Genomic DNA, 57,671 nt, shown 5'->3' with positions numbered 1-57,671 from the left:
AGCATTATTTGGATTAAGTATTTTTGAATATAAATTAGATAGCTTAAATATCTTTGCTAAAGATAATAAGTACCTTATGGCTATTAGTTTAACTAATGTATTAAAAGCATTTTTAACAGGTGTAGTCTACTATTCAACAAGTCGTTTATCCAAGAAAACATCAATCATATTAGGCATTGTTGCTTTAGTTTTATTAGTTGGATTTGGATTAATCAGTGGAGCTTCTGGTCAATCAATGCCAAATATGAACACTAAATAATCACAAGAGGTACAAAAATGAACTCAGGATTAATATTATTGATAATCATTTGTTGTGGTATGATACCAATTATTATTAGCTTGAATGAGAAAAAGAAAAAATAATTCTAACCACAAATTAAACTCCAGTATATTGAAATCTTACTGGAGTTCATTTATGTTATAGAAATTTATCAGTCAATAATATACTCAAGTAACCTATTAATACTAACACTCCCACAAAAGAGATAAGTGACATAAATGATGTAAACACATCTCTAAGTTTCGTAGATTTTATTTCACTTGGATCTTTACCATTCATAAAAGCTACTATTCTATCATAAGTTTCTATATCATTTTTTATCTTAATTCTCTCTACTTTACTAGACGCAAATATACCTATTAAAATTATAAAGTAATCAATTCCTAAGCCCCACCAACTTAGATAATGAATAAGAGGACCTATCAAAATTGCACTAGCTAAAAATGGTAGAATCATCATCCACGACCAAAAATTTAATTCCTTTTTATCTCTTGTTAATTCCAATTTCTCCACGTCTCCTTTTACAAGATCGTCTAAAGAAACATTAAACAGGTTACACATCATGAGTAAATTATGAATATCAGGATAGCTCTTATTATTTTCCCAGTTAGATATCGTTTGTCTTGAAACAAACATTTTTTCAGCCAGAAATTCTTGTGAATAACCATCTCTTTGTCTAAATTTTTTAATTTGATTACTAATATCCATATTTTTAACCCCTAATTGTTTTTATAACGATCTTTCATAAATCATTCACTTTATTTAAAAGTGATAATTAAATTGAAACGTGTGTCTTAAATAAAAACTACCAAAGTTCTTTTACAACTTCATCCTTTTTGTTGTTAAAATCCTTTGACATCGCGGATACTTAATGTTCTTACACTCCCCTCTAGACAACCCGCATAAAAAAACGCTCCTTACTCAATAAGGAACGTCTACTTAATCGTCTCAAGTTTATAGCTCTACAATTCTTTTTAGATTATTATTTGCATATGTTTAGAACTTTACTTCTAATATAATTTTGTAGTTAGATTTACACATTCAATTTATTATTTTGGCATGCACTTTTCTATCAGAAATTGAAGCTATATTCATAAATGAAAATGCCAAAAATATTCCTAACCAGCAAATATAAATCATAATATTTTGTATATTATCAATAACCATCATATAAAATAATCCCACTATTAAGTAAATTGCAATAACGTAACAAAATACCATAAGCGCAAAATTTTTGAATGATGGAATCAGTCTTACTTTTTGTTTACTGTTCTTATTGAACGATGGATGTTTCAACTTCTTTCTTAAAGCTAAACGAAGCCCAACCACAGCAACAAATCCAATTAAAAACATGATTAGAGTCCATATTCGACTAATATTTATATCCATTAAACCCACTATACTTCTTAACAATACACTAATTATGACACCTATCCCACCAGTTATCATACCTTGACTAGCACCACTACCATTTGAAAATATATCTAAATTATTAAATTCTTGGTAAGTAAGTTTTGTATATTTAATAGGTATAAACCAATTCAACATAGGAAATAGATAAGAACACCAATTTTGTTCTAAATCGACCATTAAATATTGATTATCTTTTTGAATAATTTTATATCTAGGATTTTTATAGATTGTATATACCAGTTCCATTATGTATATGTTCGCTCCATTTCATTGGATTTACTACTTTTTTGATTTTATTGACAGCTTCTCCAACATTATGTTCGACTTTTTTTGCTTTGTTACTACTATATTCGGAGCTATTTTTAACGTTTTTAGATTCCCTTAACGACTATGGACTTTCGTCATGCTAATTAGTTAACAATAAAATCAAATGCAAACTGCAACAAGCGTCTTATTTTAGTGACTTGGTAACAGAAGATTTTATTTCATGGATTTCAACATTTTCTTCCTCCATAGGATACAAGAAATAATTTGTTAAAGTTATTATGAATAATAATATCATTCCCGCTATTAGTATTAGTAAATTAAATTTATTAGATACTATAAATGCATACATTCCCAAACAATACAATATACTAAAGTAACAAAATATTCCTATACTTTTAAAAATGTATTTACGTGGCGGAATTAACAAAGCTTTACTTTTATGATTACTATATTTAATTTCTACATGCTTATTGTTAAAATAACTTAGCAATAGTCTCAAAAGCAAAACTGATGAAATAGATATTATAACTGAAAATATCAAAAAAATTGAGTTAACTGATATGTCGAACTGATGTACAACCGTTCTGAGCAAAGTACTTATTACTATAGATAAGCATATAGGAAAAACATAATTGGACTTTTTTACTTTGGGTTTCTGTTTAGTCATTAATTTTTCTGCAGTCAATTGATCTATTTCTTGAAGGCATCTAGGAAATAAATAATTAATAAATGGAAAAAAGTAAGTAAATATATTTTTTTCGATATCTAAAATATAAAACCTACCGCTATATATAATTAATTTATAGCGATTGGATTGCCCTATCGATTGAATAGTTCCTTGAACCATTTCACCAGCTCCATTCCATTGAATTAACACTATTTTTTCTTTATCAACAGACTGCCCAACTTCATTTGCTACTTTTTCTTTGTATTTTCAATTTCATTGGATATTTCCCTTATATTTAGGTTTATACCGCTTCTCCAAAGTTTTTCGCTATTTCTAATAAATTTTTAATTTCTCACTAATTTTAAACATTACCATTAGATACTAGAGTAACAAATCCCTTTAATTACACTTCTTTCTAGACTCCTCGCATAAAAAATGCTCCCCTTCTTAACAAGGAATGCCTAATTAATTGTCTCAGATTCACATGGCTCTAAATTTTTTCTAGATTATTATTTGCATATGTTTAGAATTTCACTTCCAATATAATTTTGTAGTTAGATTTACATATTCAATTCATTATTTTGGCATGCACTTTTCTATCCAAAATTGAAAATATATTTAAAGTAGTAAACATAAAGAAAACGACTAACCAACCTACATAACCTATAATATTTTGACTGTCATCAAAAATCATTTGAGTAGGTGCAATTGACAAAAATAATGTCATAAAATAACAAAATACCACAAGCATGAAATTTTTAAATGTTGGAATCAGTCTTACTTTTTGTTTACTGTTCTTATTGAACGATGGATGTTTCAACTTCTTTCGTATAGCTAAACGAAGCCCAATCACAGCAAAAAATCCAATTAAAAACATGACTAGCATCCATATTCGACTAATATTAATGTCCATTAAACCCACTATACTTCTTAACAGTACACTAATTGTGACACCTATACCACCAGCTATCATTCCATAACTAGAATTACTTCCATTTGAAAATATATTTAAATTATTAAACTCTTGGTAAGTAAGTTTTGTGTATTTAATAGGTATAAACCAATTCAGCATAGGACACAGGTAAGAATACCAATTTTGTTCTAAATCGATCATTAAATATTGATTATCTTTTTGAATGATTTTATATCTAGAATTTTTATATATTGTATATACCTGTTCCATTCGTTCTCACCAATTCTATTTTAATTTAAACATTGATTTAGAATTACTATAACTCAACCATGCTGTTTATAAATTTTATATTTAACTTTACCAAGGTTAAATGTCATCGTATTTAAAAATTTTGAAAAACCATTAACAAAAACCAAAACATGTAAACGATATAATTTATTTCCGTTTGAATAAATAACATATTTATTCCTATATACAAAGTTAAGGTTAGAATAATATATAAAGTGACTATTGCACATATATGTTTAAAGGTTGGTGTTACCAAAATCTTATGACTATTTTCTTTCGTATTTAACATTCTGATTTTATTTTTATTTCTTAGAAAATAATGCAATAGAGTAATTATTGAAAATGTGATAATAACTATTGATATTGCAGAAATAAAATGAATAGGTATTCCTGCAATTTGAATTAAAGGCCTCAATAATACAGCAATGAGTATCGTCAACCCTGCAACAATAGGCGAATATTTTTTATTAGCCTTTTTTGATTGGTTAGGATTAATTAAATCATTATATTCTTTTTCACTTAATTTATAACCATTGATATATGACCAATTAATCATTGGGAAAAAATAAGAGATTAAATATTGTTGTAAATCAATTAAATATACTTCTCTATCACTCTTTAAAATTTTATATCTAATATTATTATTTAAATTTTCAATATACCCTCTCATTTTTTACTCCATTTCATAGGATTGATACCCTAATTCACTTACCTTCATGCTCTCTCACAAAATTCCTATAACTTCTTTAATTTGGCTTATATGCCTGAATAATCTTTTTCAACATCTTTTCAATGTAATTTTCATCTAAAGAATCAGGTTTAATTAATATATTAAAGTAAATGGGTGAGAAGATGAGATCTATAAATAAATCTTGTTCTTCATCTTTAATATGATTGCTAATAATCTTTTTTAATGTTTTACGGTTGTTATTGAAATAATTCGTCATGAACATTTCACGTGCTTCTATTTGTTGGTGACTGACAAGTATTTCAATGACTGCACTACCTAATTTCGTTTTATAAATATCTTTAATTTTCACTAGAAATTGAAACAAATCTTCATATAAATCGCCATTATCGTCTATAAATATTTTGTGAGATTGTTCAACAAACATATCCATAATAATTGAAGCTTTATCTTTCCATCTGCGATAAATCGTCGCTTTAGAGATGCCTGTATTTTCCGAAATCTGGTCAATTGTAATGTCTCTAAAGTGCGTTGTTTCTAGTAAACGATTAATTTCATCATAAATTTTCTTATTTATCGTTGGATCTTTCGGTCTTCCAGCCATGTTTATCCCTTCTTTTACGGAAAATAAATTCAACCATTTCAAAAATAACTAATGCACTTACAAACCATACAACAAATCCGCCAATAATACTAACTAACCACATTTGAGTAGCTTGAAGAAGACCCCAAGTAGCTAAAATACTAAAGAGTACACCTATCATGCCAAAGACTGCCCCTCTACTCACATGCATCGCAACCTTATCGCCAAATTGCATACCAGTGATAAACATTGAAACTAAGAACACAGCTGGAAAGGTTGCGAAGATACCTCCAAACTCTTTCCAAGGTAATACGACTGAGACGATATAACTAATTAATACCGCAAATCCACCTACAAGAAATTTTATTAACACTAATTTCATTACTTAAATGCCTCCATCATTAAATATGTTTGACTACAAATATTGCTACAGAAATGACTAACCAACATACAATTGCAAATATCGTTCCGCTCTTATAATTTCTCTTACCTATAAATAAAGAAGTTAAAAAGACAGTAATGATACAAGATACAATTCCAACTACAGCGCCTGTACTTAAATGTATAGACATTTGAATAAGTTGATGTCCTCTATGGTCTATAGCTAAAGCAATCACAGCTGCCAGGTAGACTGCCGGCATAGTAGCAATAATGCCACCTAATTTACCGCCAACTTTGTCTGCTATCACTGATGCCAGTGCGACAGCAAGACCACCTATAACGAAATGGAGAATAGCACTAGAAATCGATATTCCAAACACAATAACCCTTCTTATCAATTAATTATTAAACGAAACGTTTCGTTTACTTTTAGTTTAAATCGATTAAAGGTTGTTGTAAACATATCGTTTAAAATACCTAATTTTCTAAAAATACAAATATTCATTGTTTCACGTTAAACAGTGATTCAAATTATTGAATATGAAAGAAAATTTACTAAGTTTAAAAGTGCGTTCGTCGAATTGAACGGTTTGAGTTTAGTAATAATTATCTTTATTTTACGTAGTATTGTGAACTTTTTTATATGCGTGAAATTCGGCTTACTGAAAAACGATTATGCACTAAAACGTCATGAAGAAAAAGAGAGTAATTAACTATAAATAACGAAATCTCATTATCTGTAAACGGTGTTTTGCTATTTATATTATATTTATGACAATTTAGACACAATGTTGTTTTCCATTTTATATATTTTATAATTAAATTAAAGAAATTATTTAATTCATCTAAGAAAGGACATCAAGCTATGAAATTAAAAACAAAATATCGATTCTCTATCAGAAAGTTTTCAATAGGAACTGGCTCTGTATTACTAGGTGCCTTTTTATTCGTAGGCTTTCAAGATGTAGCTCATGCAGATGAAATCCACAATAACACGTCACCTCAATTAGGTGATACGACTTCAAAACCACAACCTTTGGAAAATGAAGTGACTAAGTCATCAAATTCAGAAGTATCAACCCAAGCACCAACAACTAACACGACTCAATCTGAAAACACTGCTAACACTAAAGAAACTGATTCTCACATAACTAGCGAAAAACCAAAACAAATAACAGATAAAACGAATGCGCAAACAACTGCCTCTTCGTCTACTACGAACAAACAAAAAGTACATACTCGTGTACGACGTTCTGCAACGTCACCTATTACTTCAGAAGGTGTATTAACTGATCACGCAACTATCGCTACACCAAATATGGATAATCCAAATGGTGCGTCAGTTAAAAATAGAGAGGTCGTAACTCCACAGCCTAAAAATTCAAATACAACACCAACGCCAAATGTAGTATTTGAAGCAAATCCTGATCCTAATCAATACACCATTGCTATCACAGATCTAACAAATTTTAATACTACATACCATACAAAATATTATTATCGTTTATCAAAACCATATGACGACTCTGATAATATCACTATTCAATTAGTAGACGGTGTAAATAATTCTATTGTTGAAACAAAATCAATCAACGCAGATGGTGTAGTAACGTTTGGAGAAAATAGTTTGGCACATGTTGTAGCAACTCAAGATCCTAACAAAGCTAAATATGCCTTACTAGATTTCACGTTTCTACATACTCTAAATCAGTTTAAACAAACTGTGCCAGCGATTAAAGTGCAATTCAAAAGTGATAAAAATGGTAATCTTGGTAATCAACGTACGAGTCTAAGAATTTTTGACGTTTTTAATAGTGCGAATGAAGGAAATACATCTCCTGATCCTCAGTATTTTATTCCGATAACCGCTTCTCTAACAACGCACTATCGTGTAATAAATAAAAATAATCCTACATTCCAAGCTGATAAAAACGATATCAATACACAAACTTATGAGCCAGATCATACTGAACAAGAATTAGCTCATTATACAATTCAAGGTATGGGAGGACAAACATACACCGCTTCGAATGTTCGTAGATTTAAAGGCTATAAATTATATCAAACTGTGAGTCCTGATAATATGTCTGGTACATTGATATCTGCATACCCAGTAGGATTAAGATATGTAGATGCTACAAATAGTAACGGTGGTATCAAACGTATCAAAGAGGTAGTAGGCGAAGACGGCACAACACGTGTTGAAATTTGGACACTATCTATCGACCATATGTCAGAGGCCGCTAAATCAACTGGTATTGACACTACTAACTACGTGAGAGTTTATGCAGAAACGTTAAAGCCTGGTGAAAGAAACATGGAACATCTAGGTGAATACATTGATATACCTGGTTATCCGAAACCATTTAAAATACAACCAGCAAGTGAAGGTGACGCTGCAGGTATGCTTTTCGCACCTAAACAAGTCATTAACGGGGTTCAAGTTGGTTCTGGAGGTAACTTCCGCTTACAAAACTTTTTAGCAAGAATCAAACCAGCAGACTATTACTATACTACGCTTGATCCAGTTGAAGTAACGTTAAAAGTGCATAATATAATTAAGGGCGATCATAATCAAACTCCAGGTGAATTCACCTTTAATATAGAGGCAGGCCCTCATTCACCAGCAATTCCAGATGCTTCACAATCAAAAACGAATGCAGAGGATGGTTCAGTAACATTTGATAAAATCGCGTTTACTAAGCCAGGTACCTATACTTATACAATTACTGAAAATAAAACAAATTTAAATCCTAATTATGATGCTGAACCGTTGCGAGTAACTGCTACAATTACTGTTATTGAAGAAGACGAGATGTTAAAAGCAAATGTGGTTTATAGTTACGATGGGGATAATGATGGTAACCAGGCATTCACAAATTATTACGTTGAACCCCAACCTTTTGATTTAAATATTCCTTTCACTAAATCTTTAACAGGACGTAATTTAAAAGATGGAGAGTTTCATTTTGCTTTAAAAAATGATAAGGGAGAAGTGCTTGCTACAGGTGTCAATGATGCTCAAGGTGCAATTAACTTTACCTTCTTAGACGGTAAACGCCCTACGTATACCAATGCAGATGTTGGACATACATTTAAATATAATGTAGAAGAAGTTCCGAGTAACGAGGAACGTATGACAAGTGATCCGATGAAAGCCGTAATCTCCGTTAATGTACTTAAATTTGAAAATACAGAACTACATGCACTTACCGTTACATCAATCGCACCATTAGATACAGAATTTAATAATACTTACACGCCATTACCAGCAACAGCCAAACTTGAATTTACTAACGTTCTTGATGGCAAACCTTTAACTGATGGAGAATTTCATTTCACCCTTTCTGAAGGTGACCACGTGCTTCAAACGGTAACGAATCAAAATGGCAAAGTCACTTTCGATCATTTAACTTATAATTCTGTTGGTAGTCATACGTATACAGTTAAAGAAGTACCGGGAACAGATACGAATATTGATTATGATTCGATGGTGGCGACTGTTACAGTAAATGTAACTAAAAATCCAGTTACTGGTAATTATGAAGCTACGATTGTTAATCCTAATGACACTGAATTTAATAATTATTTTGTAAGTCCAATTGCTTTAAGCTTTGATTTCTCGAAAAAACTACTTAATCGACCTTTAAAAGCTGATGAATTCGAATTCACACTGAAAAATGAACAAGGTGTAGAAGTCGCACGTACTAAAAATACGATTGACGGTAAAGTCATTTTCAATAATATTTCTTTCAAAAATAGTGACGTGGGTACGCATACTTATACAGTAGAAGAACTCCAAGGTAATGATCCAAACATTACTTACGATAATATGAAAGCTATTGTGAAAATTTCAATTTCTAAAGAAGGCCATATTTTACAAAGTAAAACTGAATTACCAACGGATACTGAGTTCAATAATACTTACATTCCATTACCAGCAACAGCTAAACTTGAATTTAATAATGTTCTTCTTACTGGCAAACCTTTAACTGATGGCGAGTTTCAATTCACCCTTTCTGAAGGCGATCATGTACTTCAAACAGCGACAAATCAGAATGGCAAAGTCACTTTCGATCATTTAACTTATAACTCTGAAGGTAGCCATACGTACACAGTTAAAGAAGTCCCCGGAACAGACACGAATATTGATTATGATTCTGCGGTTGCGACTGTTACGGTAAATGTAACTAAAAATCCAATCACTGGTAATTATGAGGCTGTGATTGTAAATCCTGATGACACTAAATTTACTAACTATTATGTAAATCCAATTGCTTTAAGCTTTGATTTCTCAAAAGAATTACTTGGTCGACCTCTAAAAGCTGACGAATTCGACTTTGTACTGAAAAATGAACAAGGTAAAGAAGTGGCACGTACTAAAAATACGGTTGACGGAAAAATCATTTTCAATAACATTACTTTCAAAAATAGTGATGTAGGTACGCACACTTATACAGTAGAAGAACTACAAAGAAATAATCCGAATATTACCTACGATAGTATGAAGGCTAATGTAAAAATTTCTATTACAAAAGAAGGACATATGCTGCAAAGTAAAACTGAATTGCCGGCGGATACTGAGTTTAATAACACTTATATTCCTTTACCAGCAATAGCTAAACTTGAATTTAATAATGTCCTTACTGGTAAACCTTTAACGAATGGCGAGTTCCAATTTACTCTTTCTGAAGGTGACCATGTGCTTCAAACAGTGTCTAATCAAAATGGTAAAGTGATATTCGATCATTTAACTTATGATTCTGAAGGTAGTCATACGTACACAATTAAAGAATTGCAAGGAACAGATACGAATATTGATTATGATCCTATGGTGGCGACTGTTACAGTAAATGTAGTTAAAAATCATCTTTCTGGAAATTACGAAGCTGTGATTGTTAATCCAAATGACACTGAATTTAATAACTATTATGTGAGTCCCGTTTCTTTAAGTCTTGATTTCTCTAAAAAATTAATCGGTCGACCTCTAAAAGCTCATGAATTCGACTTTGTACTTAAAGATGAACAAGGTAAAGAAGTCGCACGTACTAAAAACACGATTGATGGTAAAGTCATTTTCAACAATCTTACTTTCGAAAATAACGATATTGGTACGTATACTTATACAATAGAAGAACTTCAAGGCAATGATTCAAATATTACTTACGATCATATGAAAGCTAAAGTAAAAATCACAATTACAAAAGAAGGCCATATTTTAGTAAGTAAAACTGAATTGCCAGCAGATATTGAGTTTAATAATACGTTCACGCCAGTAAAAACGCCAACACCAAATAAAGTTCTTGTGCCAAAACCTCAAAAAACATCTGAACATAAAGTTGAATACGATAAAAAGGCGAAATATAATAAAGAAATTGAATTAATGAAAGAAACTAAATTCAATAAATATAATGAGGTGCATAAAGTAGCTTCACTTCCAGATACTGGCATTTCTCATAAGAATAACGATAAAACATTGTTCGCTACAGTATTCGCTGGATTGGGCACCCTTATTTTATTAGGCAGACGAAGACGAAAATCTAAATCAATTTAGAAATTAAATAAGAAGAAGTTGAGAGATAAGAAGTTAACTCGACTTCTTCTTTTTTTGTAATAAATAGTATTAATATATTTCTTACTGTCGATAGAAGTAATAAAACGGGGGAAGTCATTTATACAATTCTCCTAAGACTGCCTTCCCTCTAATAAATTAAGTGATTGCAAATATATTGATGCGAATTTTATTACTTAATATTTTTGTGTTAAAGTTTTATCAAATCAATTCCAAACAAGCGAGGTTAATCATCTATGTATAAGAATTTAATCTTTGATTTTGACGGAACAATTGCTGATTCTAAGCAATGTAGTGTGGTGGCTACACAGAAGACTTTTCGAGATAAAGGTATGACAGAACCTACAGTGAAAGATATTGAATATTATATGGGAATCCCTATTGAAAGATCCTTTAGATTAATGAGTCCAACACCATTAGACGATTTACAATTAGAAGAAATCATCACCACATTTAGAAAGAATTACAAAGACATAGAGGCATCTTATCTACAACTTTACAAAGGGATGTCTAAACAACTTAGCATGCTTGCTGAAGACAAGAGATTGTTTGTCGTCTCGAGTAAAAAAACAGATGTACTGATTCGTAATCTAGAAATATTAAAAATAGATCATCTCTTCACCGAAGTCATTGGTTCTGACAAAGTTGACAATTACAAACCTGCGCCTGATGGTATCAACTACATCTTAAATAAGTATCGCCTCAATAATAAAGAAACGATCTATATCGGTGATGTCATATTTGATATGCAAATGGCCAATAGCGCAAACGTATCCTCATGTGCAGTAACTTGGGGCACACATAGCGAAGATGAACTAAAATCCGAAGACCCAACGTTTATCATCAATAATGTTACTGAATTAAACTTTTAAATGATTTAAAAAGTAAATAAAAACCTCCAATAAACACAAAAAAACGAGTAAGTGCAACCCTATATTGCATTAACTCGTTTTCTCTTCTTACTATTTCTTATATATTCTAATCTTTATTTCATAATAGTCATCATGGTCTTTATCTTTATGTTCAACACGTAAGCCAGACTGCTCGATGGCTTGAATACTCTTACCAACTTCATCTCTCGCTTGAGTCACATCTTGAGAGAATTGGAACGTCTGTGCTTTAACCTTTTCAGGACCTGTCTTTTGACGAACTTTATCTTCAGTTTGTTTCACATTCAATTTTTGATTAATGACTTGCTCAATTAATTCCTCTTGCTCGTCCTCTGATAAGACTAAGACAGCACGCGCATGTCTTTCAGTAATCTTACCTTCTCGTAATCGTTTAATCACATTAGGAGCAAGCTTTAACAAGCGCAGTTTATTAGCGATAAAACTTTGGCTTTTACCTAAACTTTTAGCCAATTCACTTTGTGTTGTATCTCCAATTTCAAGCAATTTCTTGTATGCTTCCGCTTCTTCTACCACAGATAAATTCTCACGTTGAATATTCTCAATTAACGCAACTACTGCGGTTTCTTCATCATTCATATGGCGAATGATTACTTCAGCTTGTGGTTTATGCAAAGATTGCAATGCTCTGAATCGACGCTCACCAGCAATAATTTCAAACATGTCTTCTTCAATCGGGCGTACAACAATAGGTTGTAACAAACCATGTTCTTCAATTGATTCAGCTAATTCTTTTATCTTATTTGGCTCAAATACTTGTCTTGGTTGATAACGATTGGGTACGATACGTTCAATATGAATGGATTCTACATTATTATTGCGTTCTTCTTCAGTATAACCAACGATGTCATCTTTATTTTTTAAACCAAATAATTTTGAAAAAGGTTTCTTCATATCCATTCTCTCCCTCTCAATTATTTGTATATGAATGATGTTAAATCTTAACTTTCAAGTAGTGGAGATTTATTTGGCGTACCTGGTTTTCTAGGATATTTCTTAGAAGTCTGTCTACGTTTATCAATCACAATCATTTGTCTTTCGCCAGCATCTTCAGGTAATTCAAATGTATATGTTTCTCTCACATTTCCACCTAAAATATTAATAGCAAACTTCGCTTCTTGCAATTCTTCTTCACCTTTTGAAGATTTAAGTGCGATGAATTGTCCACCTTTTTTAACTAAAGGTAAGCACAATTCACTTAATACTGTGAGACGTGCAACGGCACGAGCTGTAACAATATCATAAGACTCCCTGTAGTCTCCCTTGCCATATGATTCCGCACGATCATGTACAAAACTTACATCTTGGAGACCGAGCTCAGCAGCTAAATGATTGAGAAACTGAATTCGTTTATTCAATGAATCCACAATCGTTACCTTTAATTCAGGAAAAACAATTTTCAAAGGAATACTTGGGAAGCCTGCACCAGCTCCAACATCGCAAATACTCTTATCTCCATCGAAATCATAATAGAAACTAGGTGTAATTGAATCATAGAAGTGTTTTAAGTATACATCATGTTCTTCTGTAATACTTGTTAAGTTCATCTTTTCATTCCACTCAACAAGTAATTGATAGTACGTTTGGAATTGTTCTTTTTGCGTTTGAGACAATTCGATACCATGTTCACTTAATTTCTCAGATAGCCATTCTACACTCATGATTGATTCACCCTTTGAAGTTTTCCTTGTTCTAAATAAACAAGTAAGATTGAAATATCAGCTGGATTTACACCTGAAATACGAGATGCTTGAGCAATGTTTAAAGGTTTGACTTCTGCTAATTTTTCTCTAGCTTCAGAAGCTAAACTATCTACTTTACTGTAATCCAAGTCTTCAGGAATTTTCTTCTCTTCCATGCGTTTAACTTTTTCAACTTGTTGTAAAGATTTGTTGATATAACCTTCATATTTCGTTTGAATTTCAACTTGTTCTTCAACCGCTTCTGGTAAGCGATGTTCTTCTTCTAAGATTTCTAGAATTGTGTCATAAGTCATTTCTGGACGGCGTAATAAATCAATGGCTAAGATACCATCTTTCAAGCGTGAACCGCCTTTAGATTCAATCACTGATTGTGTATGATCATTCGGTTTAATACGAATATCTGTTAAACGTTGAATTTCATCTTGAATTTGTTGACGTTTCTCATTAAAGCGCGCATAACGTTCTTCAGAAATCATACCTAATTCATAACCTACATCAGTTAAACGTAAATCTGCATTATCATGACGTAATAATAAACGATATTCAGCACGAGAAGTCAATAATCGATATGGTTCATTCGTACCTTTAGTCACTAAGTCATCGATTAACACACCAATGTATGCATCCGAACGACTTAAGATTTTCTCTCCAGTACCTAATACATTACCTGCTGCATTAATACCTGCCACAATACCTTGTCCAGCTGCTTCTTCGTAACCTGATGTACCATTGATTTGACCTGCAGTATATAGATTTTTAATTGCTTTCGTCTCAAGTGTTGGCCATAATTGCGTAGGCACAATCGCATCATATTCAATTGCATAGCCTGCGCGCATCATGTCAGCCTTTTCGAGACCTGGAATTGTCTCTAACATTTGACGTTGAACATGTTCAGGAAGACTTGTAGATAACCCTTGCACATACACCTCATTCGTATTGCGTCCTTCAGGTTCTAGGAAAAGTTGGTGTCTAGGTTTATCGTTAAAGCGAACAAATTTGTCTTCAATTGAAGGACAATATCTAGGTCCAGTACCTTTAATCATTCCTGAATACATCGCAGATAAATGAAGATTGTCATCAATCACTTTATGCGTTTCGCCATTCGTATATGTTAACCAACAAGGTAGCTGATCTAGAATATACTCAGTCGTTTCATAACTAAACGCACGACCTACATCATCACCAGGTTGGATTTCAGTTTTAGAATAATCAATCGTTTTCGCGTTCACACGTGGAGGAGTACCTGTCTTAAATCTGACTACATCAAAGCCAAGTTCTCTCAAGTTATCTGCCAATGTAATTGATGGTAATTGATGGTTTGGACCACTTGAATATTTCATATTTCCTAAGATGATTTCTCCGCGTAGGAATGTACCTGTTGTGATAACCACGGCTTTAGCACGGTATTCCGTTCCAATGTTTGTACGTACACCTTTAACTTCATTATCTTCAATAATTAACTCGTCCACCATGCCTTGCATAATATCTAAGTTATCTTCGTCCTCAATCACACGTTTCATCTCTTGTTGATATAACACTTTATCCGCTTGTGCACGCAATGCTCTGACAGCTGGCCCTTTACCAGTATTCAACATACGCATTTGGATATGTGTCTTATCAATCGTCTTCGCCATTTGTCCACCTAACGCATCAATTTCACGTACAACGATACCTTTAGCAGGTCCGCCCACGGATGGGTTACATGGCATAAATGCGATATTATCTAAATTAATTGTTAACATTAACGTCTTCGCACCACGTCTTGCCGAAGCTAAACCTGCTTCGATACCTGCATGCCCAGCACCGATGACAATTACATCATATTCTTGAACCACTTTTTTACCTCCTCGTATTCTGTATCCTTATTTCCTTGAAAATGAAGACTTCCTACCGTCTTATTTATCACGTTTCTCACATCATTATTTACCTAAGCAGAATTGACTAAACAACTGATCAATGAGTTCATCACTAGCTGATTCTCCAATGATTTCACCAAGTATTTCCCAAGTACGTGTCAAATCAATTTGAACCATATCCATAGGTACACCTGATTCAGCTGCATCAATAGCATCTTGAATTGAATGTCTCGCTTGTTTTAGCAACGAAATGTGACGCGAATTAGACACATAAGTCATATCTTGATTTTGTACTTCTCCGCCAAAGAATAAATCTCGAATTTGAATTTCTAATTCATCTATACCTTCTTGTTTAAGCATAGACGTTTGAATTAATGGCATATCGCCAATCATTTCTTTTACTTCATTCATATCTAAACGTTGTTCTAAATCTGTTTTATTAATAATGACTATAACATCTTCATTTTTAATCACTTCATATAATGTTTGATCATCCTCTGTAAGAGGTTCGTTATTATTCAATACAAATAGTATTAAATCCGCTTCACTTAATGCTTTACGTGAGCGTTCGACACCGATTTTTTCAACAATATCTTCTGTGTCACGAATACCTGCCGTATCGACTAATCTAAGTGGTACCCCTCTTACATTGACATATTCTTCAAGCACGTCTCTTGTCGTACCAGCTACTTCAGTAACGATTGCTTTGTTATCTTGAATAAGATTATTCAACATTGAAGATTTACCTACGTTAGGACGACCAACGATGACAGTAGATAGCCCTTCACGCATAATCTTACCTTGCGTGCCTGTTTCTAACAGTCGATTAATTTCTTCTTTAATATTCTTAGACTGTTCGAGTAGAAACTCAGTTGTCGCATCTTCAACATCATCGTACTCTGGATAATCAATATTTACTTCGACTTGAGCGAGAATCTCTAATATGGATTGTCGTTGACCCTTGATTAAATCACTTAAACGACCTTCAATTTGATTCATTGCTACTTTAGATGCACGGTCTGTTTTAGAACGAATAAAATCCATGACAGCCTCTGCTTGTGATAAGTCAATACGACCATTTAAGAATGCACGCTTCGTATATTCACCAGGTTCTGCCATTCTTGCACCATATGTCATCGTTAGTTCTAAAATACGATTAATCGTTAAGATACCACCATGACAATTGATTTCAATAATATCTTCTCTAGTAAATGTTTTAGGTGCACGTAATACTGAAATCATTACTTCTTCTACTGTTTCATTCGTTTCAGGATCAACAATGTGCCCATAATTAATCGTATGTGTATCCACTTCTGCTAATTTTTTCTTTCCTTTATAAAGGGTGTCTCCAATTTCAATTGCTTGTGGACCTGAAAGGCGTACGATGCCAATAGCTCCTTCACCCATAGGAGTTGAAATACTTGTAATCGTATCAAAATCCATAAGAGTCTCGCCTCCTTATTCAAGTAAAAATTCATTATAACATTGTAAATTGTTTCATTATAAAAAGCTAATATACTGTTTAAACATCACTTTAGGTTAGTCTTACGTTTGTCTGCGGTAAGACTTCGGTCTGTGTTGACAAACCCGTCCCCTACCCTATTTAATCTTTTTATTGAAGACTTTTGCTATTTTAAGGACATGTTCTAAGCTACCTTGTATTTCAAGTGTTGTCATATCTTTTGCAGGTTGCCTAGCAATCACAATAATGTCTCTAGCAATAATATCTTCTTTATGCACTTTAAAATTTTCTCTAATCGCTCTTTTAATTCTATTTCTTGTTACAGCATTTCCTAATTTTTTTGAAACACTAATGCCTAATCGAAAATGTTTATTTTCACTATTATTATAGGTGTATACAACAAATTGTCTATTTGCGACAGATTTTCCCTTTTTATATATCGTTTGGAAATCTGAATTCTTCTTTATACGATATGCTTTTTCCACATAACATCACTCGCTTATTCAATTATCCATTATATGAATATTTTTATTTCAAATGAATCTTTCACTATATTAAAACGAAAAAAAAGACCACTGATGAGTCAGTGATCTTATGCTGATAAAACTTTACGGCCTTTACGACGACGGCGCGCTAAAACTTTACGGCCATTTTTAGTGCTCATGCGTTTTCTGAAACCATGAACTTTACTATGTTTACGTTTATTTGGTTGATAAGTACGTTTTACCATGCAAAACACCTCCATCTGTATTCAATTATCTAATATCTCCAATTTCATACCTAGAAACTGGCTCATATACATAGATAAATTATCAAAGTATGCACAGCCTATAGTACTGAGATACTTTTTGAGCAATTGCTCTCTTATTGTGTCTGCTATAAATAAATATTTTATTTAGCTCATTATTATCTAGTCATAATTCAAGCAACTACTACAATATAACAAAATCCCTTTTATAAAGCAAGATGATTTTATGACGTATCGCATAACTTTCACCTACATTATGTGATTTTAAATAGATAGCAGTCAAAATATGACTCTCATTTTCCGCATTATACATTTTTCATACATGTATTATAAATTATTTCCCAAGCGATTATTAAGAGAAGATGAAGAATTTATAAAGTTATCCACTTATTCACAAAAATGTTAGTATTTTCTGTGGATAAAGTATTCTTCATTCACACGGTTATACATTTTTTAGAAACATATTCACACCCATTTGACATCTGTCGAAGTTAAAAAGTATAATTATGTGGATAAGTCGTTCAAATTGTGATTTTATAAGGATTTATTTATCAAATTTATATACATAAACACTGTGAATAAATCATAGTATTGTATTAGTTATCCACTATCTGTGATTAACTTGTGGATAATTATTAACATGCTGTGATTATTTTTATCCACCGGTGTTATTTCTGTGTATAAGTCTAAAATTTTAAGAAAGATGGAGTTATTTATGTCAGAGAAGGAAATTTGGGACAAAGTTTTAGACATTGCCCAAGAAAGAATTTCACATACCAGCTATCATACGTTTATCAAAGATACGCAACTCTACTCACTTAAAAATGACGAAGCCATTATTTTAACAAGTCTGCCATTTAATGCGAGTTGGCTAAATCAAAGATACTCCGAAATTATGCAGGCTATTATATATGATGTCATTGGTTATGAAGTGAAACCCCATTTTATTACAGAAGATGAGCTTGCTAACTACAGTAATGCGACATCTCACGCAACTCAAGAACCTCAAACTGCTACTCCAACCCATGATGAAAATAATTGGGGAAAAGAACAATTTAATACGCATAACACATTCGATACTTTCGTAATTGGACCGGGGAACCGCTTCCCACACGCAGCAAGTTTAGCAGTAGCTGAAGCACCAGCCGAAGCATACAATCCTCTATTTATATACGGAGGCGTAGGTTTAGGTAAAACTCACTTAATGCATGCAATTGGTCACCATGTCCTTAGTAACCAACCGAATGCGAAAGTCATTTATACATCAAGTGAGAAATTCACTAACGAATTTATTAAATCAATTCGTGATAATGAAACTGAAGCTTTCCGTGAAAAGTATCGAAACATAGACGTGTTACTAATTGATGATATTCAATTCATTCAAAATAAAGAACAAACTCAAGAAGAATTCTTCCATACATTTAATGAATTGCATCAAAATAACAAGCAAATCGTCATTTCAAGTGATCGACCACCTAAAGAAATAGCTAAATTAGAAGATCGATTACGTTCACGTTTCGAATGGGGACTCATCGTTGATATCACACCACCAGATTACGAAACAAGAATGGCAATCTTGCAAAAGAAAATAGAAGAAGAAAATCTTGATATACCGCCTGAAGCACTCAACTACATCGCTAATCAAATTCAATCCAATATCCGTGAACTTGAAGGCGCGTTAACAAGATTATTAGCTTATTCAAAATTACAAGGTAAACCTATTACAACTGAATTAACTGCAGAAGCACTTAAAGATATTATTCAAGCACCAAAATCTAAAAAAATTACAATTCAAGATATCCAGAAAGTCGTAGGTCAATACTACAGTGTGCGAATTGAAGATTTCAGCGCTAAAAAGCGTACAAAATCTATTGCGTATCCTCGTCAAATCGCAATGTATTTATCTAGAGAACTTACTGATTTTTCTTTACCAAAAATTGGCGAAGAATTCGGTGGTCGTGATCATACCACTGTGATTCACGCACACGAAAAAATTGTAAATGACATTAAAGCAGATCCAACATTTAAACAAGAAGTCGAAAATTTAGAAAAAGAAATTAGAAATCAGTAGCGGGAAATAGTGTGACAAGTAGCAAATTACTAAGACAGAGATTTAAAAATATATATTTCGGGAATAATTACAACGAAAAAGAGCATATTAAATTTCTTGAAAAGGTTGAGGCCTAAGGTTAATAATTTGAGAAATTGTGGATAATGTTTAAAAGTAATACACAGCGTGCACAGTTTATCCACATGTGAATAACTGGGCGATTACAAACTTTTTAGGACTTATCCACCAATCCACAGCCCCTACTACTATTACTATGAATTTAAAACCTATATAATTATATATAAACGACTGGAAGGAGTTTAGAAATTAATGATGGAATTCACAATTAAAAGAGATTATTTTATTAATCAACTTAATGACACACTTAAAGCAATTTCACCAAGAACGACACTACCTATTTTAACTGGTATTAAAATCGATGCTAAAGATAATGAAGTGATTTTAACTGGTTCAGATTCAGAAATCTCAATTGAAATTACAATTCCTAAACAAATTGACGGTGAAGACATCGTTGATATCTCAGAAACAGGATCAGTTGTACTCCCTGGTCGTTTCTTCGTAGATATTATTAAAAAGTTACCTGGTAAAGATGTTAAATTATCTACAAATGAACAATTCCAAACGTTAATCACTTCAGGACATTCTGAATTTAACTTAAGTGGATTAGATCCAGATCAATATCCACTATTACCAGAAGTATCAAGAGATGATGCCATTCAATTATCAGTTAAGGTGTTAAAAAACATTATCGCGCAAACAAACTTCGCAGTGTCCACCTCAGAAACACGCCCAGTATTAACAGGTGTGAACTGGCTTATACAAGATAATGAATTAATATGCACAGCGACTGACTCACACCGCTTGGCTGTAAGAAAGTTACAATTGGAAGATGCTTCAGAAAACAAAAATGTCATCATTCCAGGTAAAGCATTATCTGAATTAAACAAGATTATGAGTGACAGTGATGAAGATATTGATATCTTCTTTGCATCTAACCAAGTTCTATTCAGAGTTGGAAATGTTAACTTTATTTCACGTTTACTTGAAGGTCACTATCCTGATACAACTCGTTTATTCCCAGAAAACTATGAAATCAAATTAGGAATTAATAACGGTGATTTCTATCATGCAATCGATCGTGCTTCTTTATTAGCGCGTGAAGGTGGAAATAATGTCATCAAACTAAGTACTGGAAATGAATTAGTAGAATTATCTTCAACATCTCCTGAAATTGGTACAGTTAAAGAAGAAGTTAATGCAAATGATGTTGAAGGTGGAAACTTAAAAATTTCTTTCAACTCTAAATATATGATGGATGCTCTAAAAGCAATCGATAATGATGAAGTTGAAGTTGAATTCTTTGGAACGATGAAACCATTTATTTTAAAACCAAAAGATGACGATTCTGTAACACAATTAATTTTACCTATCAGAACATATTAGTTTGTTATAATGAATGAGATAATTATAGAAAAGCTAAACCTGTTATATATTTAACGTAGAGGTTGTCCGAGTGACAATCTCTTTTTAGTTGGTTTAGATTTATTTTAAGGATACTGAGAGACGTTCTGTGAAACGATAATAAAATTCGAGAGGTAATCATCCTATTTGTTAAAATTAAGTAAAATGCCTCTCAAAAATCAAAATACACATGCATAGGTAATTAAAATTTCACTAATTTATAAACCGCTAAAAATGTATGAGAGGTAACGTAATTTTTTAGAAATAAAAATATATATCGAGTTAAGTGATTTCATTCTTTGTTTTACATGAAATCTAAGGCGAAAAAAGGTATAATATATTAATGACATATAAAGAAATGGAGTGATCATTTTGGTTCAAGAAGTTGTTGTAGAAGGAAACATTACTTTAGGCCAATTTCTTAAAACTGAAGGCATTATTGAATCTGGTGGACAAGCCAAATGGTTTCTACAAGATTTTCAAGTTTTAATCAATGGCCAACGTGAAACGCGTCGTGGTAAGAAATTAGAACACAACGACAGAATTGATATCACAGATTTACCTGAGGACACAGGTTCTTTTCTAATCATTCATCAAGGTGAACAATGAAACTCAATACACTCCAATTAGAGAATTATCGTAACTATGAAGAGGTTACATTAGATTGTCATCCAGAAGTGAATATTCTCATAGGTGAGAATGCGCAAGGGAAGACGAATTTACTTGAATCAATTTATACTCTAGCACTTGCTAAAAGTCATCGTACTTCCAATGATAAGGAACTCATACGTTTTAACTCTGATTATGCTAAAATAGAAGGTGAGCTGAGTTATAGACATGGCACAATGCCACTTACAATGTTTATAACTAAAAAAGGTAAACAAGTTAAAGTGAATCACCTTGAACAAAGTAGACTGACTCAATATGTGGGACACTTGAACGTCGTGCTTTTTGCACCGGAGGATTTAAATATTGTTAAAGGTTCTCCGCAAATACGTCGTCGTTTCATAGATATGGAGTTGGGACAAATTTCAGCCGTTTACTTAAATGATTTAGCTCAATACCAACGTATTCTTAAACAAAAGAATAACTATTTAAAGCAATTACAAATTGGACAGAAGACGGATACGACGATGTTAGAAGTTTTAAACCAACAATTTGCTCAATATGCTTTAAAGGTTACGTTACGTCGTGAGCATTTTATAAAGGAACTAGAAGAACTCGCACAACCCATTCATTCAGGCATTACTAATGCGCGCGAGAAATTAGCACTTAAATATTTACCTAGCTTAAAGTTAAGCGACTATGAAAAAGAAGAGTCAGAATTGCTAGATGAAGTGATGACATTATTGAACGATAACTTGAAGCGAGAAAAAGAGAGAGGTGTGTGTCTATACGGACCACATCGTGATGATTTAGGATTCAATGTTAATGGCATGGATGCTCAAATATATGGTTCACAAGGCCAACAACGAACAACTGCATTGTCAATTAAGCTAGCAGAAATTGAATTAATGAATATTGAGGTTGGGGAATATCCAATCTTGCTATTAGACGATGTGCTTAGTGAACTTGATGATTCACGACAAACGCATCTCTTAAGTACGATTCAACATAAAGTACAAACATTCGTAACTACAACGTCTGTGGACGGTATAGATCATGAAATCATGAATAACGCTAAGTTATACCGTATAAGTCAAGGCGAATTACTAAAGTAACAAGAAAGTGATGGTGAATACATTGTCAGATGTAAACAACACAGATAATTATGGTGCTGGACAGATACAAGTATTAGAAGGTCTTGAAGCGGTACGTAAAAGACCAGGTATGTATATTGGTTCAACTTCCGAAAGAGGATTGCACCATTTAGTATGGGAAATTGTTGATAATAGTATTGACGAAGCATTAGCAGGTTATGCTGATCAAATAGAGGTCATCATTGAGAAAGACAATTGGATTAAAGTTACTGACAATGGTCGTGGAATTCCTGTTGATATTCAAGAGAAAATGGGACGTCCTGCTGTCGAAGTTATCTTAACTGTACTCCATGCAGGAGGTAAATTTGGTGGTGGCGGATATAAAGTATCCGGTGGACTTCATGGTGTAGGTTCATCCGTAGTTAATGCACTTTCCCAAGATCTTGAAGTATACGTATATCGAAATGAAACGATTTATCACCAAGCCTACAAAAAAGGTGTACCTCAATTTGACTTGAAAGAAATTGGTGAAACGGATCAAACAGGTACAGCTATCCGCTTTAAAGCTGACGGCGATATCTTTACTGAGACAACGGTTTATAATTACGAAACGTTACAACAACGTATACGTGAACTTGCATTCTTAAATAAAGGTATTCAAATCACTTTAAGAGATGAGCGTGAAGAAGAAGTACGCGAAGACTCCTATCACTATGAAGGTGGTATTAAGTCTTATGTAGAATTGCTAAATGAGAACAAAGAACCGATTCATCAAGAGCCTATCTACATACATCAAACTAAAGACGATATCGAAGTAGAAATTGCCATCCAATATAACAGTGGCTATGCAACAAACTTATTAACTTACGCAAATAATATCCACACTTACGAAGGCGGTACGCATGAAGACGGCTTCAAACGTGCATTGACACGTGTATTAAATAGTTATGGAACGCAAAGTAAAATCATCAAAGAAGATAAAGATAGACTTTCAGGTGAAGATACGCGTGAAGGTTTAACAGCTATTATCTCAATTAAACATGGTGACCCTCAATTCGAAGGACAAACGAAGACGAAGTTAGGTAACTCTGAAGTACGTCAAGTTGTAGATAAATTATTCTCAGAACACTTTGAACGCTTTTTATACGAGAATCCTTCTGTGGGTCGTATTATTGTTGAAAAGGGTATTATGGCATCTAGAGCGCGTGTTGCAGCTAAAAAAGCACGTGAAGTAACACGTCGTAAATCAGCATTAGATGTTTCAAGCTTACCAGGTAAATTAGCAGATTGTTCTAGTAAAAATCCTGATGAAAGTGAGATTTTCTTAGTAGAGGGTGACTCTGCCGGGGGGTCTACTAAATCAGGTCGTGACTCAAGAACGCAAGCGATTTTACCGTTAAGAGGTAAAATCTTAAATGTTGAAAAGGCACGTCTAGATCGTATTCTAAATAACAATGAAATCCGTCAAATGATTACTGCGTTTGGTACAGGTATCGGTGGAGAATTCGATATTTCAAAAGCACGTTATCATAAAATTGTTATTATGACAGATGCGGATGTCGATGGTGCACATATTCGTACACTATTACTTACATTCTTCTATCGTTTCATGAGACCGTTAATTGAAGCGGGATATGTCTACATTGCTCAGCCGCCTTTATATAAATTGACACAAGGTAAGCAGAAATATTACGTATTCAACGATAGAGAATTAGATAAACTTAAAGCGGAATTAAATCCTACACCAAAATGGTCTATCTCTCGTTACAAAGGTCTTGGAGAGATGAACGCCGATCAATTATGGGAAACGACTATGAATCCAGAGCATCGCTCAATGTTGCAAGTGAGACTTGAAGACGCAATTGATGCAGACCAAACATTTGAAATGTTAATGGGTGACGTTGTAGAAAATCGTAGACAATTTATCGAAGATAATGCAGTTTACGCCAACCTAGATTTCTAAGCACTATGAACTGAACTTTTGAAGGAGGATCTCTTGATGGCTGAATTACCTCAATCAAGAATTAATGAACGAAATATAACCAGTGAAATGCGTGAATCATTCTTAGACTATGCCATGAGTGTTATTGTTTCTCGTGCATTACCTGACGTTAGAGATGGATTAAAGCCTGTACATCGTCGTATCTTATATGGTCTAAATGAACAAGGCATGACACCAGATAAACCGTATAAGAAATCTGCGCGTATCGTTGGGGACGTTATGGGTAAATATCACCCACATGGTGACTCTTCAATCTACGAAGCGATGGTTAGAATGGCCCAAGATTTCAGTTACCGTTACCCTCTTGTAGATGGACAAGGTAACTTTGGTTCTATGGATGGTGATGGCGCAGCAGCAATGCGTTACACAGAGGCACGTATGACTAAGATTACGTTAGAACTTCTACGTGATATCAATAAAGATACCATTGATTTTATCGACAACTATGATGGTAATGAAAGAGAGCCGTCAGTCTTACCTGCACGTTTCCCTAACCTTTTAGTGAACGGTGCTGCTGGGATTGCTGTAGGTATGGCGACTAACATTCCTCCTCACAATTTAACAGAAGTAATTGACGGTGTATTAAGTTTAAGTAAGAATCCAGATATTACGATTAATGAATTGATGGAAGATATTCAAGGTCCAGACTTCCCAACTGCAGGTTTAATTTTAGGGAAAAGTGGCATCCGTCGCGCATATGAAACAGGACGTGGTTCAATTCAAATGCGTTCACGTGCGGAAATTGAAGAACGAGGTGGCGGACGTCAACGTATCGTCGTGACTGAAATACCTTTCCAAGTCAATAAAGCACGTATGATTGAGAAAATCGCAGAACTTGTAAGAGATAAGAAAATTGATGGAATTACAGATTTACGTGATGAAACAAGTTTACGTACAGGTGTTAGAATCGTTATTGATGTGCGTAAAGATGCCAATGCGAGCGTAATTCTAAACAATTTATATAAACAAACACCATTACAAACATCATTTGGTGTGAATATGATTGCCTTAGTCAATGGCAGACCTAAATTAATTAATTTAAAAGAAGCGTTAATTCACTATTTAGAGCATCAGAAAGTAGTAGTAAGACGACGCACTGAATATAATTTAAGAAAGGCCAAAGATCGCGCACATATTCTAGAAGGTTTACGAATTGCGTTAGATCACATTGACGAAATTATTACAACAATTCGTGAATCTGAAACTGATAAAGTCGCAATGGAAAGCTTGCAAGAACGCTTTAAGCTATCTGAACGTCAAGCGCAAGCGATTTTAGATATGCGTTTAAGACGTTTAACAGGATTGGAACGCGATAAAATTGAATCAGAATATAACGAACTTCTTGAATATATTAAAGAATTAGAAGAAATTCTTGCTGATGAAGAAGTATTATTACAATTAGTTCGTGACGAACTCTCAGAAATTAAAGAACGCTTCGGAGATGAACGTCGTACTGAAATTCAATTAGGTGGATTAGATGATTTAGAAGATGAAGATTTAATCCCTGAAGAACAAATTGTGATTACATTAAGCCACAATAATTACATTAAACGATTACCTGTTTCTACATATCGTTCACAAAACCGTGGCGGACGTGGTGTGCAAGGTATGAATACGCTTGAAGAAGACTTTGTGAGTCAGTTAGTTACTTTAAGCACACATGATAATGTTTTATTCTTCACGAATAAAGGTCGTGTGTATAAACTTAAAGGTTACGAAGTGCCTGAGCTCTCTCGTCAATCGAAAGGTATTCCAATCGTTAATGCCATTGAGCTTGAGAATGATGAAACAATCAGTACGATGATTGCGGTTCGAAACCTTGAAAGTGAAGATGATTATCTTGTATTTGCTACGAAACGTGGTATTGTTAAACGTTCAGCACTTAGCAACTTCTCACGTATTAATAAGAACGGTAAGATTGCAATCAGCTTTAAAGAAGACGATGAATTGATTGCGGTTCGTTTAACTACAGGTAATGAAGATATCCTAATCGGTACGTCTCATGCATCATTAATTCGTTTCCCTGAATCAGCATTGCGTCCTTTAGGTCGTACTGCTGCCGGCGTGAAAGGTATTACATTACGTGAAGGCGACGTAGTTGTAGGACTGGATGTGGCTCATGCAGAAAGTGAAGATGAAGTCTTAGTTGTTACTGAAAATGGTTACGGTAAACGTACACCAGTAAGTGAATACAGATTATCAAATCGTGGCGGTAAAGGTATTAAAACAGCAACAATTACTGAACGTAATGGTAATATCGTATGTATCACTACAGTGACAGGTGAAGAAGACTTAATGGTTGTAACAAACGCAGGTGTTATCATTCGTCTTGATGTGGAAGATATTTCTCAAAATGGTCGTGCCGCTCAAGGTGTACGCTTGATGAAATTAGGCGAAGGTCAATTTGTTTCAACAGTTGCTAAAGTCAAAGAAGAAGATGAAAATGATGAGGACAATGAGGACTCAGATGAAACAACATCTTCTGAAACAGCAACGGAAGAAGTTGTAGATGACCAAACACCAGGTAATGCGATTCATACAGAAGTAGAAGAAGAGACATCCGAAGTTGAAACAGATGACAACGATGATAGAATCGATGTGCGTCAAGACTTTATGGATCGTGTAAATGAAGATATTGAAAGTGCTTCAGATAACGAAGACGACAATGAATAATAATATATGAAAAAATCAGGTTCTCGCTCTATATAGAGTAAGAACCTGATTTTTTTATAGCAATATAAGATTTGACTAACCTTCTAATTGTTTCATAACGTATGGAATCTCGCTAATTAAACGAGAAGGTGGCACGACGTACATAGTATCAGATAATTTCTCTCCGATATAACTATGAATGTAAGTGGCACTTGTAACAGCGTCTTTCAAACTATCGAATTGACCGACAAAGCTCGTAATCATGCCGGCAAGCGTATCACCCATACCACCAGTAGCCATTGCTGGTGTACCTATAGCTAATTTATAAGCATCATCTTTAAAGTAAATCTCAGTACCATGTTGCTTTAAAACTACTGTAGCACCAAGACGGTTAACCGCCTCTATATTACGTTCATACGTTTGTTCTTCTATTGGAATACCACTTAAACGTTCCCATTCTTTTTGATGTGGCGTGAAAATAACACGACACGTTGGAATTTGTGGTTTCAATTTACTAAATATTGTAATCGCATCGCCATCTACAATGAGATTTTGATGTGGTTGAATATTTTGAAGTAAGAAAGTAATCGCATTATTACCTTTGAAATCAACACCAAGACCAGGACCAATCAAGATACTATCTGTGGCTTCAATCATTTTCGTTAACATTTTCGTATCATTGATATCAATGACCATCGCTTCTGGACAACGAGAATGTAACGCTGCGTGATTGGTAGGATGTGTTGCAACAGTTATTAGACCACTTCCACTATATACACATGCACGTGCAGCAAGCATGATTGCTCCGCCCATATTAGCAGAACCGCCGATTAACAAGATTTTACCGTAATCGCCTTTATGTGTTTCGTCTTTTCTTATAGGAATATTAACAGAATCTAACGTTTCCATAATGACATAACCTCCATTAAAAAGTTACTTCCCGTTTACCATACACAAGACGCCCTACCGTCTTAAAATCACTTTATAACGCGATGTGTACAGTTATTTTCAAGAAGTTGAAGACCCATTAAAATTGCTCATTCTCTTTTAAATACAATAGAAAATACTATACCTGTAAATCACTTTCGTCAATAGGTATTTCAGAATTTAAAAAACGAAGTCATCCCTCTGTTTAAAATCTAAAAATGTCATAATCCAATTTTCTTTAAAAAATAAAAATGAGGCACCCAGATACTTTAACTAATTAAAATATTAAATTGATAATGCATTATAAAAATTTCAAAAAGTGTTGTGATTACAAAAATGAAAACGTATACTTTCCTATAATGGAGCTAAAATTTAAACAAAGGGGTTGTTCAAATGACATTATTCTTAAACGGGGAATCATTAACGATTAAAGAAATTAAGAAACTTCTAAATCAAGATTTACAAATTGATATTTCAGAAGATGCCATTGAACGTGTGAAGAAGAGTCGCCAAGTTGTTGAACGCATTATAGAGAACAAAGAAACGATTTATGGTATTACTACAGGCTTCGGTTTATTTAGTGATGTATTAATCGATCCAAGTCAATACAATGAATTACAAGTTAACCTCATTCGTTCCCATGCATGTGGTATTGGGAAACCATTTTCAGAAGAAGTGGCATTAGTAATGATGGTACTACGTTTAAATACATTATTGAAAGGCCACTCAGGAGTAACTTTAGAATTAGTAGATCAATTGAAGTTCTTTATTAATGAGCGCATTATTCCGGTCATCCCGCAACAAGGGTCATTAGGAGCTTCCGGTGATTTGGCGCCATTATCCCATTTAGTGCTTGCGCTTATCGGTGAAGGGGATGTTTATTATGAAAATGAACAAGTCGATAGTCGCCACGTATTAAATGAATTAGGACGTCAGCCATTAAAGCTACAAGCGAAAGAAGGCTTGGCACTTATCAATGGTACACAAGCCATGACAGCACAAGGCGTTATCAATTACATTGAAGCGGAAGACTTAGGCTATCAAGTTGAATGGATTGCGTCACTTACACATCAAGCTTTAAACGGAATCACTGACGCTTATAACCACAACGTCCATAAAGTACGTAATATTCAAGAGCAAGTTGATGTGGCGGCACGTATGCGACATTGGCTTGAAGATTCACAACTCACAACACGCCAAGCGGAATTACGTGTTCAAGATGCATATAGTTTACGCTGTATTCCACAAATTCATGGTGCAAGCTTCCAAGTTTTCAATTATGTAAGAGAGAAATTGGAATTTGAAATGAACGCTGCGAATGATAATCCACTCATTTTCGATGAAGATGACGAGACATTAGTCATTTCAGGTGGTAATTTCCATGGTCAACCTGTCGCCCTCGCATTAGATCATTTGAAATTGGGTGTCAGTGAGTTAGCAAACGTTGCTGAGCGTCGTTTAGAACGTTTGATTAATCCACAATTGAATGGTGATTTGCCAGCATTTTTAAGTCCAGAGCCAGGTTTACAAAGTGGTGCGATGATTATGCAATATGCTGCAGCTAGTCTCGTTTCTGAAAATAAAACCCTCGCCCACCCAGCGAGTGTCGATTCTATACCGTCTTCAGCTAACCAAGAAGATCACGTATCAATGGGAACAATTGCTTCAAGACATGGTTACCAAATGATTGAAAATGCACGACGTGTCATTGCAATTGAATGCGTGATTGCCTTACAAGTAGTTGAATATAAAGGTGTGGATAAGCTTTCATCAAAAACACGTGAGAAATATGAAGAATATCGTAAAATTGTGCCGTCTATCATACAAGATCGCCAATTTCATAAAGATATCGAAGCAGTTGCACAATATCTTAGAGATGATGCGTACAATAACGCATAATTTCAAATTAATTATCATAATTTTACAATTACTTGAAAAGTTCAAAAGACTTTGCTATATTAAAAATAACTTAATAAAACATTGTTCGTAGGCCAAGTAGCATTAATCACGCGATTTCAGAGAGCTTGTGGTAAGTGAGAACAAGTAATCGCTATTCATGTGAATCTACCTACTATATGAGAGCAATCGGTAATAACCGTTATTTTAGTTAAGTGCAATTTAAGGTAATCGATATGACGATTTATTTTAAATTGTTAAATAGGGTGGCAACGCGTAGACCACGTCCCTTGTCGGGGATGTGGTCTTTTTTTATTGTTTACCAGCACGAAGTCATCCAAAAATATAATATTTTAAACACTTGGGAAAGGATGAAGGTTACATGTTAGATATTCGTTTATTTAGAAATGAACCAGACAAAGTTAAGAGCAAAATTGAATTAAGAGGAGACGATCCTAAAGTAGTCGACGAAGTTTTAGAATTAGACGAACAACGTCGTCAATTAATCGGTAAAACAGAAGAAATGAAAGCAAAACGTAATAAAGTCAGCGAAGAAATTGCACAGAAAAAACGTAACAAAGAAAATGCTGACGACGTAATCGCAGAAATGCGTAACTTAGGAGACGAAATCAAAGAAAATGATGCGAAATTAAATGAAGTAGATAATAAAGTAAGAGATATTTTAATTCGCATTCCAAACTTAATCAATGATGACGTACCTCAAGGTGAATCAGATGAAGAAAACGTTGAATTGAAAAAATGGGGTACACCTCGTGAATTCAATTTTGAACCTAAAGCGCACTGGGATTTAGTAGAAGATCTTAAAATGGCAGACTTCGATCGCGCTGCTAAAGTATCAGGTGCCCGTTTCGTATATCTAACAAATGAAGGTGCACACTTAGAACGTGCATTAATGAACTACATGCTTACTAAACATACGACACAACACGGTTACACTGAAATGATGACACCACAACTTGTAAATGCAGATACAATGTTTGGTACAGGTCAATTACCTAAATTCGAAGAAGACTTATTTAAAGTTGAAAAAGAAGGTTTATATACAATCCCAACTGCTGAAGTACCATTAACAAACTTCTACAGAGACGAAATCATTCAACCAGGTGTATTACCTGAAAAATTCACAGGACAAACAGCTTGTTTCCGTAGTGAAGCAGGATCAGCTGGACGTGACACAAGAGGTTTAATTCGTCTACACCAATTCGATAAAGTTGAAATGGTACGTTTCGAAAAACCTGAAGATTCTTGGGATGCTTTAGAAGATATGACACAAAACGCTGAAGCAATTTTAGAAGAATTAGGCTTACCATACCGTCGCGTAATCTTATGTACTGGTGATATTGGTTTCAGTGCTAGTAAAACATATGACTTAGAAGTATGGTTACCAAGTTATAATGACTACAAAGAAATTAGTTCTTGCTCAAACTGTACTGATTTCCAAGCACGTCGTGCAAACATTCGCTTCAAACGTGACAATTCAGCTAAACCTGAATTAGCACACACTTTAAATGGTAGTGGTTTAGCAGTAGGACGTACATTCGCAGCTATCGTTGAAAACTATCAAAATGAAGACGGTACAATCACAATTCCAGAAGCATTAGTACCATTCATGGGTGGAAAAACTAAAATTGATAAACCAACAAAATAATAAACACAAAGGGTTCAATTAAAAGACAAAATCAATTTAAGTCTTATAGGCAATGACTGAATAAGTCATTGTCTTTTTTTTAATACTTTTAAAACAAAAATAGGGGAGGGGGAGCCCTTAAATAAACTCAAATTTGAGAGGTAAGTCTAAAAGAAGAAACAAAATTCTGAAATTTTATAAACGCATTCATAACAATACTTATGAGTATTAGGGTTGTCTAACCTCACACAAACCGGTGTCTTAAGATATTGAATATAAAGAATAAATATATTAGACTTACTTTACTATTTTACCGGGAAGAATGGAGGCTGAATAAATGGCGCATCTTACATTTAAGCAAGGGGTAAGAGAATGTATTCCTACATTATTTGGATACGCTGGCGTAGGTTTGTCATTTGGTATTGTCGCAGCCTCTCAAAAATTTAGTATTTTAGAAATTATTTTATTATGCCTTATTATTTATGCAGGTGCAGCGCAGTTTATCGTTTGTGCTTTATTAATTGCTGGCACGCCCATATCTGCAATTGTCCTTACAACACTTATCGTTAACTCAAGAATGTTCCTATTAAGTATGACCTTAGCACCTAACTATAAGCATTACGGCTTTTGGAATAGGGTAGGACTCGGCACATTACTCACCGATGAGACTTTCGGCGTTGCAATTACTCCTTATATTAAAGGCGAAAAGATTAATGATCGATGGCTTCATGGTCTCAATATTACAGCTTATTTATTTTGGACCATTTCATGTGTGGCAGGCGCATTATTTGGTAAATACATCTCTAATCCCAATGCGCTCGGTTTAGACTTTGCCATTACTGCAATGTTCATCTTTTTAGGCATCTCTCAATTTGAGTCAATTAAGAAATCACGCCTTAGAATTTATATTTTATTAATTATCTGTGTTGTTGTGATGATGCTTACATTAAGCTTAATGATGCCATCATATGTAGCGATATTAATTGCAGCAACTGTGACGGCAGCTTTAGGGGTGGTGATAGAAAGATGAACACAGATTTACATACATTCACACTTATCATTTTATGCGGAATTGTAACGCTACTGATGCGAATTATTCCATTTATATTAATTTCGAGAGTGCATTTACCAGAAATTATCGTTAAGTGGCTCTCGTTCATTCCAATCACACTATTTACTGCACTTGTCATCGACGGGGTCATTCAACAACACGACAACGCATTTGGATATACGCTAAATCTTCCATATATTGTCGCTATCATCCCCACTGTCTTTCTCGCTATCTTCACTCGCAGTCTGACTTTAACAATTGTTGGCGGTATCATTATTATTGCTTGTTTACGCTTTTTCTTTTAATTTCTGAAAATGACAGCAAAACATTGAAGTCATAAAAGAAGTTAGATAAAATCGAATTAATTAGAAAATTTAGAAAATTGAAGTTGGAATTAACAACAGTAATATCACACAACTAAATTGATGAAATCTTATTTCGAGAAGCTGAGGGAATTGGCCCAACGATGCTTCAGCAACCGACTAGCAATAGCACGGTGCTACAACCAACGAGTATCTCGAATGATAAGTACTGAATCGCTTCTTACTTGTTCATTTGAGTAAGAAGCTTTTTTAGTAAGAGGAGGTAGCGATAAGGATGACGAATTATAAAGTAGATACGTTAGAATTAGGCACATTTACAACTGAATCTGGCGAGACAATAGACAATTTGAAACTACGTTACGAACATGTTGGATACCCAGGGCAACCACTTGCAGTCGTGTGTCATGCATTAACAGGCAACCACTTAACCTATGGCACCGATGATCAGCATGGATGGTGGCGCGAAATTATTGATGGTGGTTATATCCCTCTTCACGATTACCAATTTCTAACATTCAACGTTATCGGTAGTCCCTTCGGCTCAAGTTCCAAGCTCAATGACCCTAACTTTCCAGAGCACCTCACGTTAAGAGATATTGTTAAAGCGATTGAGAAAGGTATTCATGCGCTCGGTTTCAAGAGGATTAATATTCTTATAGGTGGTAGTCTCGGTGGTATGCAAGCAATGGAATTATTATATAACAATCAATTTCATGTCGATAAAGCCATTATTTTAGCTTCAACGGATAAGACGTCATCTTATAGTCGCGCATTTAATGAAATTGCACGCCAAGCCATTCACCTTGGTGGAAAGGAAGGCTTAAGTATTGCGCGTCAACTCGGTTTCTTAACGTACCGTTCTTCGAAAAGTTATGATCAACGATTTACGCCAGAAGAAGTTGTGAGTTACCAGCAACATCAAGGCGATAAATTCAAAAATCGTTTCGACTTAAAATGCTATTTAACACTGCTGGACGTCTTAGATAGTCATAATATTGATAGAGGACGAGATGACGTAGACGAGGTGTTTCAATCATTAGAAACTAAAGTCTTAACCATGGGCTTTATAGATGATTTACTTTATCCTGATGACCAAGTCAGAGCAGTAGGGGAGAGATTTAAATATCATCGTCATTTCTTTGTACCTGATAACGTAGGCCATGACGGCTTCCTCCTCAACTTTAACGATTGGGCACCCAATTTATATCACTTCCTAAACTTAAAACAATTTAAAAGGAAATAAACACCCGATAGAGTAATAATATTTATAAGGTTGAACTTAAGGCAAAAGTTTTATTTTGAACGGGTAAATAGAGTATTGGTAGCGACACGCCTGCAGGAATAGCATGCGTCTTGAGACTACAGGCTCAAGCCATGCCCGCGGCAAGGGAGCTAAGCAATACTAAATGACCGCCTCATTACAATAAAGGATTACAATCGCCTATTGCGATTGCATAAGTCATACTAACTAATGACGATGTCATTAGAAGTATGACTTTATTGTTAATTTTTGGCAAAGAGGTTAAAATAGAGGTTATAGTCAAAAAGTATGGGAGTGGCGTGTGTGTTTTCAAAAATACAACCTAAAGCAACTATTATTGCAACAATTTCATTACTTATAGTCGCTTTAGTAACACATGTATTACCTATTCTCGGCTTAATTTTATGTTTATTTGCAACGATTCCAGGCATCGTGCTATGGAATCGATCTGTACAATCATTTGGAATTAGCGCATTAGTAACAGTTATTCTTACAACGTTATTAGGTAATACATTTGTCTTAAGTATGATGGTACTGATCTTAATTTTAAGTTTTATCATCGGACAATTACTTAAGGAAAGAACTTCAAAAGAAAGAATTCTATATATTTCAACGGCTTCAATCAGTTTAATCACATTGATTGGATTCATGTTATTACAATCATTTGAGAAAATCCCAAAAGCAGCCGTATTAATTAAGCCATTTAAAGATGCAATTCATGATGCCGTCTTAACAAGTGGAGTAGATTCTAACTATAGACAGATGTTTGAGGAAGTTTTCCGACAATCAACGGTTCAACTCCCTAGCTATCTCATTATAGTCATTTTCCTTTTAATCTTAATTAATCTGATTATTACATTTCCAATTTTACGAAAATTCAAGGTCGCAACACCTATTTTTAAACCATTATTTGCTTGGCAAATGAGCCGTACATTATTATGGATTTATCTTATAGTTCTCATATGTGTTATGTTTGCGAACCAACCAGGCACATTCCAAAGCATCGTTTTAAACTTTGAAATTGTGTTATCATTAGTGATGTATATCCAAGGTTTAAGCGTCATTCATTTCTTTGGTAAAGCTAAGAAATGGCCGAATGCCTTAACGATATTCTTGATGGTGATAGGGACATTAATTACACCACTCACACATATCGTAGGATTACTTGGCGTTATTGATTTATGTATTAATTTGAAACGAATAATAAAAAAATGATTATTAAATAGTGATTAGAGGTGGAAAAATGAACCGTCAATCCACTAAAAAAGCGCTACTCATACCATTCATATTAATGGTACTTACAGCCATTGCATTAGTCATCGTATGGTTTATTTTCAACCAAATCGTCGCAGGCATTGCTGCAGCAATCCTCGTCGTGATGATTATCATTAGTGGCGTGTTATTGAGACAAGCTTTTCTTAAAATGGATAATTATGTGGATGATTTAAGTGGTCATATCTCGGCAAGTAGCAATAAAGCAATCAAGCATTTGCCTATAGGGATGATAGTGTTAGATGAGAATAATCACATTGAGTGGATGAACCAATTCATGACAGAGCACGTTGAAACGAATGTGATTTCTGAGAATGTAAACGAAGTCTTTCCTAACATATTAAAACAATTAGAAAAGGTTCAAGAAGTAGAAATAGAACATAACAGCTATCATTATCACGTGCGTTATTCAGATAATGAACATTGTTTATACTTCTTCGATATCACAGAAAGTGTACATACAAGCGAATTGTATGAGGATTCAAAGCCAATCATCGCAACGTTATTCTTAGATAACTACGATGAAATTACACAGAATATGAACGATACACAACGTTCAGAAATCAACTCAATGGTTACACGTGTAATTAGCCGTTGGGCACAAGAGTTTAACATTTATTTCAAACGTTATAATTCAGATCAGTTCGTTGCCTATCTCAATCAGAAGATTCTAGCAGAACTTGAAGATTCAAACTTTGAAATTTTAAGCCAGTTAAGAGAGAAGAGTGTCGGTTACCGCGCACAACTTACACTAAGTATAGGTGTCGGTGAAGGGACAGAGAACCTTATCGACCTCGGTGATTTATCACAATCAGGTCTAGACTTAGCACTCGGACGCGGTGGTGACCAAGTTGCCATTAAGAATATGAATGGTAACGTTCGTTTCTACGGCGGTAAGACTGACCCGATGGAGAAACGTACACGCGTACGAGCTCGAGTGATCTCTCACGCATTGAAAGATATCCTCACTGAAGGCGACAAAGTAATTATTATGGGACATAAACGTCCTGACCTAGATGCAATTGGGGCAGCTATTGGAGTGTCACGCTTTGCATTAATGAATAACTTAGAAGCTTATGTCGTTCTAAACGAGTCTGATATCGACCCAACATTACGTCGTGTAATGGATGAAATTGATAAGAAACCTGAATTGAAAGAGCGTTTTGTCACATCAGATGAGGCTTGGGATATGATGACATCTAAGACGACAGTCGTTGTCGTGGATACGCACAAGCCTGAGATGGTCTTAGATGAAAATGTTTTAAATAAAGCAAACCGTAAAGTGGTTATTGACCACCATAGACGTGGCGAAAGCTTTATTTCAAACCCATTATTGGTATATATGGAACCATATGCAAGTTCGACTGCAGAGCTTGTTACTGAATTATTAGAATATCAACCGACTGAACAAAGACTGACACGTTTAGAATCAACAGTCATGTATGCAGGTATTATCGTAGATACGAGAAACTTCACATTAAGAACAGGTTCAAGAACATTTGATGCGGCAAGTTACTTACGTGCACATGGCGCAGATACAATCTTGACTCAACACTTCTTAAAAGATGATGTAGATACGTATATTAATCGTTCTGAGCTAATTCGAACAGTAAAACTACAAGATCATGGCATAGCAATTGCACATGGCTCTGATGAGAAAATCTATCATCCTGTGACGGTTGCACAAGCAGCCGACGAGTTGTTAAGTTTAGAAGGTATCGAAGCATCTTATGTTGTAGCAAAACGTGAGGATAATCTCATTGGTATCTCTGCACGTTCACTAGGTTCCATCAATGTCCAATTAACAATGGAAGCATTAGGTGGCGGTGGACACCTTACAAATGCAGCTACACAAATTAAAGGTGTTACTATAGATGAAGCAATAGAACAATTACAACAAGCAATTACAGAACAAATGAGTAGGAGTGAAGACGCATGAAAGTAATTTTCACACAAGATGTTAAAGGTAAAGGTAAAAAAGGCGAAGTGAAAGACGTACCTGTAGGTTACGCAAATAACTTCTTACTTAAAAACAACTATGCTGTAGAAGCAACTCCTGGTAACTTAAAACAATTAGAACAACAAAATAAACGTGCTGAAGCGGATAGACAACAAGAAATTGATGAAGCTAAAGCATTGAAAGAAAAATTAGAAAATATCGAAGTGGAAGTATCAGCTAAAACAGGTGAAGGCGGTAAATTGTTTGGTTCAGTTAGTACAAAACAAATTGCCGAAGCACTTAATAAGCAACATGATATTAAAATTGATAAACGTAAAATGGATTTACCACAAGGTATTCACGCATTAGGTTACACAAACGTACCAGTTAAACTAGACAAAGAAGTTGAAGGTACAATTCGAGTACACACAGTAGAACAGTAATTTAAACCGTTATTATAGTGATGTTTATAGAATTAACGGATATCTATCATTCACTCACTTTGTTGCGACGCTTTCCCAGGGCACAAGATCAGCCTATAGTCTTCGCTTAGCGCTTTTCCCTCGGGAGTCGCGTAACATTGTTCGTTGATTTAAATTCACTATAATAATCTCATTACTGAATTTCGAAATAATAAAGATGGATTGAAATAAGAGGTGTAAGCAAACAATGGATGGAATGTATGAGCAAAATCAAATGCCACATAGCAATGAAGCTGAACAATCTGTCTTAGGTGCCATTATTATAGATCCAGAATTGATTAACACAACTCAGGAAGTCCTTCTTCCTGAGTCGTTTTATAGAGGCGCCCATCAACATATCTTCCGCGCAATGATGCATCTGAATGAGGACAACAAAGAAATCGACGTTGTTACACTCATGGATCAACTCTCAAGCGAAGGAAGTTTAAGTGAAGCGGGCGGTCCACAATACCTCGCAGAACTATCGACAAACGTACCGACAACGCGTAATGTTCAATACTATACAGATATTGTCTTTAAACATGCGTTGAAACGTAAATTAATTCAAACTGCTGATAGTATCGCGAATGATGGCTATAATGATGAATTAGAACTAGATACCATTCTAAGTGACGCCGAACGACGTATCCTTGAACTTTCTTCTACAAGAGAAAGTGATGGATTTAAAGATATTAGAGATGTCTTAGGTCAGGTTTATGAAACAGCCGAAGAACTCGACCAAAATAGTGGTCAAACGCCTGGTATTCCAACAGGTTATCGAGATCTTGACCAAATGACAGCAGGCTTTAACCGTAATGATTTAATTATATTAGCGGCGCGTCCTTCAGTAGGTAAGACTGCCTTCGCACTTAATATCGCACAAAAAGTAGCGACACACGAAGATATGTTTACAGTTGGTATCTTCTCTCTAGAGATGGGTGCTGACCAACTTGCAACACGTATGATTTGTAGTTCAGGCAACGTTGATTCTAACCGTTTAAGAACAGGTACAATGACTGAAGAAGACTGGAATCGTTTTACAATTGCGGTAGGTAAATTATCACGCACTAAGATTTTCATAGACGATACACCAGGTATTCGTATCACTGATTTACGTTCTAAATGTCGTCGTCTTAAACAAGAACACGGCCTCGACATGATTGTGATTGACTACTTACAATTAATTCAAGGTAGTGGATCTCGTTTCTCAGACAACCGTCAACAAGAAGTCTCTGAAATTTCACGTACACTTAAAGCAATTGCGCGTGAACTTGAATGCCCAGTGATTGCATTGAGTCAGCTTTCACGTGGTGTGGAACAACGTCAAGACAAACGTCCGATGATGAGTGACATTCGTGAATCTGGGTCAATCGAGCAAGATGCTGATATCGTCGCTTTCTTATACCGTGATGATTACTATAATCGCGGTGAAGGTGATGAGGACGACGATGATGCAGGTTTCGAACCTCAAACAAATGATGATAACGGCGAAATTGAAATCATCATTGCTAAACAACGTAACGGCCCGACAGGTACCGTTAAGCTTCATTTCATGAAACAATATAATAAATTTACTGACATTGATTATGCTCATGCAGAAATGTCATAAAATATTTTTTCCGTACGATAAACTAATTACAAGTTTTATTGTACGGTTTTTATTTTGATTTACTCCTATAAAATCATTTGAAGTATGTATATCATTTTCCGGAAAATAAACCTAAAAGCACTGATATAACAATACTCAACCCCGCATAAAAGTAAAAACAAAATTAACAAATTGCAAACAACCTATAGCAATTTAATGTTCGATTTTTATTTGCAAATTCATAATCATATTGGTAGAATATCTAATGGTTAAATGAGAAAAACTTGGAGGTGCTCTTATGTCATCAATCGTAGTAGTTGGGACACAATGGGGAGACGAAGGTAAAGGTAAAATTACAGATTTCTTAGCAGAACAAGCAGATGTGATTGCAAGATTTTCAGGTGGTAATAATGCGGGACACACAATTCAATTTGGTGGAGAAACGTACAAATTACATTTAGTACCATCAGGCATTTTTTATAAAGATAAATTAGCAGTTATTGGTAATGGTGTAGTAGTAGATCCAGTCGCATTATTAAAAGAATTGGACGGTTTAAACGAACGTGGCATTTCAACAGATAACTTACGTATTTCAAACCGTGCACAAGTCATCTTACCTTATCACCTAGCTCAAGACGAATATGAAGAACGTCGTCGTGGAGATAATAAAATCGGTACAACGAAAAAAGGTATCGGCCCAGCTTACGTAGATAAAGCACAACGTATTGGTATTCGAGTAGCAGACTTATTGGAGAAAGACACATTCGAACGCCGTCTTAAAGAAAATATTGAATATAAAAATGCGTATTTCAAAGGAATGTTCAATGAAACATGCCCTACGTTTGATGAAATCTTTGACGAGTACTATGCAGCAGGTCAACGCTTAAAAGAATATGTCACAGATACAGCTAAAATTTTAGACGATGCAAACGTTGCAGATGAAAAGGTATTATTCGAAGGCGCACAAGGTGTCATGTTAGACATCGACCACGGCACATATCCATTCGTTACATCTAGTAACCCAGTTGCAGGTAACGTGACAGTAGGTACAGGAGTAGGTCCTACATCAGTATCTAAAGTTATTGGCGTATGTAAATCATACACATCACGTGTAGGTGATGGTCCATTCCCTACTGAATTATTCGATGAAGACGGACATCACATTAGAGAAGTTGGTCGTGAATATGGAACAACAACAGGACGTCCACGTCGTGTAGGTTGGTTCGACTCAGTTGTATTACGTCACTCACGCCGTGTAAGTGGTATTACAGACCTTTCAATCAACTCAATCGACGTTTTAACTGGCTTAGATACAGTTAAGATTTGTACAGCTTACGAATTAGATGGCGAAGAAATCACTGAATACCCTGCAAACTTAGATCAATTAAGACGCTGTAAACCAATCTTTGAAGAACTTCCAGGTTGGACAGAAGACATTACAGGATGCCGCAGTTTAGAAGAACTCCCTGAAAATGCACGCAAATACTTAGAACGCATTTCAGAATTATGTGGCGTACACATCTCAATCTTCTCTGTAGGCCCAGACCGCGAACAAACAAACTTATTAGAACAATTATGGTAAAACAAGATATAAAAGAAAGAGGTCGGGACAAAAGTGTTTAGGATTTGAGCAGAACCGAACGATGAGCAAAATTGTTTCTCAAATTTTGTCGAATTGTGAGTGTTACTGCCGAAAATCCTGCTTTTGGGACGCCGTTAATCGGTTTCCCAGAGCATAAACGTTAAAGGTCTCTGCTCCTTAAAAGACCGATTCGTCTTATTAAAGCGAGTCGGTCTTTTACTTTATATATATAGAAGAAAATAGTTCAGCCCCAAATATCTTTACAATTCACACCATACGCTCAACACTTTTATAGCAATATTTCTCCTTTATTAACCCACAAAAAATATTGTTAAATTTATGTAAAAAATAGCTTGTCATCAAAAGATTAGCTATGCTATAATCTATCTTGTGCTTAAGAACGGCTCCTTGGTCAAGCGGTTAAGACACCGCCCTTTCACGGCGGTAACACGGGTTCGAGTCCCGTAGGAGTCACCATGATAGGTCCCGTAGTGTAGCGGTTAACACGCCTGCCTGTCACGCAGGAGATCGCGGGTTCGATTCCCGTCGGGACCGTATTGCCTACCCAATAGGGTAGGCATTTTTTTATGCTTGCATATCCACAAATTTCCTATTACAATCAACCACAATCACATCCAACAGGTTCGACCTCAGCGTACACAAATCTACTCCCTTTACAACGCTATGACGCTGCAACAAAAACTTAACATTTGTCCTATTTGTTCATATTTTCAGAAGAGGAATCGCGTAACCATACGTTTTACACCAATTATTTATATTACAAAATAATGAGAATACTGATATATAAACGTTTTAAGCTATTTGCAAGTGTTCAACATATTTTGTGAAACAGTATTTCGGTGGTAAACTTATAAATAATATTATTCTATAATTTTTAATACTAAAATAGAATTAACCGTTCATAAATGGTAAATTATATATTAGATAACTATGCGCTATATATACAGAGTAAATCACCTTTCACAAGGTTCAAACTAGAAAAATATAGCCTTCACATAATTAAACGAACGGAAGAATTACACTTTGAGAAAAGAGGTTTAAAGTATATGGCTAGAAAAGTTGTTGTAGTCGATGATGAAAAACCAATTGCTGATATTTTAGAATTTAATTTGAAAAAAGAAGGGTACGAAGTATTCTGCGCTTACGATGGTAACGATGCAGTAGATTTAATCTACGAAGAAGAACCAGACATCGTATTATTAGACATCATGTTACCAGGCAGAGACGGTATGGAAGTCTGCCGTGAAGTCCGTAAAAAATTCGAAATGCCTATCATCATGTTAACAGCGAAAGACTCAGAAATTGATAAAGTATTAGGTCTCGAATTAGGTGCAGACGATTATGTAACAAAACCTTTCAGTACACGTGAACTCATCGCACGTGTGAAAGCAAACTTGCGCCGTCATTATTCACAACCAGCACAAGAAGTGAGTGGCGCGACAAACGAAATTACAATTAAAGATATTGTCATCTACCCAGATGCATACTCAATTAAAAAACGCGGTGAAGATATCGAATTAACTCATCGTGAATTTGAATTATTCCACTATCTTTCTAAACATATGGGTCAAGTAATGACACGTGAACATTTATTACAAACAGTGTGGGGTTATGACTATTTCGGTGATGTGCGTACTGTCGACGTAACCATCCGTCGTCTACGTGAGAAAATTGAAGACGATCCATCGCACCCAGAATATATTGTGACACGTAGAGGCGTTGGATACTTCCTCCAACAACATGATTAGAGGCAACATCTCATGAAGTGGCTTAAACAATTACAATCCCTTCACACTAAACTCGTTATTGTTTATGTATTACTGATTATTATTGGTATGCAAATCATCGGTTTGTACTTTACTAATAGTTTAGAAAAAGAATTACTCGATAACTTTAAAAAGAACATAACACAATACGCGAAGCAGTTAGATGTAAACATAGAGAAAGTTTACAACGATAATGACAAAGGTACCGTAAACGCTCAGAAGGATATCCAAAACCTTTTGAGTGAATATGCCAACCGTCAAGAAATCGGAGAAATTCGCTTTATAGATAAAGACCAAATCATCATGGCAACAACCAAGCAGTCTAACCGCGGTCTAATTAACCAAAAAGCGAACGACAGCTCCGTCCAAAAGGCACTTTCTCTAGGCGAAACCAATAATCACATGGTTCTCAAAGACTATGGTAGTGGTAAAGAACGTGTCTGGGTTTACAACATACCAGTAAAAGTCGATAAACAAACAATCGGTGATATTTACATAGAATCGAAAATCAACGACGTTTATAACCAACTGAACAATATCAATCAAATCTTTATCGTCGGTACTGCGATATCGTTATTCATCACAGTCATCCTCGGTTTCTTCATCGCCCGAACGATTACCAAACCAATTACCGACATGCGTAACCAAACCGTCGAGATGTCTAAGGGTAACTACACCCAACGCGTAAAGATATACGGTAACGACGAAATTGGTGAGCTCGCACTCGCCTTCAACAATCTATCCAAACGTGTTCAAGAAGCACAAGCCAATACTGAAAGTGAGAAACGACGACTCGACTCAGTTATCACACATATGAGTGACGGTATCCTTGCGACAGACCGCCGTGGTCGTGTACGTATTGCCAATGACATGGCACTCAAGATGCTCGGTCTCGCGAAAGAAGACGTCATCGGTTATTACATGCTTGGCCTTCTCAACCTTGAAAATGAATTCTCACTAGACGAAATCCAAGAAAATAACGATTCCTTCCTCTTAGACATTAACGAAGAAGAAGGCATTATCGTCCGTGTTAAATTTAGTACCATCGTTCAAGAAACAGGATTCGTCACAGGTTACATTGCCGTGTTACATGACGTAACAGAACAACAACAAGTCGAACGTGAACGTCGTGAATTCGTAGCCAATGTTTCACACGAATTACGTACACCATTAACATCAATGAACAGCTATATCGAAGCACTCGAAGGAGGCGCTTGGCAAGATGAAAGCCTCGCACCACAATTCCTATCCGTAACACGTGAAGAAACAGAACGTATGATTCGACTCGTTAACGACCTACTTCAATTATCGAAAATGGACAACGAGTCAGATCAAATCACGAAAGAAATCATCGACTTTAACATGTTCATTAATAAAATCATTAATCGACATGAAATGGCAGCTAAAGATACTACATTCGTGCGTGAAATTCCACAACAAACCATCTTTGCGGAAATCGATCCAGATAAGATGACACAAGTATTCGACAACGTTATTACCAACGCAATGAAATATTCACGTGGCGATAAACGTGTCGAGTTTCATGTGAAACAAAATGCACTTTACAATAGAATGACCATTCGTATAAAAGATAATGGTATCGGAATTCCAATTAATAAAGTAGATAAAATCTTTGATAGATTCTACCGTGTTGACAAAGCACGTACACGTAAGATGGGTGGTACAGGACTAGGTCTAGCGATTTCTAAAGAAATTGTCGAAGCACATAATGGACGTATCTGGGCAAACAGCGTAGAAGGACAAGGAACGTCTATCTTCATCACACTTCCTTGCGAAATCATTGAAGACGGTGATTGGGATGAATAGTAAAGAGCATATCAAATCGATTATCCTAGGCTTACTTGTACTCATGAGTATCGTGTTGACATATATGGTCTGGAACTTTACGCCAGACCTCAATAATGTCGCTAGTTCAGAAAATAGTAAAAGTAATGAACCCAAACCACTCAGTAAACCAATGACAGCAAAAATGGATGGCACCATCACACCATTCCAAATCATCCACGCAAAGGATGATAAACCACAAGGAACAGTATCAACGGGCGATGCATTAGATAGCATCATCGAACCGTTGAAGAACCAAGAAGTCAAAACGGTTTCACACACTCATCGCGATCATAATCTCGTCATACCTGAATTAAGCAATGATTTCGTCGTGCTCGATTTCACATATGACTTACCATTAACAACATACTTAAGCCAAGTATTGAACATCGATGCCAAAGTGCCAAATCACTTCAACTTCAATCGATTACTCGTAGACCAAGACAACGACAATCACGTCGTGCTCTACGCGATTAGTAAAGACCGACACGAAGTCGTGAAACTTAAAACATCAGCACAAGGTAAAAACATTGATAGCGCCTTAAAAAGTATCAAATCAAACATGCAACCATATACAGAAATCATCACCAACAAAGATACAATCGACAAAGCAACACATGTATTCGCACCAAGCAAACCTAAAGGCTTAAAGTCATACCGCATGGTCTTCTCAACAATGAACGTCGAAAGAATGAACTCCATCCTCTTCGATGATTCAACTATCGTACGAAGCTCACAAAGCGGTGCAACAACTTACAACAACAATACCGGCGTCGCAAATTATGACGGTAAGAGTGAAATGTACCATTATAAGAACTTATCCGAAGACGCGAAAAGCTCAAGTAACATGGAAGAAACAATTCCAGGTACCTTTGAATTTATCAATGGTCATGGAGGCTTCCTTAACGAAGACTTCCGTCTATTCAACACAGATAATAAGAACGGTAAACTCACATATCAACGTTTCTTAAATGGTTATCCAACCTTCAATACGCAGAATTTAAACGAAATTCAAGTCACTTGGGGCAAGAAAGGTGTCTTCGATTACCAACGTTCATTACTTAAGAGTAGCGTTCAATTGAACAGTGAAGAATCTAAGAACCTACCTACAGCCGAATCCGTGCGTTCAGCACTTGCCAATGATAGTAATATTGACTTTGAAAAGGTAACCAACCTCGCAGTCGGCTATGAAATGGATGACAAACCAGATAAAGATGATATTGAAGTTCAACGCAACAGTGAATTCACACCACAATGGTACGTTGAATACGACGGCAATTGGTACGCCTATAAAGATGGGAGGCTAGAATAAATGAACTGGAAACGTACAAAGACGCTATTCATTTTCGTATTTATTCTTGTCAACATCTTGCTCGTCATGATTTACATCGATAAAGTCAATAAAGCACAGATTAACGACGCTGAGAGTAGTAATCATGTTAATTTTCAGCAAGAGGAAATTAAAGTGCCTGAAGACGTGCTGAATAAGAGCGTGAAAGACACTAAACTCGCACAAATCACAGCACGTTCTAAGGACTTCTCAAGCTATGCGAAAGACCACTCTAGCCTGAGCACCTCAGATTCAGACAAGACACTTGAAGGCGACATAGACAAGACAGTGAAAGTCAGCGACAAGAACCTTCAAGACATTAAAGATTTTATAGCGCGTAACGTTTATAACGGTAAAGAATATCAACTCAGTGACTTAAGTTCAGACAACATGACTTATGAACAAACATTCGAAGGCTACCCAATTATGAACAATAGTAAAGCGCGTTTAACCTTTAATTTAAATAATGGAAAGGCAACCAGCTATAAACAAACAGCCATGAATAACATCCATATGGCAGAAGGTTCAAACAGCTCGAAGAAACAAGTCATCAGCCCACGTAAAGCCGTCGAAGCACTCTACTACAATCGATATTTAAAACAACATGACCAAGTCATCGACGCACGCCTAGGCTACTACTCAGTCGTAAAAGAAACAAATGTACAACTACTACAACCAAACTGGGAAATCAAAGTCAAACACCAAGGCAAAGACAACATAGAAACCTACTACGTCGAAGCCACCGACCAAAACCCAAAAGTTATAAATTAAGGAAAAGGTGCTGAAGTGAGCGCTTAGGTCGAGAGCAATAACTAGCATCAAGCGAAAATTGTTCCTCAAATTTTAGCGCGATGCGTATTATTGTCGAACGACCTGCTCACTGAAGCCCGTCCATCATTCCAGCGATGTTTCTCGAACTACAACACACAAAACGACCACTCACCGAAGTAGAGTGGTCGTTTCTTTATGCAATTACGAAGCGGTCAGAAATTGATATTCTACGTCACTAACTATTCATAAACTGACAATTGGCACACACCTGCTAAAATTGGTATAGTATAATATAAAGGAATTTTAGAGAACGTTTCGTTTCGAGATTAAATAATTAGAATCAACACACCTCGAAATCTCAATTATGACTCACATTCACGTGCAATAAGTTAAAAAACACAACCCAGAACACTATCACAAATCGCAACAACACCTAAACGCACGTCATATCCACATCACACCCTAACAATTCTCAAACAAATAAAGATTGTACATATTAGAAAGGATGAAGCCGCTTGATACGTATGAGTGTATTAGCAAGTGGTAGTACAGGTAACGCCACTTACGTAGAAAGTGAGAAAGGTAGCCTGCTCGTAGACGTAGGTCTAACCGGCAAGAAAATGGAAGAGCTATTTAGCCAAATTGATAGAAATATCAAGGATCTTAACGGTATCTTAGTCACACATGAACATATCGATCACATCAAAGGGCTTGGTGTCCTCGCGCGTAAATATAATCTTCCAATATATGCGAATGAGAACACGTGGAAAGCCATTGAAAAGAAAGACAGTCGTATCCCCATGGATCAGAAGTTCATATTCAATCCATATGAAACGAAAACTATTGCAGGTTTTGATATCGAGTCTTTCAACGTTTCACATGACGCGATTGACCCACAATTCTATATCTTTAACAACAACTATAAGAAATTCACGATGCTGACAGACACAGGCTACGTGTCAGACCGTATGAAAGGCATGATTCGTGGCAGTGATGCATTCATGTTTGAAAGTAATCACGATGTCGATATGTTACGTATGTGCCGTTATCCTTGGAAGACGAAACAACGTATCCTCAGTGATATGGGACATGTGTCTAACGAAGATGCTGGTCTTGCAATGACAGACGTCATCACAGGTAACACGAAGCGCATTTACCTCTCTCATTTATCACAAGATAACAACATGAAAGACCTCGCTCGTATGAGTGTAGGCCAAGTGTTAAATGAACATGATATCGATACTGAGAAAGAAGTACTTCTTTGCGACACGGATAAAGCTCAAGCTACACCAATTTATACACTATAATTAAATAACAGTAAGACACCCGACCTACTTAAATATGAGATTTAAGTAGGTTCTTTTTTGAAAAATTCTGTGGAAAAGTAATGGAAATTTAAGAAAATAACACTCAAGTTGGTCTAAAAAGTAGATAATATGAGCCTTAATTGTAAAAATTGAGTTAAGACTACCTTAAAGTTATCCACTAAAATGTCCATAGTTATCCAGAGTTGTGTACAATACACACAGAAATACCCACAATATACACAGGGTTATCCACAAAATAACAGATTATTCCATAGAAAATGTGTATAAATCTCAAAAATAGTTAAGATTATATAAATATTATTGTTATAATAAGAGGGAATAGTGTGCACAAGTTAATAACTTGTGGATAAGTTGGATAAATCATACATATTTACATGGAGGATAAAATGAAAATTACAATCCTGTCAGTTGGAAAACTAAAAGAGAAATATTGGAAACAAGCCATAGCAGAATATGAAAAACGACTAGGAGCTTATACCAAAGTTGAAATAATAGAAGTTCCAGACGAAAAAGCACCTGAAAATATGAGCGACAAAGAAATAGAACAAGTTAAAGAAAAAGAAGGCCAACGACTACTAGCCAAAATTAAACCACAATCCACAGTCATTACATTAGAAATCCAAGGCAAAATGCTGTCCTCAGAAGAATTAGCTAAAGAATTGCAAACGCGCATGATCCAAGGTCAAAGCGACTTTGTATTCGTCATAGGAGGATCAAACGGCTTACATCAAGACGTCCTACAACGCAGCAACTACGCACTCTCATTCAGCAAAATGACCTTCCCACACCAAATGATTCGAGTGGTCTTAATCGAACAAATCTACCGCGCCTTCAAAATCATGCGTGGTGAAAGTTATCATAAATAATGCGGTGTTTTATAATTTAGAATTCATAGTAAAAGAGTGATCAAATTGGGAGCGAGAAAGGGTGGATTAAAAGCGAGATATTAATGGTACTCAAAAGAGCTAGTTTAAAAGATCAATATAAAATTTTTAATAATATTACATAACAAAATTTAAACTTTTTAAATTATAAAAATCAACACAACATACTGATAAACCAATTCTAACTCTAATGAGTAAATAAGAAACAATTTATCCTAAAATGCATACATTTATGACAGACTAAGAATTGAAAAATAACTAAAACTAATCAATTAAATTCTATCGCTAGTTTAATAATATTTAATTGATAGTAAAATTAGAAAGGACAAATTTATGGATTTAAATGAAATGAGAAATAATATGTTTGATAAGACTTTTAGTAAAAACGAAATAAAATTTAGTGATGACAAAGATAATATATTAGCTCTTAACTCACTTAGAATTGCCATTAAAGCTTATCTTAGTACATATCAATCAATGAGAGAGAATTTTGACAGATTTACTTTTAAAGAGAATCATAATAGAAATTATTTTGAAAATTATTCAGAAGTAATATTGCATTTTCAACATTTCTTTGAATTATTAATAAAGGATATATTAAAAACTAAAAACCGACTGTTAGCATTTAAATTATCGAACAATGATGAGTTTTTAATAAGTCTAATTGAAGGGTTACCAATAAAAGAAGAAAAATATATTAATTCTAATACTCTTGAATTTCGAAATTCATTAGAAAGATTAATTAAGTATATAGATTTAAAACAAGAATCTGGGTATGATTTTATAAAAGAAAATAAAAAAGTATTAATTTACTTAAGCGAACTAAGAAATTCTATATGGCATAAGGGAGAAAATATATTAACTTATATTGCATTAGATAATTTAATTGCAAAATATATACTACCATTAGCAGAAATATTCTTAGAAAATTTAAATTATTTAAGCAAATATGACTTAAGTCGTATAGTTGGACTAGGGAAAAGCCCTTTAAATCTAAATATAATCAAAGAAATAAAGCAAGAAATTCAAAATAAAAATCCAAAATATGATAGAATTGCGGTTTTAAAAGAACTAGGAAGAGCATCTTTACAAAGTCATTACGGCAAGGGATTTGGTATCATGATAGATTCTAAAGATGAAAGTGCTCATCAATTAGCTTTAGCAGAGTTACAAAATGATTTTAGTTCTACTAATGAAATTATTACATGTCCATCTTGTAATGCTAAATCTTTAGTTACTTATACTACAGAAGTAATAACTGATTATGAGGAAATTGAATATGAGGATATATTGACTGGACAAATAGTTTGTACAGATATTTATGATAGTTATGAAACTGTTGACAGAGTTAAATGTGTAAATTGTAGTTTTGAGTTACTTAATAAAGGAATTGAAAATTTAAAAGAATATGGATTTGAAGTTGAAGATTATTGGAAAGACATAGATTATTTTAAATAATTTAACAGATAAACCTAATCTAAATAATAAAATAGGTAAATTTTGAAAAGTGGAGGATTAAAATTGAGTGTATTAGGATTTGAAGAAGATTTATGGAAAGCTGCCGATAAATTAAGAGGGAGCATGGATGCTGCTGAATATAAAAATGTAGCATTAGGGTTGATTTTTTTAAAATATGTGTCAGATTCATTTGAAGAAAAGTATGAAGAATTGAAGCAAGATCCATATGCAGATGAAGAAGATCAAGATGAATATTTAGCGGAAAATATTTTCTGGGTTCCTAAAGAAGCAAGATGGCAATATATTAATGACAATGCGAAAAAACCTGAAATTGGACAAATTATTGATAAAGCTATGATTGCGATTGAAAATGAAAATAAATCATTGAAAGGTGTATTACCTAAAGAATATGCACGTCCTGCGTTAGATAAAGAAAAATTAGGTGATATTATTGACTTATTTACATTTAAAGTTGGCGACACAGAAAGTCGTAAACAAGATGTATTAGGTCGAGTATATGAATATTTTATTGCTAAATTTGCGAGTGCAGAAGGTAAAAATGCAGGAGAATTCTATACGCCATCATCAATTGTAAAATTACTAGTTGAGATGATTGAACCTTATAAAGGTCGTATTTACGATCCTTGTTGTGGTTCAGGTGGGATGTTTGTGCAAAGTGAACGCTTCGTTGAAAAACATCAAGGTCGCATAGACGATATTGCAATTTATGGTCAAGAATCTAATCCTACAACTTGGAAATTAGCCAAAATGAATTTAGCGATTCGTGGGATTGATAATGACTTAGGTGAAAGAAATGCTGATACATTCCATAATGATTTACATAAAGGATTGAAAGCAGATTACATATTAGCAAATCCCCCTTTTAATGCAAGTGATTGGGGCCAAGAGCGTTTGCTTGATGACTATCGTTGGCAATTTGGAGTACCTCCAAAAGGTAACGCTAACTATGCATGGATTGAGCATATGATTTCAAAATTAGCTCCTAACGGTACAGCAGGATTTGTATTAGCTAACGGATCAATGTCTACCAGTGGTAAAGACGAATTTGAAATTCGTAAAAATCTTATTGAACAAGACTTAGTGGAATGTATTGTTACTTTACCAGGTCAACTCTTTTATTCAACACAAATTCCAGTATGCCTTTGGTTCATTTGTAACAATAAAGGGCAAAATAGCAAAAAAGAACGAGAAAATGAAATCTTATTTATTGATGCCCGTGAAATCGGCCATATGATATCTAGAACCTTAAAAGAATTTTCAGAAGAAGATATTCAGAAAGTAGCACAAATTTATCATGCTTGGAGAGGAACAAACGATAAACCATATGAAGATATAGCAGGTTTTTGTAAAGTAGCTAGTTTAGAAGAAGTTAAGAATAATGAATACATTTTAACCCCTGGACGTTATGTTGGTTTAACTGAAATTGAAAAAGATGGAGAGCCATTCGAACAAAAAATGGAACGTATAACTTCTGAATTAAGCGAACAATTTGCAAAATCTAAAGAACTTGAAGACCAAATCCGTAAATCATTGGAGGGACTAGGTTATGGAGTTTAATAAATATAAATTGAAAGAACTTCTACAAGTTAATCCTAAAGTTACGCTTAAAAAAGGTTCTAAAGCTAAAAAAATAGCTATGGAAAATATAAAAGAATTTCAAAAAAAAATTGATAATTTCACAATTGAAGAATTTAAGAGTGGATCGAAATTTCAAAATGGTGATACCTTGTTAGCAAGAATCACACCCTGTTTAGAAAATGGAAAAACCGCTTATGTTGATATTTTAGAGGATAATGAAATAGCTTTTGGCTCTACTGAATTTTTTGTTTTAAGAGCCATTGATAATAAATTGAATTCGCAATTTTTATATTATTTATTTAGAACTAATAAAATCAGAGATATTATTATAAAATCTATGACTGGTACTTCTGGTAGGCAACGTGCACAAAAAGAATCAATTCTTGAATATGAATGTGAAATTCCTACTATACAATATCAAAGAAAGATAGCCACAATTCTGAAAAATTTAGATGATAAAATTGAAATCAATAAAAAATTAATAGCAAACCTTGATGAACTGTCACAAACACTATTTAAGCGTTGGTTTGTAGATTTTGAATTTCCAGATGAAAATGGTAATCCTTATAAATCTAGTGGTGGAGAAATGATTGATAGTGTAATAGGCGAAATACCTAAGGGATGGAAAATAAGTAAATTAGATAAAATTATAAATATCAAAAGTGGTAAACGACCTCGAAATAAAGTAAATATTGTGGACAATAAGAATAAGATACCCATTATCGGAGCAAGTAAAATTATGGGTTATACTTCAAACTATTTAGAATCAGAACCAATATTAGTAATGGGAAGAGTGGGTACACATGGCATTATTCAACGATTTAATAATAATGTCTGGCCTTCAGATAATACTTTTATTATTAAGTCTAAGTTCATGATTTATACTTATTTCATTTTAATAAATATCGATTATAAATCATTAAATAGAGGCTCTACACAGCCCCTATTATCACAAAAAGATATCAAAAATATAAATATTATTATACCTAAATCTGATAGTCTTATAGTCAAATATGAAGAAATTACTAATATATATTTTAAGGAAATTGATGTCATAAAGGACCAAATTAGTTATTTAATTGAATTACGAGATACACTTCTTCCTAAACTCATGTCCGGAGAACTAGAAATACCTGATGATGTTGAGGTGAATACTGATGAACTTTCAATTTAATGAAGATGATTTAGAACAAGTTGCACTAGAATGGCTACAATTACTAGGCTACGACTACAAAAAAGGAAATGAAATTAGTGCGAATAGTCAAGTGCCAGAACGTAAAAGTGATAAAGATGTTGTCCTTCATGAACGATTAGAAAAGGCATTAAAAAAAATTAATTCAGATATTCATCCTCGTTTTATCGAGAAAGCGATACATGAACTAACTTTAGAGAAGTCACCACACCTTTTAGAAAATAATCTTACCTTCCATGAAAATTTGATTAATGGTATTGAAATCGAAGATTATGACGACGAAGGACAATCGATTGTAGAAATCGTTAAAATCGTAGATTTTGAACATCCACGAAACAATGATTTTCTAGCTGTAAACCAATTAACTATAGTCAATGGAGATTATACAAAACGTCCCGATATTGTGCTTTTTGTGAATGGCTTGCCTGTCGTAGTTATTGAACTTAAAAATTCAACGAATGAAACGGTAGGTGTCGAAGATGGCTATCATCAATTAGAAACGTATAAAATGCGAATCCCACAATTATTTACATTTAATGAAGTACTCGTAACAAGTGATGGTATTAATACAAAGGCTGGTTCACTAACTGCGAACTATGATCGTTTTATGACTTGGCGCAGTAAAGATGGCCAAACTGAATCATCATCAAGTTTAGCTAGTTTAGATGTACTCATTCACGGTATGTTAAATCCTGAAACCTTACTTGATTTAATTCGTTATTTTGTATTATTCCAAGATGATGGTAAAGGACATCTCAGTAAAATATTAGCAGCTTATCATCAATATTATGCCGTTAATAAAGCGGTCGATAGAGCTTTATCAGCTTCATCTGGGCAAGGAGATGGTAAAGGGGGCGTAATTTGGCATACGCAAGGATCAGGTAAAAGTTTAACCATGGTCTTTTTCTCTGGGAAATTAATTCAAATGCTTAATAATCCTACGTTAGTAGTCGTAACAGATCGTAATGATTTAGATAATCAACTCTTTAGTACGTTTGCTAAATCAAAAGGACGATCAGGAAAAGGTTTATTAAGACAAACGCCGAAACAAGCAGAAACACGTAAAGAATTGAAATCTTTATTATCTGTAGAGTCAGGCGGTATCATCTTTACAACGATGCAAAAATTTGAACCTGAAGCAAATGAAACTACAATGGCAGCCGTAACTGAACGAAAAAATGTCATCGTAATGGCAGATGAGGCGCATCGTACACAATATGGTTTTAATGCGAAATATGATGAAAAAGGTGAAGGCATTAAATATGGTTATGCAAAATATTTAAGAGACGCTTTGCCAAATGCGACATTTGTAGGATTTACAGGTACACCAGTAGCTTCAACTGATAAAAATACGCAAATGGTATTTGGTAACTATATTGATGTTTATGATATGACACAAGCTGTAGCGGATGGAAGTACTGTTAAAATTTATTATGAAAGTCGTGTGATTCCATTAAATCTGCCTCAAAATTTAGACTTAGATGAATCTTACAATGAAATTACAGAAGATCAAGAAGATGATGTAAAGCAACGCTTAAAATCTAAATGGTCACGAATAGAAGCCCTTGCTGGTGCACAACCTCGTATTGAAGCATTAGCAAAAGATATTATCCAACATTTCGAAACACGTCAACAAGCTATGAAAGGTAAAGGGATGATTGTTACCATGAGTCGTCGTATTGCTGTTGATTTATACGATGAAATCATTCGTCTAAAACCGGAATGGCATTCAGATGATGATGATAAAGGGGTCATTAAAGTGGTAATGACAGGCTCATCTAGTGACCCTGCTTCTTTCCAAAGACATATTGGTCCCAAAAAACGTCGTAATTTGTTAGAAAAACGAATGAAAGATGTGAATGATGAATTACAACTTGTCATTGTTCGAGACATGTGGCTAACAGGATTTGATGTTCCTTCAATGCATACGATGTATATCGATAAGCCAATGAAAGGACATAATTTAATGCAAGCGATAGCCAGAGTCAATCGTGTGTTTAAAGATAAACCTGGCGGATTAATCGTTGATTATGTTGGTATCGCTGAAAGTTTAAAAGAAGCACTTAAAGAATATACTGAATCAGATCAAGCCCAAACAGCGATAGATACAGATAAAGCTGTTGAATTAATGTTGATGAAGTATGATGTTATTCAAGACATGTTATATAATCTTGATTATTCTAAATTTAATTCAGAGAAAAAGTCTGAACGTTATTATACGATTTCAGATACAATGGACTACGTAATTGGTTTAGGTGAAGAGGAACGTCAACGCTTTATTAAAACGGTAACGGAATTAAGTAAGGCATTTGCCCTTTGTGCTACAGAACCGACAGCTCAAGATTTGAATGATGAAATTGCCTTCTTCAAAGCAGTTAAAGCAGGACTTGTTAAGTTATTACAACCTCCTAAAGCAGGAAAAGTAAATAAAACACCTGCTGAAGTTGAAGCAGAGATCAATCAACTTGTTTCACAATCAGTGGTTACAGAAGATGTGATTGATGTTTATAAAACTTTAGGTCTTGAACAACCCGATTTATCAATTCTTTCAGATGATTTCTTAAAAGATGTAGAAGGATTGAAACAGAAAAATGTGGCAGTTGAACTTTTAAATCGATTACTTAAAGGACAAGTCAAATCATTGATGAAAACCAATGCGACTGTATCTAAACGTTTTTCTGAAATGTTAGGGAATTCGATTAACAAGTACAACAGTCGATCCATTGAAACATCTAAAGTGATTGAAGAACTCATTCAACTAGCTAAAGATATTAAAGAGGAGCAACAAAGAGGTAATGAATTAGGACTAAATTCAGAAGAGATTGCTTTTTACGACGCTTTAGCTTCACATGAAACAGCGAAAGAAGCTATGGGAGATAAAGAGCTTCGTGCTATTGCGCATGAGCTAACTAAAACAGTGAAAGAAAATATGGGTGTCGATTGGTCTAAACGTGGTAGTGCAAAAGCTAGAATGCGAGTATCTGTCAGACATTTACTTAAAAAATACGGTTATCCACCTGATTTACAAAAAATGGCTGTAGAACAGGTCGTAGAACAAGCAGAACTTATGGCTAGTAATCTATAAAAAACTAATAGAGCATCCTCCGCTTCATGGTAGAGGATGCTTTTTAATTTAGTTGCTATTAATATTGAATTTTTTTAAAATGACTTTTAACTTTTTTCTTTTAGTTATATCATTTGTTCTAACTAATGTTAAATGACTATACTTAATTAAATCTAAAGTTTTTATAGATATATTAAGATTATTCTTAGCCCATTTATACATATTATTTGTCATATTTTTATGAGACAGACCTTTTATATACATTTCTTCTTTAGGAGGATTGAATTTTTTTGTGTTAATCATTAAGGAATCTTTATTATAATTAACTGGATAATGTTGGTTGTTATTAATAATATCTTCAACTTTTAAATAAAATTTATCTAGATTATAGTTTGATGAAATGGAGTGTTTTAAGTTACAAGGAAGGTTAATCAAGTATTTAGATGAAAATTCGCCATCTACTATATTTAAATTAGTTAAATAGTAATCTTTATTATTATGGAGAATTAATTGAAAATTATAATTTTCATCATCCCAAGCATCAAAGTATATATTTATATTAACTTTGTTAAAGACCCCGCTATATTTAATCGCTGTAGTTTCTTTTTTATACCTTAGATTTTTATAATCATTTATTAATTTTTCAAATGTAGATTGGTTCATAAAATTACCTCCTCTTAAAATTTTGAATATTCACCTTACAATACATGATAACAAATAAATCATTAATAGAACTTTTTATCCTTTCGTCTGTTACTTAAAAATGCGACATTCGATATAAACTAATACATTTCTATTTTATTGAAATAACACTCAACTTTCTAACATAATCCTTATTATTTTAATTTTT

45 protein-coding genes, 2 tRNA genes, 1 riboswitch and 1 other annotated feature (1 of these 49 running past the window's edge) are annotated in these 57,671 nt (G+C 34.4%); of the genes, 31 read left to right on the top strand and 16 right to left on the bottom strand.

Annotation, left to right across the window (positions count from 1 at the left end):
• Window positions 1-259, top strand: the final stretch of a protein-coding gene (locus tag CD155_RS00590; RefSeq protein WP_044466576.1) for a YIP1 family protein. 392 nt of this gene lie to the left of the window's left edge; 259 of the gene's 651 nt are visible here — the last part of the coding sequence; the start codon falls outside the window, past its left edge; it ends in the stop codon at window positions 257-259.
• 159 nt (window positions 260-418) lie between these two features.
• On the opposite strand, the gene CD155_RS00585 is transcribed toward CD155_RS00590, so the two are convergent.
• The 8 genes from CD155_RS00585 to CD155_RS00550 form a co-directional block, all read right to left on the bottom strand.
• Entirely contained in the window at window positions 419-988 is a 570-nt protein-coding gene (locus CD155_RS00585) for a helix-turn-helix domain-containing protein (protein WP_103212247.1), read from the bottom strand.
• A gap of 333 nt (window positions 989-1,321) precedes the next feature.
• Window positions 1,322-1,939 carry a DUF443 family protein gene (locus CD155_RS00580; protein WP_103212246.1) on the bottom strand — a complete coding sequence of 206 codons (618 nt, stop codon included), beginning with the start codon at window positions 1,937-1,939 and terminating at the stop codon, window positions 1,322-1,324.
• A gap of 205 nt (window positions 1,940-2,144) precedes the next feature.
• On the bottom strand, window positions 2,145-2,807 hold the full coding sequence (locus CD155_RS13210) for a DUF443 family protein (RefSeq protein ID WP_103212245.1): 663 nt from the start codon (window positions 2,805-2,807) through the stop codon (window positions 2,145-2,147).
• 388 nt (window positions 2,808-3,195) lie between these two features.
• Window positions 3,196-3,810, bottom strand: coding sequence for a DUF443 family protein (locus CD155_RS00570; protein WP_103212244.1), 615 nt, complete (start codon window positions 3,808-3,810; stop codon window positions 3,196-3,198).
• 112 nt (window positions 3,811-3,922) lie between these two features.
• Window positions 3,923-4,498: a DUF443 family protein gene (locus tag CD155_RS00565; protein ID WP_103212243.1), complete on the bottom strand. Its 576-nt coding sequence runs from the start codon at window positions 4,496-4,498 to the stop codon at window positions 3,923-3,925.
• Between the two features lie 76 nt (window positions 4,499-4,574).
• Window positions 4,575-5,120, bottom strand: coding sequence for a TetR/AcrR family transcriptional regulator (locus tag CD155_RS00560; RefSeq protein WP_002445074.1), 546 nt, complete (start codon window positions 5,118-5,120; stop codon window positions 4,575-4,577).
• Window positions 5,086-5,481: a DUF3147 family protein gene (locus CD155_RS00555; protein ID WP_002445072.1), complete on the bottom strand. Its 396-nt coding sequence runs from the start codon at window positions 5,479-5,481 to the stop codon at window positions 5,086-5,088. Before CD155_RS00555 ends, CD155_RS00560 begins: the two co-directional genes overlap by 35 nt.
• Window positions 5,482-5,500: 19 nt before the next feature.
• Window positions 5,501-5,860, bottom strand: coding sequence for a DUF3147 family protein (locus CD155_RS00550; protein WP_002445070.1), 360 nt, complete (start codon window positions 5,858-5,860; stop codon window positions 5,501-5,503).
• Between the two features lie 485 nt (window positions 5,861-6,345).
• Between CD155_RS00550 and CD155_RS00545 the strand changes: the two genes are divergently transcribed.
• Together CD155_RS00545 and CD155_RS00540 are read left to right on the top strand one after the other, a co-directional pair.
• Window positions 6,346-11,034, top strand: coding sequence for a streptococcal pilin isopeptide linkage domain-containing protein (locus CD155_RS00545; protein WP_103212242.1), 4,689 nt, complete (start codon window positions 6,346-6,348; stop codon window positions 11,032-11,034).
• A gap of 254 nt (window positions 11,035-11,288) precedes the next feature.
• Window positions 11,289-11,924 (top strand): HAD family hydrolase, encoded by a 636-nt coding sequence (locus tag CD155_RS00540; RefSeq protein WP_103212241.1) that lies wholly within the window; start codon window positions 11,289-11,291, stop codon window positions 11,922-11,924.
• A gap of 90 nt (window positions 11,925-12,014) precedes the next feature.
• Here CD155_RS00540 and noc read toward each other — a convergent pair whose 3' ends face one another.
• The 6 genes from noc to rpmH all read right to left on the bottom strand — a co-directional run bounded on the left by noc (window position 12,015) and on the right by rpmH (window position 17,711).
• Window positions 12,015-12,854 (bottom strand): nucleoid occlusion protein, encoded by an 840-nt coding sequence (noc, locus tag CD155_RS00535; protein WP_070830754.1) that lies wholly within the window; start codon window positions 12,852-12,854, stop codon window positions 12,015-12,017.
• 47 nt (window positions 12,855-12,901) lie between these two features.
• Window positions 12,902-13,621: a 16S rRNA (guanine(527)-N(7))-methyltransferase RsmG gene (gene rsmG / locus CD155_RS00530; protein WP_070871534.1), complete on the bottom strand. Its 720-nt coding sequence runs from the start codon at window positions 13,619-13,621 to the stop codon at window positions 12,902-12,904.
• Window positions 13,618-15,498, bottom strand: coding sequence for a tRNA uridine-5-carboxymethylaminomethyl(34) synthesis enzyme MnmG (gene mnmG, locus CD155_RS00525; protein ID WP_103212240.1), 1,881 nt, complete (start codon window positions 15,496-15,498; stop codon window positions 13,618-13,620). Before mnmG ends, rsmG begins: the two co-directional genes overlap by 4 nt.
• 84 nt (window positions 15,499-15,582) lie before the next feature.
• A complete protein-coding gene (gene mnmE / locus CD155_RS00520) occupies window positions 15,583-16,962 on the bottom strand; it encodes a tRNA uridine-5-carboxymethylaminomethyl(34) synthesis GTPase MnmE (protein ID WP_044466543.1) in 1,380 nt (459 codons plus the stop codon).
• A gap of 156 nt (window positions 16,963-17,118) precedes the next feature.
• Window positions 17,119-17,466: a ribonuclease P protein component gene (rnpA, locus tag CD155_RS00515; protein ID WP_070830586.1), complete on the bottom strand. Its 348-nt coding sequence runs from the start codon at window positions 17,464-17,466 to the stop codon at window positions 17,119-17,121.
• Window positions 17,467-17,573: 107 nt separating this feature from the next.
• Entirely contained in the window at window positions 17,574-17,711 is a 138-nt protein-coding gene (gene rpmH, locus CD155_RS00510; protein ID WP_000240855.1) for a 50S ribosomal protein L34, read from the bottom strand.
• 733 nt (window positions 17,712-18,444) lie between these two features.
• Between rpmH and dnaA the strand changes: the two genes are divergently transcribed.
• The 6 genes from dnaA (at window position 18,445) to gyrA (ending at window position 27,636) form a co-directional block, all read left to right on the top strand.
• Window positions 18,445-19,800: a chromosomal replication initiator protein DnaA gene (dnaA, locus tag CD155_RS00505; protein WP_103212239.1), complete on the top strand. Its 1,356-nt coding sequence runs from the start codon at window positions 18,445-18,447 to the stop codon at window positions 19,798-19,800.
• A gap of 309 nt (window positions 19,801-20,109) precedes the next feature.
• Window positions 20,110-21,243: a DNA polymerase III subunit beta gene (gene dnaN / locus CD155_RS00500; protein WP_044466540.1), complete on the top strand. Its 1,134-nt coding sequence runs from the start codon at window positions 20,110-20,112 to the stop codon at window positions 21,241-21,243.
• Window positions 21,244-21,624: 381 nt separating this feature from the next.
• Window positions 21,625-21,870, top strand: coding sequence for a S4 domain-containing protein YaaA (gene yaaA, locus CD155_RS00495; protein ID WP_002445048.1), 246 nt, complete (start codon window positions 21,625-21,627; stop codon window positions 21,868-21,870).
• Window positions 21,867-22,982, top strand: coding sequence for a DNA replication/repair protein RecF (recF, locus tag CD155_RS00490; RefSeq protein ID WP_044466539.1), 1,116 nt, complete (start codon window positions 21,867-21,869; stop codon window positions 22,980-22,982). Before yaaA ends, recF begins: the two co-directional genes overlap by 4 nt.
• A 10-nt stretch (window positions 22,983-22,992) precedes the next feature.
• Entirely contained in the window at window positions 22,993-24,924 is a 1,932-nt protein-coding gene (gene gyrB, locus CD155_RS00485; RefSeq protein ID WP_002445044.1) for a DNA topoisomerase (ATP-hydrolyzing) subunit B, read from the top strand.
• Between the two features lie 36 nt (window positions 24,925-24,960).
• Window positions 24,961-27,636 carry a DNA gyrase subunit A gene (gene gyrA / locus CD155_RS00480; protein ID WP_103212238.1) on the top strand — a complete coding sequence of 892 codons (2,676 nt, stop codon included), beginning with the start codon at window positions 24,961-24,963 and terminating at the stop codon, window positions 27,634-27,636.
• A 75-nt stretch (window positions 27,637-27,711) separates the two neighbouring features.
• On the opposite strand, the gene CD155_RS00475 is transcribed toward gyrA, so the two are convergent.
• Window positions 27,712-28,524 (bottom strand): NAD(P)H-hydrate dehydratase, encoded by an 813-nt coding sequence (locus CD155_RS00475; RefSeq protein ID WP_002445041.1) that lies wholly within the window; start codon window positions 28,522-28,524, stop codon window positions 27,712-27,714.
• A 411-nt stretch (window positions 28,525-28,935) separates the two neighbouring features.
• On the opposite strand from CD155_RS00475, the gene hutH reads away from it, so the two are divergent.
• The 22 genes from hutH (at window position 28,936) to CD155_RS00365 (ending at window position 56,842) form a co-directional block, all read left to right on the top strand.
• Entirely contained in the window at window positions 28,936-30,441 is a 1,506-nt protein-coding gene (gene hutH / locus CD155_RS00470; RefSeq protein ID WP_103212237.1) for a histidine ammonia-lyase, read from the top strand.
• A gap of 76 nt (window positions 30,442-30,517) precedes the next feature.
• Window positions 30,518-30,732, top strand: a binding site (T-box leader).
• 88 nt (window positions 30,733-30,820) lie between these two features.
• Window positions 30,821-32,107 carry a serine--tRNA ligase gene (gene serS / locus CD155_RS00465; RefSeq protein WP_037541780.1) on the top strand — a complete coding sequence of 429 codons (1,287 nt, stop codon included), beginning with the start codon at window positions 30,821-30,823 and terminating at the stop codon, window positions 32,105-32,107.
• Window positions 32,108-32,423: 316 nt separating this feature from the next.
• A complete protein-coding gene (locus tag CD155_RS00460; RefSeq protein ID WP_103212236.1) occupies window positions 32,424-33,116 on the top strand; it encodes an AzlC family ABC transporter permease in 693 nt (230 codons plus the stop codon).
• Window positions 33,113-33,442, top strand: a complete 330-nt coding sequence (locus tag CD155_RS00455; RefSeq protein ID WP_103212235.1) for an AzlD domain-containing protein — start codon at window positions 33,113-33,115, stop codon at window positions 33,440-33,442. The genes CD155_RS00460 and CD155_RS00455 overlap by 4 nt, the downstream gene beginning before the upstream one ends.
• A gap of 125 nt (window positions 33,443-33,567) precedes the next feature.
• A riboswitch (SAM riboswitch) is annotated at window positions 33,568-33,668 on the top strand.
• A gap of 66 nt (window positions 33,669-33,734) precedes the next feature.
• Window positions 33,735-34,703: a homoserine O-acetyltransferase MetX gene (metX, locus tag CD155_RS00450; RefSeq protein ID WP_103212234.1), complete on the top strand. Its 969-nt coding sequence runs from the start codon at window positions 33,735-33,737 to the stop codon at window positions 34,701-34,703.
• A gap of 306 nt (window positions 34,704-35,009) precedes the next feature.
• Window positions 35,010-35,936, top strand: coding sequence for a YybS family protein (locus CD155_RS00445; RefSeq protein ID WP_103212233.1), 927 nt, complete (start codon window positions 35,010-35,012; stop codon window positions 35,934-35,936).
• Window positions 35,937-35,964: 28 nt separating this feature from the next.
• Window positions 35,965-37,932 carry a DHH family phosphoesterase gene (locus tag CD155_RS00440; RefSeq protein WP_037541779.1) on the top strand — a complete coding sequence of 656 codons (1,968 nt, stop codon included), beginning with the start codon at window positions 35,965-35,967 and terminating at the stop codon, window positions 37,930-37,932.
• A complete protein-coding gene (rplI, locus tag CD155_RS00435; protein ID WP_002445026.1) occupies window positions 37,929-38,375 on the top strand; it encodes a 50S ribosomal protein L9 in 447 nt (148 codons plus the stop codon). Before CD155_RS00440 ends, rplI begins: the two co-directional genes overlap by 4 nt.
• 226 nt (window positions 38,376-38,601) lie before the next feature.
• Window positions 38,602-40,002 (top strand): replicative DNA helicase, encoded by a 1,401-nt coding sequence (gene dnaB, locus CD155_RS00430; RefSeq protein WP_002445024.1) that lies wholly within the window; start codon window positions 38,602-38,604, stop codon window positions 40,000-40,002.
• A 277-nt stretch (window positions 40,003-40,279) separates the two neighbouring features.
• Complete coding sequence (locus tag CD155_RS00425; RefSeq protein WP_044466531.1) at window positions 40,280-41,563, top strand: adenylosuccinate synthase; 1,284 nt, start codon at window positions 40,280-40,282, stop codon at window positions 41,561-41,563.
• Window positions 41,564-41,965: 402 nt separating this feature from the next.
• A tRNA-Glu gene (locus CD155_RS00420) sits at window positions 41,966-42,040 on the top strand.
• A gap of 5 nt (window positions 42,041-42,045) precedes the next feature.
• Window positions 42,046-42,118: transfer RNA gene (locus CD155_RS00415), tRNA-Asp, on the top strand.
• A 512-nt stretch (window positions 42,119-42,630) separates the two neighbouring features.
• On the top strand, window positions 42,631-43,332 hold the full coding sequence (yycF, locus tag CD155_RS00410; protein ID WP_002434481.1) for a response regulator YycF: 702 nt from the start codon (window positions 42,631-42,633) through the stop codon (window positions 43,330-43,332).
• A gap of 12 nt (window positions 43,333-43,344) precedes the next feature.
• Window positions 43,345-45,177, top strand: coding sequence for a cell wall metabolism sensor histidine kinase WalK (walK, locus tag CD155_RS00405; RefSeq protein ID WP_002445018.1), 1,833 nt, complete (start codon window positions 43,345-43,347; stop codon window positions 45,175-45,177).
• Window positions 45,170-46,507, top strand: coding sequence for a two-component system activity regulator YycH (gene yycH, locus CD155_RS00400; protein ID WP_070830565.1), 1,338 nt, complete (start codon window positions 45,170-45,172; stop codon window positions 46,505-46,507). Before walK ends, yycH begins: the two co-directional genes overlap by 8 nt.
• Window positions 46,508-47,296 (top strand): two-component system regulatory protein YycI, encoded by a 789-nt coding sequence (locus CD155_RS00395; protein ID WP_044466529.1) that lies wholly within the window; start codon window positions 46,508-46,510, stop codon window positions 47,294-47,296.
• 524 nt (window positions 47,297-47,820) lie between these two features.
• Entirely contained in the window at window positions 47,821-48,603 is a 783-nt protein-coding gene (locus tag CD155_RS00390) for an MBL fold metallo-hydrolase (protein ID WP_103212248.1), read from the top strand.
• A gap of 407 nt (window positions 48,604-49,010) precedes the next feature.
• Window positions 49,011-49,490: a 23S rRNA (pseudouridine(1915)-N(3))-methyltransferase RlmH gene (rlmH, locus tag CD155_RS00385; protein ID WP_103212232.1), complete on the top strand. Its 480-nt coding sequence runs from the start codon at window positions 49,011-49,013 to the stop codon at window positions 49,488-49,490.
• A gap of 351 nt (window positions 49,491-49,841) precedes the next feature.
• A complete protein-coding gene (locus CD155_RS00380) occupies window positions 49,842-50,966 on the top strand; it encodes a hypothetical protein (protein WP_103212231.1) in 1,125 nt (374 codons plus the stop codon).
• Window positions 50,967-51,029: 63 nt separating this feature from the next.
• Window positions 51,030-52,544 carry a class I SAM-dependent DNA methyltransferase gene (locus tag CD155_RS00375; protein WP_103212230.1) on the top strand — a complete coding sequence of 505 codons (1,515 nt, stop codon included), beginning with the start codon at window positions 51,030-51,032 and terminating at the stop codon, window positions 52,542-52,544.
• Entirely contained in the window at window positions 52,534-53,739 is a 1,206-nt protein-coding gene (locus CD155_RS00370; protein WP_103212229.1) for a restriction endonuclease subunit S, read from the top strand. The genes CD155_RS00375 and CD155_RS00370 overlap by 11 nt, the downstream gene beginning before the upstream one ends.
• Complete coding sequence (locus CD155_RS00365) at window positions 53,723-56,842, top strand: type I restriction endonuclease subunit R (RefSeq protein ID WP_103212228.1); 3,120 nt, start codon at window positions 53,723-53,725, stop codon at window positions 56,840-56,842. Before CD155_RS00370 ends, CD155_RS00365 begins: the two co-directional genes overlap by 17 nt.
• A gap of 48 nt (window positions 56,843-56,890) precedes the next feature.
• Here CD155_RS00365 and CD155_RS00360 read toward each other — a convergent pair whose 3' ends face one another.
• A complete protein-coding gene (locus CD155_RS00360; RefSeq protein WP_103212227.1) occupies window positions 56,891-57,484 on the bottom strand; it encodes a hypothetical protein in 594 nt (197 codons plus the stop codon).
• Window positions 57,485-57,671 lie beyond the last annotated feature (187 nt).

The sequence above is a fragment of the Staphylococcus caprae genome, from assembly GCF_002902725.1.
Classification (GTDB): Bacteria; Bacillota; Bacilli; order Staphylococcales; family Staphylococcaceae; genus Staphylococcus; species Staphylococcus caprae.
Note: the sequence above shows the minus strand (reverse complement) of the source record. Positions and strands in the feature narration are given on the sequence as shown.

Bases quoted from the DNA above. Each gene is read 5' to 3' on its own strand.
- CD155_RS00365 (WP_103212228.1), top strand. From the start codon at position 53,723: ATGAACTTTCAATTTAATGAAGATGATTTAGAACAAGTTGCACTAGAA.
- hutH (WP_103212237.1), top strand. From the start codon at position 28,936: ATGACATTATTCTTAAACGGGGAATCATTAACGATTAAAGAAATTAAG.
- metX (WP_103212234.1), top strand. From the start codon at position 33,735: ATGACGAATTATAAAGTAGATACGTTAGAATTAGGCACATTTACAACT.
- walK (WP_002445018.1), top strand. From the start codon at position 43,345: ATGAAGTGGCTTAAACAATTACAATCCCTTCACACTAAACTCGTTATT.
- CD155_RS00580 (WP_103212246.1), bottom strand. From the start codon at position 1,939: ATGGAACTGGTATATACAATCTATAAAAATCCTAGATATAAAATTATT.
- CD155_RS00425 (WP_044466531.1), top strand. From the start codon at position 40,280: ATGTCATCAATCGTAGTAGTTGGGACACAATGGGGAGACGAAGGTAAA.
- CD155_RS00445 (WP_103212233.1), top strand. From the start codon at position 35,010: ATGGGAGTGGCGTGTGTGTTTTCAAAAATACAACCTAAAGCAACTATT.
- CD155_RS00370 (WP_103212229.1), top strand. From the start codon at position 52,534: ATGGAGTTTAATAAATATAAATTGAAAGAACTTCTACAAGTTAATCCT.
- CD155_RS00390 (WP_103212248.1), top strand. From the start codon at position 47,821: ATGAGTGTATTAGCAAGTGGTAGTACAGGTAACGCCACTTACGTAGAA.
- CD155_RS00570 (WP_103212244.1), bottom strand. From the start codon at position 3,810: ATGGAACAGGTATATACAATATATAAAAATTCTAGATATAAAATCATT.
- yycH (WP_070830565.1), top strand. From the start codon at position 45,170: ATGAATAGTAAAGAGCATATCAAATCGATTATCCTAGGCTTACTTGTA.
- gyrB (WP_002445044.1), top strand. From the start codon at position 22,993: ATGGTGAATACATTGTCAGATGTAAACAACACAGATAATTATGGTGCT.
- dnaN (WP_044466540.1), top strand. From the start codon at position 20,110: ATGATGGAATTCACAATTAAAAGAGATTATTTTATTAATCAACTTAAT.
- CD155_RS13210 (WP_103212245.1), bottom strand. From the start codon at position 2,807: ATGGTTCAAGGAACTATTCAATCGATAGGGCAATCCAATCGCTATAAA.
- rsmG (WP_070871534.1), bottom strand. From the start codon at position 13,621: ATGAGTGTAGAATGGCTATCTGAGAAATTAAGTGAACATGGTATCGAA.
- rpmH (WP_000240855.1), bottom strand. From the start codon at position 17,711: ATGGTAAAACGTACTTATCAACCAAATAAACGTAAACATAGTAAAGTT.
- CD155_RS00380 (WP_103212231.1), top strand. From the start codon at position 49,842: ATGGATTTAAATGAAATGAGAAATAATATGTTTGATAAGACTTTTAGT.
- rlmH (WP_103212232.1), top strand. From the start codon at position 49,011: ATGAAAATTACAATCCTGTCAGTTGGAAAACTAAAAGAGAAATATTGG.
- CD155_RS00475 (WP_002445041.1), bottom strand. From the start codon at position 28,524: ATGGAAACGTTAGATTCTGTTAATATTCCTATAAGAAAAGACGAAACA.
- CD155_RS00565 (WP_103212243.1), bottom strand. From the start codon at position 4,498: ATGAGAGGGTATATTGAAAATTTAAATAATAATATTAGATATAAAATT.
- CD155_RS00560 (WP_002445074.1), bottom strand. From the start codon at position 5,120: ATGGCTGGAAGACCGAAAGATCCAACGATAAATAAGAAAATTTATGAT.
- CD155_RS00585 (WP_103212247.1), bottom strand. From the start codon at position 988: ATGGATATTAGTAATCAAATTAAAAAATTTAGACAAAGAGATGGTTAT.
- rplI (WP_002445026.1), top strand. From the start codon at position 37,929: ATGAAAGTAATTTTCACACAAGATGTTAAAGGTAAAGGTAAAAAAGGC.
- recF (WP_044466539.1), top strand. From the start codon at position 21,867: ATGAAACTCAATACACTCCAATTAGAGAATTATCGTAACTATGAAGAG.
- CD155_RS00440 (WP_037541779.1), top strand. From the start codon at position 35,965: ATGAACCGTCAATCCACTAAAAAAGCGCTACTCATACCATTCATATTA.
- CD155_RS00545 (WP_103212242.1), top strand. From the start codon at position 6,346: ATGAAATTAAAAACAAAATATCGATTCTCTATCAGAAAGTTTTCAATA.
- CD155_RS00540 (WP_103212241.1), top strand. From the start codon at position 11,289: ATGTATAAGAATTTAATCTTTGATTTTGACGGAACAATTGCTGATTCT.
- CD155_RS00455 (WP_103212235.1), top strand. From the start codon at position 33,113: ATGAACACAGATTTACATACATTCACACTTATCATTTTATGCGGAATT.
- CD155_RS00360 (WP_103212227.1), bottom strand. From the start codon at position 57,484: ATGAACCAATCTACATTTGAAAAATTAATAAATGATTATAAAAATCTA.
- dnaA (WP_103212239.1), top strand. From the start codon at position 18,445: ATGTCAGAGAAGGAAATTTGGGACAAAGTTTTAGACATTGCCCAAGAA.
- mnmE (WP_044466543.1), bottom strand. From the start codon at position 16,962: ATGGATTTTGATACGATTACAAGTATTTCAACTCCTATGGGTGAAGGA.
- serS (WP_037541780.1), top strand. From the start codon at position 30,821: ATGTTAGATATTCGTTTATTTAGAAATGAACCAGACAAAGTTAAGAGC.
- CD155_RS00460 (WP_103212236.1), top strand. From the start codon at position 32,424: ATGGCGCATCTTACATTTAAGCAAGGGGTAAGAGAATGTATTCCTACA.
- noc (WP_070830754.1), bottom strand. From the start codon at position 12,854: ATGAAGAAACCTTTTTCAAAATTATTTGGTTTAAAAAATAAAGATGAC.
- CD155_RS00395 (WP_044466529.1), top strand. From the start codon at position 46,508: ATGAACTGGAAACGTACAAAGACGCTATTCATTTTCGTATTTATTCTT.
- yycF (WP_002434481.1), top strand. From the start codon at position 42,631: ATGGCTAGAAAAGTTGTTGTAGTCGATGATGAAAAACCAATTGCTGAT.
- gyrA (WP_103212238.1), top strand. From the start codon at position 24,961: ATGGCTGAATTACCTCAATCAAGAATTAATGAACGAAATATAACCAGT.
- CD155_RS00555 (WP_002445072.1), bottom strand. From the start codon at position 5,481: ATGAAATTAGTGTTAATAAAATTTCTTGTAGGTGGATTTGCGGTATTA.
- dnaB (WP_002445024.1), top strand. From the start codon at position 38,602: ATGGATGGAATGTATGAGCAAAATCAAATGCCACATAGCAATGAAGCT.